The sequence below is a fragment of the Tritonibacter horizontis genome, assembly GCF_001518015.1.
Lineage (GTDB): Bacteria > Pseudomonadota > Alphaproteobacteria > Rhodobacterales > Rhodobacteraceae > Epibacterium > Epibacterium horizontis.
The window spans coordinates 1-57,045 of the sequence record NZ_LPUY01000078.1; the positions used below are offsets into that span (position 1 = coordinate 1).

A 57,045-nucleotide genomic window follows, 5' to 3' on the forward strand; every position below is an offset into this window, starting at 1 on the left:
CGCCGCCGGTGAAGGGGGTTCTAAGCCCACCAACCAAGACCCGCAACCCCTTTTTTGACGTTTCTGTAAAAAACCGCTCCCCATCTGTAAAACTGATGAAAAACAATGCATTGCGCGGGCAGTTTTCGCCCCACTGCCCTGATCCGTAGCGACCGGCGGCCTTGGAGGATCCGTGCGACATCAAGATATGGTGGCTGCCGGCCCGCAATACACAAGTGTAAACCCACAAAAGGCGAGTCGCCTGCCGCAGCAGCGGCGACTCAACCGGGCTGTGTCAGGGACGACTCTCGGGTTTCAGACCATCGAACGGATCACAGGTCGACTTCCAGGACCCCATCCGGTTCCGCCGCGCGGGACTGGCACAAGATGATCGCCTCCTTTCGCTGGGCATTCGACAGCACGAAGTCCCGATGCTCCGCCGTGCCAGACACAAGGCCACATTTGCAGACCCCACAAATGCCATCGGCGCATTTCACGTCGATGTTGATTCCGTGATCTGCCAATGCATCCGTTGCCGACTGGTCGGCCCGGACCGGGATCTGCCGCCCCGACCGCGCAAGTCGCAATGAAAAGGGATGGTTTTCATAGGCGGGCTGTTCGGGAACCGAGAAATACTCAAGGTGACGGGCGGTTTCGGGGAAACCAGCATCAGTTGCGGCCGCGATCACGGCCTCCATGTAGGGCGCAGCACCGCAGGTGTAGACATGCCATCCCGGCTGATAGCCCTCAAAGACCGCGGCCAGATCCGCGCGCGTCCCTTCGGCCGACACATGCAACTGGACCCGGTCCGCCCAGGGCATGCGCGCCAGATCGGCGAGATAACCGCCCTGGTCACGGGACTTGATCGAGTAGTGAAACGCAAAGGGTTTGCCCAAGGCATGCAGGCGATGCGCCATGGCGATCATCGGTGTGACCCCGATGCCGCCGCCCATCAGAAAGGTTTTTGTCGCCGTTTCGTCCAGCGGAAAGTGATTAATCGGGCGGGAGATATAAATCCGGCGGCCCTCGGCAAAGATCCGGTGCAGGAGCCTGGAGCCGCCCCGCCCGGTTTCTTCGCGCAGGACGCCGATCTGATAGGTCATTCGGTCCGCCGGGTCCCCGGACATGGAATATTGCCGAAGGAATTCCGGCGCCACCACGATGTCGAGATGCGCGCCAGCGGTCCATTCGGGCAAGGGGCCGCCATCTGCGGCCTGAAATTCGTACTTGGCGATCCCCGTCGCCATCTCCTCCACCTTGCTGACGCGCACCTCCAGCACCGGGCTTTCACTGTCGCTGGTATAGATGTGATCCCAGGCGCCGCTTTCGCCCCGGCTGCGGCGGGTTTTGTAATCCTCGGCGGGGATCATCGTCTGATAGGCTTTGATGCCGGCTTCGCGGTCCATCGGAAAGGGATAGGGATAGGGATGCGGCGCCAGGTTTGCCGGGTAGACCGCCAGCGTCTGGTCCTCGTATCGCAAATCAAGGTCTGTCTGCAGGGCACGGGCATTCACCGGGTGGCGCGTCGGCCGATAGGCCCCATCCTCCTGCAGTTCCAGATCCCACCACCATTTCTTGGCCGGGTTCATCTCCCCGTGACCCAGTGCATCGTCAAGCCGCGCCAGCGCCGGGGCGGCCTTGGGGATATTCATCGCAACCCAGCGAAAGGGTTTTTCGGCAAAGATCCCTTCGAGGTTCCAGGGGCAGGTCTTCATGCAGCGGCCACACATGGCGCCGCCCGGCGTTGTGATGCGATAGGTCGTGCACTTCTGGCTGTCCGATTTCCAGATCTCATAGCCGTTGAACATCAGCTTTGGTCCGGCGGTGATCGCGCCCGAGGGACATTCGCGGGCGCATTTGTTGCAGCTCTCGCAAAACCGCTGCAGGCCGAAATCAATCGGCCTGTCATGGCTCAGCGGCATATCGGTGGTGACAACGCCCGATTTCAACCGTGGGCCAAGGAACGGATTGAGGATCACCTCGCCAATGCGCGAGACCTCTCCCAACCCCGACAGCAACAACAGCGGTGGCTGCAAAACTTCGCCGTCCATCACCGTATGAGCCTTAGCCTTGTAGCCGAGGTTGCGGATCTGTTTGGCCATCACACCGCCCAGCAACGAGAACCGCAGGTAGGCGCGCATGGATTGCGCCACCGCGATCCAGTCATCCCCGGAAGTGCCTTCAGTGGTGTCAAACCCCTGGTCGACAATCATCGAAATCGCCTGTGGATGGTCTGGCACGATCGGCGCGCCAGTGGCGTCATGACTGTACCAGGTCCAGTCCGGGCAGCGGCTGATCCCGACAGCATCAATGCCCAGCCAGTAAGAGGTCGCCTTGATCAGATCGGCATTGCGCCGGGCGTCGGTTGGGCGCGGGCCTGGCGCGGGCGCGCCATCCTGCAACAGAACAAACGCCCCGAGCATGCGCCGCTGCGCCATCGAGGGCGCAGCCTTGCGGGCATAATAGCCGCCGGTCGCAGCCTTCTGATTGGTCTTGCCCATGTCACCGAACTGCGCCCGGGCAAACATGTCGGTGCGTTTCGGCACCCGCGCGACGCGGGCCTCGTCTATATATGTCGTTGGCTGGTCCACCCGTTTCAGGGTTTCAAACGGATGCGGCCCATCACGAAAGGCCCGTTTGCGAAAGGGATCTCCGTTCAGGGCCGACCGGGGCGCCCCTGCCCCGACCCACCAGCGCGCATCGCGCCCCTTGTGGCCAGGTTGTTCCGACAGTGGCGCCAGCGGGCGGTCCTCGGCCAGGTCCAGGTCGGTGGTGACCACCGCCAGTCCGAAACCTGTGCCAAGGTAGGGCGCCACCAACGCCCCCTCCTCGACCCGGACCAGGCCGGCAGCGACCGCCAGACGGTTCAGATCCACATCCGAGGAGGTCCCGGTATGGGCCTTGGCGTCCCAGCCAAGCAGGCGGATGTAGTTGGCCAGAACCACGGCTATCTCTGCACTGCGCAGGCAGGCCCGATGTGCTTCGGCCCCCTCGATCCAGTCGCAGCCCGGCTCCTCCGGGCCTGGATCGCGGGGCATTTCATAAAGGAACACGATGGCATGTTTATGCGCCCCAATCGTGGTCGGCGGCGCTTGCAAGGCGTCTTTCAGGTCGGCCATGATCATGTCGATCCCGGAGGCCAGCGTCTTGGTCTGGCGCGTCTTCAGATCGTCCGCCAGACGGTCGATATCAGGATTGCGCCAGGGCGTGTCCAGCCGTGCCGCTTGTGTCATCGGCCCAATGCCCACCATCGCGGCATCGGCGAAATATCCAAACGCCTTGAGATGATCAGAGCGCTCTTGCAGGTCCTCGGGCACATCGGCGCGCGCGCCGTTCACCAACCCATCCCGGATTGCATCCATCATGGCCTGATATTCGCACATGGCATTGACGATGCTGGCAGGGCGGTCCGGGCGGCGAAAATTCAATACCTTGGACGGGGGGACATCCGCCATGTCAGCCTGCGCCACACGTTTGAGCCGCTCCAGAGGGAACGGTCCCAGATGCACCGGCCGATGTTTTGACGAAAAGAAACGAACGGACATGCGGGCTCTCCTGTTGCTGGCACCGATGCCGAGTTCTGGCTGTTGGGGCCACATCTGGACGACATCGGCCCGCATGCTAGCCGGAACAGGGCAAGGCCCTAGAACTACACAGGGGATGTGCCATTAAGTGGCACGGATGCTGCCACACCAAACCGCAGGATCGTTGCGCCGCCTCGCCGGGCTGACAGGCGGGATTGACAGGCCGGCCTGTCAGGCGACCCGGACTGACAAACGACGATGGGTCTTGCGGTCGGGCACAGCTGCGGGAGCGCGCGGATCAGTGGCTGTCCTTCGGTCTGTTCTCGACCTATCGGATGCCCTGTGCCCGGCGCGTCGAACTGACACCGGCGATGGTGCCAATGAGGCGGAAGGCTTGCCGCCGTCCCTGCCCCCTCTGCCAGACGGCGTGGCTCAGAAATCGGTCCACTTGTCATTGGCGGCGGCAGCTTTGGCGGGCTTGGCAAAGCTGTCCTCCGCCGCATCGTCCCAATCTATTTCTGCGGCGCTGGCTTCGGGTTCCGGCCAGTCTTCCGCTATAACGCCATTATCATCCGCTATGACGACAGGAACATCCGCAACAGCGGAAGAGGATTCCTTTATATTGGATACCTCAAGGGCCGGCTGCGCGTCGCCTGCTATAGGTCTGCTGTCCTGCGTTTTGAACCGGCCGACGAACTGCGACAGCTTCTGCGCATCTGTGCGCAGCAAATGGCAGGCGGCGGTGTTTTCTTCGACCATCGCCGCATTGCTTTGAGTGACCTGATCCAGCTGCGACATGCCGGTGCTGATTTCGCTCAACGCCGTGGACTGCTCTTGCGAGGATTGGGAAATCTGCTTGATCAGCCCGGAGATATCCTTGACCTGATCCGCGATCATGGTCAGGGCGTCGCCGGTCCGTCCGACCATCTCGACCCCCTTGCCGACCTGCTGGCCGCTCTTCTCGATCAGCGCCTTGATTTCCAGCGCGGCATCAGAGGACCGTTGCGCCAGACCGCGCACTTCGGAGGCAACAACGGCGAAACCGCGACCCGCCTCGCCCGCACGCGCGGCTTCGACACCGGCATTCAGCGCCAGAAGGTTGGTCTGGAATGCGATGTCGTCGATGACGCTGATGATCTGGCTGATCTGCTCCGAAGATTGCTCGATCCCGCTCATGGCCTGAATGGTCGCCCGGACGATCTCGCTGCTTTCCTCGGCCTTGCTGCGTGCGGTGTTCACGGTGTCTTCAACCGTCTGCACATGTTCGGTGGCCGATTTGACGCTGACCGTCACCTGTTCCAGGGCCGCAGCGGTCTGTTCCAGGGTGGCGGCCTGGCTTTCGGTCCGGGAGGACAGCTCATCCGCCGAAACGCTGATTTCATAGGCGCCACGATTGATGCCCTCGGCCGTATCGCTGACGTTCAGCACCACCTCGTTCAGGCCATCCATCGCATCGTTGAGACTGTAGCGCAGTTTCTTGTGCTCTTCCGGGAAATGGTCCGTAAGCTGGTTGCGAAAATCTCCTCTTGCGAGATCCATCAGCGCCTCGCTCAGGATGCGGACGACCTGGGCATTGTTTTCCAGCACCACTTTTTCGCGCGCCTGCGCCTCCGCCCCCTGCCGCAGGCAGTTCTGCAGACTGGCCAACATTCGCGAAATGAAGCCGATTTCATCCTGGCAGGCCTGATCCGGAATTTCGCGCTCGTACTTCTGTTGCGCCAACTCGCCGATTTCTGTCGACAATCGCCCGATGCGCCGGGCCACACTGCGCGCCGCAAGCCAGGACAAAAGCGCCAGCAAAACCACCGCAATCGCAAGCTCGACAGCCTTCACGACCATCGCCTTGCGCACGATCTGCATCGTTTCGGCACGGTCCTTTTCAAAAATCAGCCCCCAGCGGTCGCCCCCCGGTACAACGACGCTTTCGGTCATTGCAGTGGACACCGCCCCTGTCACCCCGACCGCGGTCGGGAAATAGGTGCTTTCACCGTTCAGGGCGGACTGAACATGCGGCCGTTCCGGCAGCTGGTCCAGCGCCACGAAGCCCCCCTCGTGACGCGAGTTGGTCAGAACCTTGCCGGTTGCGTCCACCAGATAGACTTCGCCGGTTTCGCCCAGAATTTCCGCATCCGACAGGACCCGTGTCATGACATCCATCGGCACCTGAACAGCAACCACGCCAATACGCTCCGCGCCCTCAAAAATCGGCGCCGACATGAACATGGCTGCGGCGCCGGCGCTTGGCCCGTAGGGGGCAATGTCGGTCATGTGAAACGCACCCGCATCCAGCGCCTGCCCGGCCTGAAACACCTCGCCCAGGCCACTGTCCGCATAGGCCCCGTCAACAAAATTCAGGCCGAAGTCATCTTCCTTGAACACCGAATAGACCAGGTTCCCCTGCATATCGAAGAGGAAAAGGTCATAGTACCCCCTTGCCCGCTGGTAGGAGCGCAAGCCGACATGATGCAGCTGGTGCGCCGCCGACCATGCCGACCCATCAGAGGCATCGAGCAATTCGTCCTTCTGCCCCAAGGGGTGCGGGTTCTCGGCAATATAAAGGGAGCGCAGGTCGGCGCTGACCGACCCCTCGTAGCCCTGCCAGGCGGCGTTGAAATCCTTGAGCGCGGTGGTGATCGCATAGCTGGAGGTCAGCGCAAGCACGTCGCCCTGCACCCCTTCCAGCCACTGTTCCAGCGCATCACTGCGCCCATGGACAAAACTGGAGTAGGTCGTTTCGTGTTCTTCATCGAGCGACTTGGTCAACTGAAAGAGGTCCAGCGCTCCAAGGGCAATCACAACCACCACCGCCGGAATGGCAATCATCAGCGACAGTTTTTTGGCCAGATTTAGATTGGAGAACCGAAACATTTTTTCACCTCGAAACACACAAGCAAGCGCCCGCAGAACACAGAGCGCAGCCAAAACGTTACCTTTGACCTATCCGGCGGGCCCTTTCGTATTGGTAAAGGCTTTGCTGCCAGCGACGATTTAACGAAAGCCGGTTTTTTTTAACGCCGCCGCCCTGGATCGGCGCCCCGCAGCCGAAACGCCGCGCGGCCCGGGTGCGAGGCCGGGGTCAAGCACGCTGGTTTCACATTCGAAATCAGGGTGTTGCGTTGCGGGCAATGGCAATGTTGAGCAGCACCTGACGACGCTCGGACACCGCCACGGCAATCGCGCGTTCCAGCGCAGCCGGCAGGTCGGCGCCGTCGGTCACGGTTTCGGTCCAGGCGCGGCTGGCGGCGGCTGTCCGGGTAAAATCCGGGCTGGGACGGAGCGACGTCAGCGGCACCTCATTGGCGGTGCGCGCCGCGCCCTGCAGATAAAGACCCTCGACCGAGTGGCGCACAGCGCCCCATTCCTCGTTGTTGAGCACCAGAACAATGACCGGGACCTCATGCGCCTCGGCCACCTGATGGCAGGCGGTGGGGTTGGCGAACATGTAGCTGCCATCCCCCATCGTGGCAAAGACCAGCCGCTCCGGGTCCGCCATCTGGGCGCCGATGGCCGCGGGCAGCCCCCAGCCCAGCCCGCCGGAATGCGGCTCCTGAAAATAGCTGTCCGGCTGGTCCAGATCGAGCGGAGACAGCGGACAGCCCAATTCGTGAAACACCGTCGCCCGACGCCCCTTGGCCGCCTGCGCCCGGATCGCGCGCCCCAGACAGAGGCTGACCCAGTCCTTGCTCATCGGGGCGGCGCAACCGGCCTCTGCCGTGGCGGTTACCTGCGCCCGTGTCCGCTCCGATGCCGCGGTGATCCGCGCCCGACGCGCGCCAAGCCGCGCACCGTCGCCGGCCACAGCGGCCATTTCCCGGGCGAGCCCCCTGATCACGCGGTCAACCGGTCCGGCCAGGGACAGATCCGCCTGAAAGTTGCGCACCGGCGTGCGGGTGAACAGCGGATCGGGACCGGCCTGAATGACGCAGACATCGTCGCGCAGCTGGGTCTTGTCGGGAAACCATGGCGCCAACGCGTCCAGAACCAGCACCACATCGGCCTCTGCCAGCCAGGGACCGGGATCAGCCCCCACCTGCATCGGATGCGCCAGCGGCAGGGCCAGCTGGTTCGACCAGTAGTGCGACAGCGGCAGCGCATGGGTCTGGCAGAGCGTTTGCAGCGCCGCAAACCCGGCCGCGCCACCTGCGCCGCGCTGCGCGATGATAAGCGGATTTTCGGCCGCCACCAGTGCCGCGGCCGCCTGGGCCAGCGCCTCCGGGTCGGGGCCGGTCACCACAGGGGTCATCCGCGAGGGGGCATCCAGCCCGGCGCCGGGACAGGGCTCGCACAGGACTTCGCGCGGCAGGCTCAGGTAAACGGGACCCTTTGGGGTGGAATTGGCGATGGCCCAGGCCCGGTCCATCAGGTCGGAAATCTGGTCGGCGAAGCGCAGTTCATAATGCCACTTTGTGGTCTCGCGGATCAGCGCCTCCTGGTCGAACATCTCCTGCCCCCAGCCGATGGGAACGGTGCGCGCGCCAAAACGCGAATGTTCGGTCACCGGGGTGCGCCCCGACATCACGATCATCGGAACCTGATCGCACCAGGCATTGATCGTGGCCGTCGCCCCATTCGCAAGGCCGACGTTGGTATGCAAGAGCACCGCCTGCGGCCGCCCCGTCACTTGCCAGACCCCATGCGCCATGGACACCGCCGCATGTTCATGCGGCACGGTCACCGGCACCGGCAGATCCAGCCCCGCCCGGCGGGCCTCCAACAGGCCTTCGATGATGGGCGGGAAATCCGTGCCGGAATTGGCAAAGACATAATCGACGCCCAGGGCCTTGAGCTTGCCAAAGATCGCACCGCCAGCCGTGATTGAAGTTGCGTCGCTCATATCGCCAGGCTCCATTTAAAAATCACATACAAAGATTCTATTTGTAAATATTGATACGAGTTGGCAAATTCATGTCAATCCCGATCCCGAAGAGGCAAAGCATGGCGACACCGATCAACCATTCCGTCATCAAGGCCTTTGACACGCTGGACCTGTTCAGCGCCGAGCGACCCGAGCTGTCGGCAGAGATCGTGGCGCGGGAGTTGCAGATTTCATATGCCACCGCGCATCGGTTTCTGGTCACCCTTGAGAGCGCGGGCGTGCTGTCGACGGTCCGCCGGGGGATCTTTGCGCCCGGCCCGCGCCTGTCGCGACTGGGGCAGATGGCCGATGATCTGGCGCCGTTGCCGCGCGCGTTGCAGGCCACTCTGGACCACTTGCGACAAGAGCTGAACGAGTCGGTGATGGCCTGCCGCTACACCCCGCGCGGCCCGATCTGCGTCGCGGTTTCACAGGCGCAGCGGCCGATTTCGGTGAACATCCGCATTGGCACCACCTTGCCCATGCTGCCCACCGCACAGGGCAAGCTGTTTCTCGCGGATATGGCCCCCCGCGCGCGGCAAAGCTGGGCCGTGGCCCAGGGGATCGACCCCGAGGGGGTGCAGGCGCTGGCCCTGCAGCTCGACGCGGTGCGCGCGCAAGGCTTTGCCCGAAACCGGGGCGACAATGAACCCGACATCGCCGCCGTCTCCGTGCCGGTCCGCCGCGACGGCCGCACTGTTCTGACGCTGTCGGCCTTCGGCACCTTGGGCCGTCTGGACGATGCGTTCATCCAAAACGCCACGGTCAAGCTGATGGAGGCCGCAGCGGCGCTGGCGCAGGCATGAGCGGACCACACCCCGGCAGACCCGAGGACAACGCACCGTAAGGAGGAGAGGAGCCGACAATGACAGAGCCGAAGACTGAGACAGGAGATGAATTCTGGCGTGATCTCAAACCGATCACCAAAGTATTCCAGCCGGATGCGCAACCGGAGGTCTATCTGCCCAATGTCGCAGATGACGACATGCGCTATTACGTGCCTTTCACGGAGACGGTGTTTTCCAAACCGCTCTGGATCTCGCCGTCAAAGAACCAGTGGTGCGACATTTTGATGGCCACCGGACCGGGGCTGGTGAACCGGCACTACCATCCGCATGAGGTCTTTGCCTATACGATCTCGGGCAAATGGGGGTACCTGGAACATGACTGGATCGCCACGGCGGGCGATTTCGTCTACGAGACGCCGGGCGAGGGCCACACGCTGGTGGCCTATGCGCATGAGGACCCGATGAAAGTGCATTTCAAGGTCACCGGCCCGCTGATCTGGCTGGATGAGGACGGCGAGCCGGACGGCTATTTCGACGTCCACCAATATATCGAGATGTGCAAAGCCCATTATGACCACACCGGAATCGGCGCCGATTATATCGAGCGCCTCTTCCGGTAGGATCAGACAGACATGCCGCCATCGGCCATCAAAAGATGGCCGGTGGTAAACCCGGATTGCGCCGAGGCAAGAAACAGCACGGCGGCGGCGATCTCCTCGACACGGCCATGACGCCCCATCGGGATCAGGTCGTTGAAGAACGCGGTGCCATCCCGACCGAGGGTTTCACCCAGGCCATCTTCGACCCGCTTTTGAAACCCGTTGTCGAGCGGGCCGGGCGCGATGGCATTGACCCGAATGCCGCGCGGCGCCAGATCCTTGGCCAGCACCCGCATCAGGCCCGTCTGGGCATGTTTGGCGGTGATATAGGCGTAAACACCCGGATCGCCGCGCGTGGCCGCCACGCTGGAGGTAAAGACGATGCTGCCCCCCGTCCGCATATGTGGCACCGCATGTTTTGCCATCAGGAACCCGCCGCGCACATGCACCGACAGGACGCTGTCGAAGACATCCGTCGGATAGTCCTCGATCGGGGCAACGGTGCCAAAGATCCCGGCGTTGGAAAACAGCACATCGAGGCCGCCGAAATGCGCCACGGTCCGCTCCAGCGCCGCCTTGACCTGAGCCTCGTCCGACACATCGACCGCCAGCGCCAGGACCTCTCCGGCCCGGTCGCCAAAGCTGTCCTGCACCGCCTGGTCCAGCGCGTCCTGGTCGAGATCGAACAGCGCCAGCCGGGCGCCTTGTTCCCACAGGAGGCGTGCAGTGGCCAGGCCAAGCGAGCCGGCGCCGCCGGTGATGACGCAGACCTTTGCGTCCAGGTTGAACATGGAAGCCCCCATCAGATCGGGTAGTGCGGCTGGCCGTCCTGGACCGTGATCCAGCGCAGCGTGGTGAACTCCTCGATCGCGGCGGTGCCCCCGAAGCGGCCATAGCCGGACTCTTTTACGCCGCCAAAGGGCATCTGTGCCTCGTCATGCACCGTCGGGCCATTGATGTGGCAGATGCCGCTTTCGATCCGTTTGGCGACATTCATCGCCCGGACGGTGTCGCGGCCAAAGATGCTGGCGGAGAGGCCATATTCAGTGTCGTTGGCGACGCGGACCGCCTCGTCGATGCTGCCGACCCGCACCACGGATGCGGTCGGGCCAAAGCTCTCTTCGGCGTAGATCCGCATCGAGGGCGTCACATTGTCGATCAGGGTCGCCTCCATCAGCACGCCGTCCGCATGACCGCCTGCCACGATGCTGGCGCCTTTTTCCTCGGCGTCGCGGACAAGGGCCATGATCCGGTCCACAGCGCCCTTGTCGACCACGCAACCAAGCGATGTCGTGCCCTCGCGCGGGTCACCAACTGTCAGGCTGCGGACCTTTTCGGCCAGCTTTGCGACAAATTCATCGGCGATGGCCTCATGCACCACCAGACGTTCGGTCGACATGCAGATCTGACCCTGGTTCATATAGGCACCAAAGGCGGCGGCGGCGACGGCGGCATCCAGATCGGCATCGTCCAGCACGATCATCGGCGCCTTGCCCCCCAGTTCCAGCAGGGCCGGTTTCAGGTTCTCCGCCGCCAGTTTGGCAATGATGCGCCCGACGCAGTTGGAGCCGGTAAAATTCACCCGCCGCACGGCGGAATGGCGGATCAGCGTCTCGACGATCTGGCTGGCGTCATCGGGGGCGTTGGAGATGACGTTGAGCACCCCTTTGGGCAGGCCCGCGCCCTGGATCGCCTCGACAATCAGCGCATGGGTGCGGGGCGACAGTTCGGAGGATTTCATCACCACCGTATTGCCGCAGGCCAGCGGCATCGCCAGAGAGCGCACCCCGAGGATCACCGGCGCGTTCCAGGGCGCCATCGACAGAACCACCCCGGCGGGCTGGCGGATCGCCATGGCCATGGAGCCGGGCCGGTTGGAGGGGATGATCTCGCCCTTGATCATGGTGGTCATCGCGCCGGCCTCGCGCAGCATGCCGGCCGCCAGCATCACGTTGAACCCGGCCCAGGCCGCAGTCGCGCCCAGCTCTTCTGCCATCGCCAGGGCGATCGCCTCGCGGCTGGCCTCCAGGTTGTCAGCCGCCGCCATGAGAAGCCGGCGACGCTCTGCCGGGGATGTGCCCGACCATTCGGGAAAGGCCCGCGCGGCGGCATCTGCGGCGCGGTTTGCATCCTCGACCGACGCGGCTGCCGCCTCTGTCGCGAGGCCTCCGGTCAGCGGGTTCTTGCGGGTGAAGGTCCGGCCTCGTTCGGCCGGTACTTTTTCGCCCTCGATCAACAGGTCCAAAACGTTCATGTTTTTCTCCATTTACTTGTCGCCACCCAGAAAGGCCTGTCTGACGGCGTTGTCTTTCATCAATTCATCCGAGGTGCCGGAGCCTGTGATCCGCCCCGCCTCCAGCAAATAGCCGCGATCCGCGTGGCGCAGGCTGATGCGCACGTTTTGCTCGACGATCAGCAGGCCCACGCCTGTGTCCCGCACCCGCGCCAGCGCGCGAAAGAGGTCACCGACGAGAATGGGCGCAAGGCCGAGGCTTGGTTCATCCAGCAGCAGGACATCCGGGCAGGACATCATCGCCCGCCCCACGGCGACCATCTGCTGTTCGCCCCCGGACATGGTGCGCACCCATTGGCTCCGCCGTTCCGCCAGCCGTGGGAAGATGTCAAAGACCCGGGCCAGGGTCTCTTCTTCGCGGGCGCGGGCGCGGGCCGGGGTGGCGCCAAGGCGCAGGTTTTCCTCGACAGTCATGCGGCCCACGACGCCGCGTCCCTCGGGCACCAGGGCGATCCCGGCGTTGGTGACCTCATGCGCGGGCAATCCGGTCAGAGGTTTGCCGTGCAACCGCAGCACCGCGCCCGCTTCTGGTCGCACCATGCCGGCCATCGCCTTCAACAGCGAGGATTTGCCGGCCCCATTGGCGCCCAGCGCCACCACGATCTCGCCCGGGGCGACGGAAAAGCCGACCTGGTCCACGGCCAGATGCTTGCCGTAGCGAACGGTCATATTCTCCAGTTCAAGCATGGTCATCCCCCAGATAGGCCTTGATCACAACGGGCTGGTCGAGCACTTCGGCCGAGGGGCCTTCGGCGATCACCTCGCCCGCGCTCATCACGATGCAGCGCGAACACAGGGCGCGCACCGCCTCCATGATGTGTTCCACCAGCAGCACGGTCATCCCCTGCCCCTGCAAATGCTGCACCAGGTCGATGCCGATGCGCAGCTCGGACGGGTTGAGACCGGCCAGCCATTCATCCAGCAGCAAAAGCGACGGCTCCGAGGCCAGCGCCCGCGCCATTTCCATGCGTTTCTGGTCGATGTAGGTCAGGTTGCCGACCTGTTCGTCGCCGCGCCCGGCCAGACCGACAAAGGCCAGCTTTTCCTCGACCAGATCGCGGGCCTCGCGGCCCCAGTGCCGCTTGCGACCGAAGGCCAGCGACAAAAGCACGTTCTCGGCAACGCTGAGCGTCGGCAGCGGGCGCACCAGCTGGAACGTCCGTGCCACCCCGTGTTTCGCGACCCGGTGCGGTTTCATCCGGGTCAGATCGACGCCATTGACGTTCACCCGGCCGGCGTCGCAGGTCAGCGCGCCCGAGATCATGTTCATGACCGTGGTCTTGCCCGACCCGTTTGGCCCCAGCAGCCCGACCACCTCGCCGGGGTGCAGGTTGAAACTGACATCCTTGACCGCCACGAGGCCGCCGAACCGTTTATGCAGATTGGTGATTTTCAGCTGCGCGCTCATGCCCGATTTCCTTTGCGCAGATCGTCGAACTTGGCCAGCACCCCATTGGGCATGACAAAGACGATGAGAATGAAGAGCAGCCCCAGGATGATCGAGAAATGATCCGGGAAACTGACAGAAAGCCATTCAAACAACAAGAACAGCGGCACTGCCCCCACAAGCGGCCCCCAGAGCCGCATCGCCCCGCCCAGCAAGGCCATGATCAGGGTCATGAAGCTGACGGTGGGATTGAACACGATCGATGGTTCGATATAGGTCCAGCGCGGCGCCTGAATGGCCCCGACAAGGGTGATGATCGTGGCCGAGATCACAAAGAGCAGCAGCTTGATCCGGGTGACGTCGACCCCGGCATGGGCGGCGACCGTTTCGTCATCGCCCAGCGCCTTGAGCGCGAGACCGATCCGCGACCGTCCGATCGCCCAGGAGATCAGCAGCGTCACGGCAGCAAGGACCAGCAGCTGCCAGTAGATATGCCGCCCCTCAAAGGGAAGAAACACATAGCGCCCCATGGTGTAGGTGACGTTGACCTCCCACCAGCTGACGGTCTGGCGCACCAGCTCGGCCAGGCCAAAGGTGAAAATCACGAAATAGACCCCGGCGAGGCGCAGGGTAGAAAGCCCCACCAACAGCGCCATTGTCATGCCGATCCCGGCGGCACACAACAGCACCAGCGGATAGGGCATGACCTCGTTCAGGACCGCCACCGTATAGGCGCCGACGCCGAAAAAGGCGACCGTGGCGAGCGAGACATAGCGGGTGGGGCCGGAAAAGAGCGCCCAGGCCGTGGCCAGCGTCACATAGCCGGTCATGCCCAGCAGAACGCCGGTCCAGTAATCAGGCAGGACCAGCGGCGCCAGAGCCAGCACAACGAGAGCCAGGCCCGCCAGCGCGAATGCAAAAGATGTCTTCATCGTCATGCCTTTCCAAAAATGCCGTTGGGCCGCACCAGCAGCAGCAACAGAAAGACGGTATAGACCGCCGCCAGGGTCAGGCCGGGGTCGATATAGGCGGCAACGAAAGTCTCAACGAGGCCGAGCAGTAACCCGGCAACGATGGCGCCCGGCACGCTGCCCTTGCCCCCGAGGATCACCACGATCAGCGCCTTCATGGTAAAGACCACGCCGGCGGTTGCGGTAAAGGTCTGGAACATCGACACCACCACGCCGCCGGTCGCGGCCATGGCCCCACCGATGGCAAAGGCGGTGCGGGCGGCGCGATCCGTGTCGATGCCGAACAACGGCGCGCTTTGTGGCGCGAGGGCCACCGCCCGCAGCACCATACCCCAACGGGTGCGATATAGCGTCAGCACCAGCACCGCGCCGATCAGCAGGCTCAGCACCAGCGCAAGCAACCGGTTGCCCGCCACCACCGTGCCCAGCAGGTTCACGGGCGTGTTGAGGAAGCTGTAGCTGTTGTAGCCGCCGCCAAAGAGGGTCAAGAGCACGCCCTGCAGCACAAAGAGCAGACCAAAGGTGACAAGGATACTGTCCACCTCCAGCGCGCCTTCGTCCGGGGCGCGGGCCACCAGCGGCTTCATGATGACCTTGTAGATCACCAGGCTGAAGCCATAGCCGGCGGGCACAAGGATCAACAGCGCCAGGAGCGGGCTGATCGAGAAGGCAGAGAATAAAACATAAGTGGCAAAGCAGGCAGCGATGATCGTGTCCCCGAAACTGAGGTTCATGATCCGCGCGATGCCGTACTGGATGGTCAGCCCCATGGCGACAAGCGCATAGGTGCCGCCGAGCACGAGCCCGTTGACGACGTGTTCAAGCATGAAAGATCCGGTCTTGTTCAAGTAGGGTGGAGGCGGCGGCACGTGGCGCCGCGCTCCGGTAGCGACCTGAAAAGGTCAATGCACGAGGTGCGGGATCACTCCCAGGCGGGTTTCGGCAGGCTGACGGGCTTGGTGCCGGGGCCGCCCTCGGCGGAGACCGCCACGAACTGGCCGTTCTGCCACTGACCAACCCAGTTGATCGCCCGCAGCTGGTTGTTTTCCAGCCGGGTTTCTTCGCCCAGAACCGTGGAGAAGGTGCCGGTCGAGAGTTCCTGTGCCACCGCTTCTTTGTCGAGCCCGACGCGTTCGATGGTCTGTGCCAGCATCTGCAGCGACGCATAGATCAACACGGAGCCCCAGTAATCCGGTGCACGTCCGACAACCTCTTCGTGCTTGGCGCGATAGGCTGCGTTCAGCGCGTTGTCAGGGTCGATGCCGCCCAGGCTCATGACGCCCTCGACCGATCCGCCCGCGATGCCGGGATAGACCGGGAAACCGGCGCCCACACCGAGGTAGAACACCGGCGGGCTGTAGCTGGCCACCTTGGCCTGTTTGGTCAGCGCAAAGGTGTGCGGCGGATAGCTGAAGGCGACAAAAGTGTCGGCCTCGGAGTTGGAGGCCTCGCTCAGCATGGTGGAAAAATCGGATGTCTCCGGCGGAAAGGTCTTGTCATAGCTGATGTCGAACCCGGCCGCCTCAAAGCTGGGGCGGGCCGCTTTGACCAGATCGATGCCAAACCCGTCGCCAACCGAGATCATCGCGATCTTGTCGTTGATCCGGTCGGCCTCACGCTCTGCCACCAGGATCTCGGTGAAGGCGGCGACATAGTCGACGCTGCCGCCCATGAACCAGAAGCTGCTGTCCCAGCGTTTGACGAAATCGGACGCCTTGTCGGTGACTGCCGCGCCGGCCAGATGCGGATAGCCAAATTTGGCCATCAGCGGCGCAACCGCGAGGTTGAAACCGGTGCCCCAGGGCGGCAGAATGAAATCCACCTCGTCCTGGGTGGCGAGGCGTTCCACCGCGCGCACCACCTCTTCGGCCGAGGAGCGGTCGTCATAGGCGATCACCTCGATCGGGCGCTGGCTGCCGTCCGGCATCCGCAAGCCGCCGGCGGCGTTCACTTCCTCGACCCAAAGTTCATAGTTCGGCGTCACGGTCATGTCGGCGCCGCCCGCGTTCGGGCCCGACTTGGAAATGGCATAGCCGATGGTGACCGGCGCGGCATCCTGCGCCCAGAGCTGCGGGGCGCCGGCGGTGGCCAATACAGCCGCCGCAGTGGCACAGGTCATCAGGCGGCGGGCCGTGCCAACGGCCTCCGCAAACGAATAAGTCATGGTATTCCTCCCAAGGTTTCGCGGGGCCGGCTCGGCTTTTCAGCCTGGCTGCCCCGAACCCGCGCGTCTCCCCGTCGCGGGATGCTGGCAACCGTACGCCGTCACCGCCGACAGGATAATAGACATTTTGAGGGAATAATTGTACTTTTGACGGAACTGAGATCCCGAACAAAGGACAGGCCCCGCGCATGGACCGTCAGACCATTCAGGCCGAGCGCATCAAGAGCGCCCTGACCGCCACCGAATATGCCACCTCGGGCGGGCGATCGGTCTTTGTCCTGCTCGCCGCCGGGCGGGGGACGTTCATTTCCGACGAGGTCGAGCGGGATGTGATCGGTCCCTGCCTGATCTGGGCCCCAACGGGGTGGTCGACGCGATTGGCCCTGACCGCCGGGACCCGGGGCTTTCTGATCCGCATGCCCGAACGCACCCTTGGCCGCGCCCTGCCAACGGATGTGATCGCGGCGCATGTGCGCCAGGTGGTAAGCCGGAGGATATTCCTGTCGGATCTGTCACAACCGATGATCGCGGCCTTTGTCGCCCTGTTTGCAAAGGTCGAAACCGAACTGCGCGAAATGGCTCCGGGAAGCGAAACCGTGCTGCATCACTGTGTTTCCCTGCTGCTGATCGAGATCTGGCGCGCCGCCGCACCGCCGCTTCAGGCCACCGAACCGCAACCGCACCGGATTTCCGACAGCTTCCTCAACCTGGTCGAGCTGCATCTGCAGAACCACTGGACCGTTGGCGAATATGCCCGCCGGATCGGTGTCTCGCGTGATCGGCTGAACGAAGCGGTGCGGCGCGCTATCGGCATCCCGCCGCATCAGCATCTGCAGCGGCGATTGATGGAGGAGGCCAAGGCGCTGCTGGTCACCACCAATCTGCAGGTGGCCGAGGTGGGCTACAAACTCGGGTTCAGCGATGCCGCCTATTTCACCCGGTTCTTTCGCCGTCACGAGAATTTGCCCCCCGGTCAGTTTCGCCGCACCTTCACCCCGCTCTGGCGCACCCGCTCCGAAGAAATCTCCTTTGCCGACTGGCCCTGAAGCCCCACAGCCGGAGCGCGCCCTCCCCCAGGCCAACCGGCCCGGCAGGCAAGATTTCACCGGTCCGCCGCAGATCCCCCATTGCGCCGATTGAGGCCGAGATATATATCTCGAAGGCCCGTCAAAGACGTCTCGGGGTCGCGTTTCAGCGCCCCTCCCGCGTCGGCTGGGACGGACGGTCGTCACGCCCCCGACCATGCGGGGCGATGAGGGTAAATCTTGAAAACTCCGGAGTGGCGCAGTGACGCCTGCACGTCTGTGATCCTGTCAGGGATCGCGGCGGTCTGGCCGAGCGTTTCCCCCTTATACCACGCCATACCACGCCGGGAGATGTCGGTCCCCGCCGCGCAGATGGGCCGGGCCTGCCCTGCCCCTTGTGCGCCCTTCGTCGCAAACCGACCGGCCCCGGACAGTGGCCCGATGACGTTCCTGCAACATTTTTGAAGAGGTCCTACCATGCTCCATCTCGCAGCATTTTCCACGGGTCTGATGTCGCTCGGCCTCGTCTGCGCGATCTATTCCTGCAATATCCTGTCGCATCCCCGCAGCTGGTTGCGCAGCGAGAGTCTCGCCATGATCCTGCTGTCCCTGCTCACCGGGCTTTGGCCACTGGCGGCGGCCACGGCGCTGCTTGGGCTCTGGACGACGGTCAGTGCGGGGGGTGATTTTGGCCAGCACTGGCTGTCCATGCTTGGCATGGATCTGGTTGGCGTCGTCACCGCGCTGGCGACAGTGCTGGTCTTTCGCGCCACTGTTCGTGCCACCTATCGCAGATTGGAAAACCCGTTGACCGCCGCGCCGGTCCTGTCGCAGCCGCAATCCCCGCGGGTCGACGCCATCGCGGGGCTGTTTCAAAAAGGCGGCGCGCTCGGATGATCGCGGCGGCGATTGCGGCGGGTGCCACACCGGGTCTCGCGCCCGGTCTGGCCCTGCTGTTGGTGACGGCGGTCTTTACCGCCTTCGTGAGCGAACGATACCCGCCGTTCCTGGTGGCCTTTGTCGGCGCGATGACCGCGCTGGCGCTTGGCCTGGTCGGCACCGACGATGTGCTCAAGGCGGTGGCCAACCCCGCCCCCGCCACCATCGCGGCGATGTTCGTGCTCAGCGCCGCCCTGGTGCGCACCGGCACGCTGGAGATGCTGATCTCCGGTCTTTCGGTGCTGTCATCGCGGAATGCGACGCTGGCGCTGCTGGCCTTTTTCGCGGCCGCCGCCTTGGCCTCGGCGTTTCTCAACAATACGCCGGTGGTGATGGTCCTGATCCCCGTCGCCATCGGACTGGCCCAGCAGACCGGCAATATGCCCTCCCGGCTGCTCATCCCGCTCTCTTATATGGTGATCCTTGGCGGCACCGTGACGCTGATCGGGACCTCGACCAACCTTCTGGTCGATGGGGTCGCGCGGGAGGCGGGTCTGGCCCCCTTCGGCCTGTTTGATCTGGCCCCGCTTGGGCTTTTGGTTGCGTTGGCCGGCGGCGGGTTCCTGGCCGTATTCGGCAAACACCTGCTGCCGGAACGCACCACGGTCAGCGCCATATCAGGGCGCGCGCAGAGGGCGTGGCTGGCGGATGTCTTTATCCCCGAAGGCTCGCCGCTGATCGGGCAGCCGCCGCTGGCCGTGCCGGCGTTTTCGCGGGCCGAGGTCCGCGTCATCGACGTCTTGCGCGGCGACATGTCACTGCGCCGCGCCCTGAGCGAGGTCCGGCTGGCGGCCGGCGATATCGTCGTGGTCAAGACCCGCGACACGGAACTGGCCGCCTTTCGCGAAGGCACGGTAAAAGGCGCCGCCCTGCCACGGGCGCAACCGGGGCAGATGCGGCCCTCGCAGATGCTCGAAGTGTTGGTCGGTCCGGGCTGCAAAGCCATCGGGCGCACCCTTGCAACGACCCGCTGGCGGCGGCGTTTTGGCGTCTATCCGGTGGCGCTGCACCGCCGGGGCATGGCGCTTGACGGGCGGCTGGAGACGACGCGACTTGTGGTCGGGGATACCTTGCTGATCGAGGGCGCGCCCGACGATCTCGACCGGTTGCTGGAGGATCAGCGCCTTACCGCGCTGGCGCCGCACGCCGTCCGTGCGTTTCGCCGCGCCAAGGCGCCGCTGGCGGCCCTGATCCTGCTCGGGGTTGTGACCCTTGCGGCCTTTGACGTCGCGCCCATCCTGGCCCTTGCCCTGATCGGTGCCGCCCTGGTGCTTGTCACCGGCTGCATCGAAGCGGAGGAAGGACTGGCGGCGCTCGACGGGCCACTGCTGATCCTGATCGTATCCATGTTGGTGATCGGCACCGCCCTCGACCGGAGCGGCGCGGTCACCATGATCGTCGCGGCGCTGGCGCCGGTGCTGGCCACCCTTGGCCCCTGGGTGGCGCTGGCGCTGATCTACGCGGTCACCTCGGTGCTGACGGAGCTTGTGACCAACAACGCCGTTGCCGTCCTGATGACCCCCATCGCCATTGGCCTCGCGCAGGGGCTGGGCATTGATGCGCGCCCCTTTGTGGTGGCGGTGATGTTCGCAGCCTCCGCAAGTTTCGCGACGCCGATCGGCTACCAGACAAACACGCTGGTCTATACGGCGGGCGGCTATCGCTTTTCGGATTTCCTGCGGGTTGGCGTGCCGATGAACCTGATCGTGGGCGCAATCTCGGTGCTGCTGATCCCGCTGTTCTGGAGCTTCAACTGAAACCGGACTGTCAGCGCCCGCGCGCTGACGGCTGGCGACCGAACCGGGTCATGACAGCGCACGCCGACACATTCGGTCGACAGTTATTGGCTTGGGTCATGACGCTTCGGTCAATTCCGGCTGACATTCAATTTCAAGGGAAGTGGCGGACCGAGGAGGATTCGAACCCCCGACCCCTTGATTCGTAGTCAAGTACTCTATCCAGCTGAGCTATCGGTCCACTGAGCGGCGGTGTAGTGGTCCGGGCAGTTCGGTGCAAGTCGAAAACGGCGGGATCGCAAATTTTTTGTGACAACCCCGTCGGCACCATGTCGCGGCTCCGATCTGACCCGCCAAAGGCTGTCCTTCTATGCTGCCCCCCCCCAGACACGACCATACAAGTCCAGGGCCCTGACCACGGCGCGCGGGGACAAGAAACGATCCGCCAATCGCATGCCCGACCATGGCGATAAATCCAGATGGGGTCCCCCCGCGGTCGTGCGCCTTGCGGCAGCGGACGGCAGCGACAGCGCGTATTGACCTGTTTCAGATCGACACCAGCGCCTTGGTGACGCTGGTGTCGTGTCGTGGGATCGTTGTTTTACTTTTGATTTCTCTTCTGGAGCGCCCGGATGGTTTTGCGCAGGGCCTTGCCTTCGGATTTCCGCCTGACCAGAGAGGTGGCATTGAACCGCTCCTCCGCAACAAGTTTGGTCCAACGCCGCAGGCGATCCTGGGGAATATCGCCATTTTTCACCGCAAGCTGGATGGCGCAGCCCGGTTCGGTCTGATGCATGCAATCGTTGAAGCGGCAATTCTCTGCCAGTGCCGCCAGATCGTCGAACACATCGGCAATGCCCTTTTGCACATCCGCCAACTGGATCTCGCGCATTCCGGGCGTATCCAGAATAGCACACCCATTTGGCAGAAAGTAAAGCTGCCGCCGGGTGGTGGTATGCCGCCCCCTTCCGTCCTCCTGACGGATCGGCGCGGTTTCCACCCGCTGATCCTGCATCAGGGCGTTGACCAGGGTGGATTTTCCAACCCCCGAGGACCCGAGAAACGCAATTGTCTGGCCCGGCTTGCACCACTCCCGCAGCTTTGTTCGCGGCTCCGGCCCAAGCGCATTGATCGACAGGGCCAACACCCGTTCGGACAGTGTCGACGCGGCCTGCTCAAAAGAGCTGGGATCGTCGCAAAGATCCGACTTGGTCAAAATGATCACCGGCGTCACCTCCGCCTCAAAGGCCAGCGCCACGTAGCGTTCCAGCCGCGCCAGGTTGAAATCCTGATTGCAGGAGGTAACGATAAAGGCGGTATCGACGTTGGCGGCAATCAGCTGCAGCCGCCGATCCGTTCCCGGCGCCCGCCGTTTGAACAGGCTTTTGCGGTGCAGCACGGCGCTCTCTGTCGGCTGGTCCTTATCGAGCAGCAGCCAGTCGCCCACCGTGGCGGCCGGCCCTGGCGGGACAAGCTGATCAACGCCGTCCCCGAGAATATGCAACCCGTTGCGGTGCACCTCGACCACCCGCACCGGCGGCGTTTTGGTCAGGTCCTCGATGCCGATCTGTTGCGCAAAAAAGGGCTGCCAGCCCAGCGCAGCCAAACCGGATCGCGCAGAGGGCGTGGTGTCCCCGTCACCGGCCGGGGGAAGGAAATGGGAATAGTCCCGTGTCATTGGTGTGAACTTTCATGTTCGGTCACAGGCGAGCGCCTGGGCAATAATATGTCACTTTAGATAACAAAGCGTCATGCGCAGACGAAAGGTCCGCGTCGCAATCTGATCCGCTTTGCACTGGGAGGGCGCGCTGCCTCCCCACATTACCGTGGCATAAAATCTCCATGAAAGTGGTGCTCTGGATAGCAGGCGTGACATCATTTTGCAAGAACGACGCGAAAGGGCCGCCTGGGCGGCTGGATCTGAACCGGCCAGAAACCACGCCAATCCGACAGCTAACAGACGCCCGCTCCCTTGCCGCGAATGACAGCTGTCCAGGTCGGGACAGCCTCGCCACGGGCGATGACATCAGGGGCAACCCGATGATAACAAGGGCACCCCAAGACCATCAGGGCCAACCCTATGCGGCGTTGCAATTTTGGGAAGTGGCGGACCGAGGAGGATTCGAACCCCCGACCCCTTGATTCGTAGTCAAGTACTCTATCCAGCTGAGCTATCGGTCCACTAGGGGCGGGATTTACCCCCGCCCAGAGAGAGGCGCAACCCCAAAACGCGAAAATAGTTGCGCGGGTCGGCGCGGCCGCGCTCCCTCACGATTCATCGATACACCCCAGCGGCGCAACTCACCGCCAGAGGCGCCATCACAACGCGCCGTCCCCTTTCGGCAGGCAGACCTCGAACACGGTGCCGTCGGGCCCGGTTCGGCCCAGATCCAGATGGCCGCCGTGGCCTTTGACCAGCTCGGCCGCAATGGCCAGCCCGAGGCCGGAGCCGCCCTTGCGCGCGCCGCCCTGAAACGGGGTGAAAAGGTTGTCTTGAGCCTTTTTCGGCAGGCCGGGCCCGGTATCGGCCACCGAAATCCACCACGCGTCCTCGGTTTCGTGCAGGGATACGGTGATCTGACCCTCGCGGCCGGTGGCGGAAATCGCCTGACGCGCGTTGCGCACCAGGTTCATCACTACGCGAAAGATCTGTTCCTTGTCGCATCGGATCATCGTCGGCCGCGGCACCGCGTTGATGATCTCCACTGCCGCCTCTGACGTGACCAGGTTTTCGCCCTCGGCCACATCATCGACGATTTCGTGCAGGCAGACCCGGCCAAAGGTCGGAGCGGGTTCCTCGGCGCGGCCAAAGGCCAGCGTGCCTTCACACAGGGACACGGCGCGGGTGATCGAATTGACCAGCTTGGGCGCCAGCCGCCGGACCAACGGGTCCTCGCTCATCTCGATCCGGTCGGTGAATAACTGTGCCGAGGTCAGGATATTGCGCAGATCATGGCTGATTTTGGCAACCGCGCCGCCAAGCTGGGCCAGACGCTCGCGCTGTTTCAGGGCGTGGGTCAGCTCGATTTGCAGCTTTTGCAATGCTTCTTCGGCTTCGCGCAGTTCGATCACCCCGGCCTTGGGCGTAATGATGCCGCGCGCGTCTTCGGGCGCGGCGGCATAGCGCTGCATGTAGCCAATCACCCCCTTGATCGGCTTCACCAGCACCATACGCACCGCCACGAACAACAACACCGCCGTCAGAACCGAGATCACCGCCGACAGCACCAGGATGCGCAGCCCGTAGTCGATCATCGTCTCGCGCAGCGGCGCGGTCTCGATCGTGATTTCGATCAGCAGCCCGGCATCGCGCACCGGCGCGCCGATCACCCGGACGATCTCGTTCTTGGGGTTCGCCAGCCGTTTCAGCGCGTCCCGGATCAGGGTCACCGCCCCCGCATCACGCAGGTCAAAGGTCGCCGCGATCGGATGTGGGATCGGGGAGGACAGCACCAGCTGACGCATCTCGTCCCGCCGCAGCACCACGTTGTAGACCCCGGCGTTGGCCAGCAGCTCCTTTTCCAGCTCGCCGTCCAGCATGTCGTCCGCCAGCAAGGCCAGCGAGGCGATCTGCGCCCGTTCCAGCCGGTCTTCCAGATAGTCCTGCCGGAAGCGGGCGATGGAGGGGACAAAGATCAACACTTCGGCCAACATCACGAAGACCGTCGTCAAGATCAGAAATCTGCCCGAAAGCGTGTTTAACATAGGCCCCCGTTTTGCCTCAGGCTATCCAGTCCTGCACCAGCCGAACACCCCGTTTTATGACGGAACTCTCAAATAGTCTCGGGGAGAAATACGCACCCGCGACCCGTTTGTTAAGCTCTGCAATTGTTGGATAAGGCGCAACCATTGCGGCAATTTGGCTCATCTTCAGGCGGTTGGCGATGGCTAGCGACCAGGTGGCGATCAGCTCGCCCGCCTGATGACCGACCACCGTGGCCCCCACCGGCCGCCCGCGCACCACCATCACCTTGATAAAACCCTTGGTCTGGCCGCCGGTGATGGCGCGGTCGTTGTGGCTGTAATCCACACGGGCGACCTCCATCCGGGCGCCGTACCGCTGGCGCGCCTCTGCCTCGGGCAGGCCGACCTGGGCCAGCTCCGGATCGGTATAGATGGCCCGTGGGATGTGGTCGGCCCTGGCGCGCGCTGGCAGCGCAAACAGCAGCGACCGCAGGATGACACTGGCCTGATAGCCGGCCAGATGGGTAAACTGCCCCTGCCCCGCGACATCCCCGATGGCATAGACCTTCGGATTGGTGCTGCGCAGGCGCGCGTCGACCTTGATCCCGGTCTTGGTGGTTTCCACGCCGGCGTGCTCAAGCCCGAGATCCTCGACGTTGGCGCGCCGCCCGACCGCGATCAAGAGATGCGAGCCAGTTATCTGTTGTCCCGTGCCGGTGGTGAGCGTGATCTGATCCGCCGTCTGACGCAGCCCGGTGGCGGAGGTCTGTTCGAGAATGTCGGCGCCGTCCTGACGCAGCTGCTCTGTCACAAGGGCCGCGGCCTCGGGGTCTTCGCGCGACAACACGCGATCCGCCTCGACCACGGTCACCCGGCAGCCCAGACGCAGATGGGCCTGCGCCATTTCCATGCCAATGGCCCCGCCGCCGACGATGATCAGATGCTCTGGCCGCTGGCGCAGTGCCCAGAGGGTTTCATTGGTCAGATAGGCCACGTCCTCCAGACCCTGTATCGGCGGCACGGACGGGCGCGACCCGGTGGCAATGACGATGCGCCGCGCGGTGATGCGGGTGTCGCCGGCTGCGACCTCAGACCGGCCAATGAACCGGCCCCGTTGGCGGATCACCCGCACGCCCAGCCCTTCGAACCGGGACTGGCTGTCGACCGGCGCGATGGTTTCGATCACGTCGCGGACATGATCCATCGCCGCACCGTAGTCGACCGGTGGCAGATGATCGACGCCACCGGCCAGGGCCGCATCGGCAAGCACATGGGTGCGTCCTGCGCAGGCCAGCAGGGCCTTGGACGGGACACAGCCCGAATTCAGGCAATCACCGCCCATGTCATGCGATTCCAGCAACACCACATCGGCGCCCATCTGGCTGGCCCCGGCGGCCACGGACAGCCCGCCAGACCCGGCGCCAATCACAAGGAGGTCACATTTGATAGGAGTCATGGTCATACCTTTGATTTGCCACGGAGCGCTTTGATCAGGATCGGCAAGGCCGCCAGGGCGCACAGCCCCAGAATCGGCCCGATCACATGCGGTGCCCACAAAAGAGTCAGATCCGGGGTCTCGCCACGGTCAAAGACATCGCCCAGCCCGACCCCGATCCAGGTAAAGACAAGCGCCCCCGGCACGATCCCCACAGCCGTCGTCCAGAAAAAATTCCAGGCCCCAACACCAACCAGCGCAGGCAACAGGTTCGCGACGAAAAAGGGAACCGCCGGCACCAGACGCAGCAGCAACAGCACTTCGATCTCGGTCTCCTGCAACGCCTGCTGCACATGCCGGATGCGCCCCTGACCCGTCTTCATCTTGGCCGCGAGCATCGCCCCAAGCCCCCAGCGCGCCGCAAGGAAGATTGCCATCGCTCCGAGGGTCGCCGCCACGACGTTGAGGGCGACCCCTGCCCCGAGGCCGAACAGGAACCCGCCCGTGACCGAAGCCACGGCCGCGCCGGGCAGGGACAAGGCAACAATGGCGATGTAGAGCGCAAGGAACCCCAAAATCATCGCGCCAAAATGCTGGTCGCGATAGGCCAACAGCGCCTCGCGGTTGTCGCGCAGCGTGTCAAAGGACAACACATCCTGCAGCGTCAGCGCGCCGACGCCTGCCACAACAGCGATCCCGATGAGCGGCAGATGGCGCAACACGCCCTTGGGTTTGTCATCGCGGTTGTCATTTGATTTTGCACCGGGGTCGTCCCTGGAAATCGGCTTACTCCTCATATCGGTTCCTTCTGGCCGCGCCTGACAGCACTAGCGGCGAAGATGGGGTGTTGACGAGGGGGGCGGCTCCGTCCTCACGGGCGCTTGAAAGATCTGCGCGGAAACGTGAGCATATAGCGGCTCAAGGCTGCCAATTGTAATATTTCGCCCGGATGATTCCCGCAGGCAGAGATTTTGCGCCCCGAACAGGCCGCGCTGTCGGCCGGCAATCCAACTCAAACGGTGCTATTTAACAGAAATGTGGCGCTTGGCGCGGAAATCTGGGCCAATGGGTTTGACAGGAGAGCAGCGGGGGTCTAGAGACCGGGCTTCGAGATAGACCCCGGGGGTGCGATTCCGCGCCAGACCCGACGTTAGCATTTGGAGACCGGAGCGATGAAACGCACCTATCAGCCTTCGAACCTGGTTCGCAAACGCCGCCACGGCTTCCGTGCGCGCATGGCCACCAAGGCAGGCCGCAAAATCCTGAACGCACGCCGCGCACGCGGCCGCAAGGAACTGAGCGCGTAAATTCGCGCCCCAGTATTCCTGACGGATATGAAACCGCCGGAGGCTCCCATGGACGGCATCGCTGACCAGGGGAACACGCCTCCGGCGGTTTCCGTTTTGCCCGCCCCTGCGCAGCGCGGCGGGACATCCGGCAGTGCCGCACCTGCTCCGAAGATCCGGGCGGGCATGGTCACCCTGACCAAACGGCGCGATTTTGTCGCGGCGGCGCGAGCACGCAAGCAAGGCACCCAAAGCATGATGGTGCAGGGACGCCGTCGGGACGACGACGCCCCGTTTCGCGTTGGCTATACCTGCTCCAAGAAAGTCGGCAATGCCGTCACCCGCAACCGGGCCAAGCGCCGCCTGCGTGAAGTGGCCCGCTTGCTGCTGAAGGACCATGGGCGGCCGGGTTGGGATTATGTGCTGATCGGCCGGGCGGGCGAGACCACCACACGCCCCTTCGAGCAATTGCAGAAAGACTTCCTTTACGCCCTGCGCCGCATTCACGGCGGATGAGACCGGAACGGGGGCCTCTCCCGCCGCGGAGGGCCGCATGTCTGCGTCCATCCCGTTGGGCCCGGCGCCGCTGACGCGGCGTGGTTGCGCTGCCCCCGGCGCTCGCCTATTTCCAATGTCATGCACCTGATTGCCCACCTTATCGCCCTGCCGGTTCGCGGCTACCGGCTGATTTTCAGCCCCTGGGTGGGATTCAATTGTCGCTATCAGCCGACCTGCTCTGCCTATGCGCTGGATGCGTTGGAGCGGCATGGGCCCATCCGGGGCAGCTGGCTGATGATCCGCCGGATCGGGCGATGCCATCCGCTTGGCGGATCCGGCTACGATCCGGTGCCCGGCAGCGACCCTGACCATGATCGCGCCAGCGGCAAAGGCCATCGACAGGATCGTCTGTAACGCGCCTGGCGCCACCGGTGCCATCACGACAGCGGCATTTACGATGCTTCCGGCTGCATTTGCACAGGTTTTACTTGGCAACGGCGCAGACAGGCGCTACGCGGCAAACCATGCTGGACACCGATACTGATGATATTCATCCGCTCTTTCAGGGCGCCCCCCAAACAACCGAGTTCAAAAAGCTCCGCAAACGCATCGTGCGCAACACCCGCGAAGCGATCGAGAGCTATGGCATGGTGGAGCGGCGCGAGGATGGCTCGCTTCCCAAATGGCTTGTCTGCCTGTCAGGTGGCAAGGACAGCTACACCCTTTTGGCGGTTCTCTACGAGCTGAAATGGCGCGGCCTGCTGCCGGTCGACCTGTTGGCCTGCAATCTTGACCAGGGGCAACCCGGATTTCCCGCGACTGTCTTGCCGGAGTTCCTCACCCAGCGGCAGGTGCCCCACCGGATCGAGTATCAGGACACCTATTCCATCGTGATGGACAAGATCCCGGCCGGGCGTACGTTTTGCGCCCTGTGCTCGCGTCTGCGCCGCGGCAACCTCTACCGGATTGCGCGGGAGGAGGGCTGCTCGGCGGTGGTTCTGGGCCATCACCGGGACGATATCCTTGAAACCTTCTTCATGAACCTCTTCCACGGCGGGCGGCTTGCAACCATGCCACCGAAACTGGTCAACGAAGAGGGCGACCTGTTTCTCTATCGCCCGCTCGCCCATGTTGCGGAGGCCGATTGCGAGAAATTTGCGCGCGCGATGGATTACCCGATCATCCCCTGTGACCTTTGCGGCAGCCAGGACGGGCTGCAGCGCCAGCAGGTCAAACAGATCCTCGACGGGTGGGAATCAAACAGTCCCGGACGGCGACAGGTGATGTTCCGGGCCCTGATGAATGCGCGTCCGTCGCACCTTCTGGACCCCAAACTCTTTGATTTTGCAGGGCTGACACTTAAAAATTTCGATGATCTGACGGAATCTGAGGGAATCGCGCCTCCGCGTTAACTCCCCAGTCAGACCCCGGACCTAGTCTTGGCCAGAGCCACCGGCGAAGTCGAAAGGTCCCACCGCTATGAAATTCCCGAATTCACGTTTCCTAAATCGGATCAGGGACGGGATCGCACAAGTGGTTTTTGGGCCGCCAATCCTGGCCTTTCTGCCTGCTCTGACACTTGGCGCCTTCTGGTTCGGCGGCGAGACGGCGTTGCTGGCGGCGGCATTGGGTCTGCCGCTTCTGTTCGCACTGCTCGGTGGTTTTTCCCGCTCCGAGGTCCGCCCGGCCGGGCGCGACGGCCTCACCGGGCTGATGCTGTCCTCCGGTTTTGAAGCGCATGTCAAAACCGTTTTTGAGCGCACCGAAGACAGCGGCCTGAAATCCGCTCTGCTGGTCATCGAGATCGACGATTTCGACGAATTGGTCGCCGCCCACGGGCAGGACGCCGGTGATATCGTGATGCAGCGCTGCGGCGAACGGATTGGATCAGCCCTGCGGCATCGCGATACCGTCGCGCGGATCGGGCGGAACCGTTTTGCGATTTGCCTGACCCCGATTCTGCAACTGGACCTGGAACTCTGCATTCAGCTTGCCGGTCGGATCCAGGTCGCGGTCGAAGAGCCCATCGGCGTCGATGGCACATCGCTGTTCGTTTCCTGCTCCATTGGGATGTGCCAGCGCCACCGCGCCCCCAAAGGCGCGCCGGGAAATTGGCTTGAATGCACGGTTGCGGCACTGGATGAGGCGATCGGCGTCGGCCCGTCCAGCATTCGCGCCTATTCCAGCGACACCCCCGTCCACCTTCATCGCGGCGACGATTTGATGGAAGACGCGGCAGCGGCCCTTGAAAACGGCATGATCCAGGCCTGGTTTCAGCCACAGATCAGCACCGATACCGGCCGTGTCTCGGGGTTTGAGGCGCTGGCGCGCTGGTGTCACCCCGTCAAGGGCATGATCCCGCCCTCTGCCTTCCTGCCCGCGCTGGAGCAGGCCGGGTTGTTGCAGAAACTCAGCCAGCAAATGGTGCAACAGGCCCTCACCGCGATCAAATCCTGGGATGCCGCCGGATTGAAAGTCCCGTCCGTCGGCGTCAACTTCGCCACGGATGAGTTGCGCGACCCCGCCCTGATCAACCGCATCCGGTGGGAGCTGGACCGGTTTGGCCTCACGGCGGACCGGCTGACGGTCGAGGTTCTGGAAACCGTCATGACCGACCAACCGGACGAAGTTGTGGCGCGCAACATCACCGCGCTCGGCGAAATGGGATGTCACATCGATCTGGATGATTTTGGCACCGGCCATGCATCGATCGCCTCGGTCCGGCGGTTTCGCGTCTCTCGCATCAAGATCGACCGCTCTTTTGTGACCAAATCCGACCACGATCCGGAACAGCAAAAACTGATCGCCGCCATTCTGACCATGGCCGAACGCCTGGAGCTGAAGACCCTCGCAGAGGGTGTGGAAACCGTCGGCGAACACGCCTTGCTGGCGCAACTGGGCTGCGATCATGTTCAGGGGTTCGGGATCGGTCGCCCGATGCCCTTCGACCAGACCCTGGATTGGGTCATCAGCCATGAGGCAAAGCTTCAGGACGCTCCCTTGATCGGCCGCCAGCGGCACTGAGCCGCCACACACCAATCGCGCTGCGGCCTCTCAGCCAAGACTATGCGCGGGGGGGCGGCCCAGTCCCACCCGGTCACCATCAGGCTCAGGCTCAGGCTCAGGCTCAGGCTCAGGCTCAGGCTCAGGCTCAGGCTCAGGAAAAATTCCGTTTCGGCATCTGTACGGCAAATCGCACGCGTCCCTTTGAAACATTCTCGGTGCCCCATGCGCCACGAGCGCTGTCCGGGCCGCGCCCTCCGAACCCGCCATCCCCGCACGACAAAGACGGTCCCCAATTGAGGACAGACAAAATTCCCCATGTTTTTTGGGGATTCGCGGGGGTGAGTGGTCGCAGGCAGCCGGATTTCCCTTGACCTTCCCGACCGACCTCTGTTGAACCACACCCTGTCTTAGCATGCATGAGGTGGCGGTCCAGATGGACGATCAGAACAAGAATCTACTTCTCGCAACTGCCCTGAGCGCGGTGGTTCTCCTCGGCTGGTACGCCTTCTTTCCGCCGCCGGAAACGGCTCCGGAACCAGGTGTCGAGATCAGCGAGACCGCGCCCCAGACCGGCGCCACGGGCACGCCTGCCACCGCGCCAAGCGCGGGCATCGCCGCCAGCGAAGGCGCGGCCGGGCTTGTGACCCAGGATCCACAGGACGCGCCGCGACTGTCGATCGACACCCCCCGTGTGGTGGGCTCGATCTCGCTTCTCGGCGGCCGGATCGACGATCTGCAGCTGAAAGATTACCGTGAAACTCAGGACGACGATTCGCCCATCGTGACGCTGCTCTCTCCCGCCGGTCAGCCCAATGCCTATTACGCGTTGTTTGGCTGGGCGCCTGGAACCGGGCTTGGCATCGACGACGTGCCCGGCGCCAACACCCTGTGGCAGGCCGCCGAGGGCGCAACCCTGACGCCCGACAGTCCGGTCACCCTGACCTGGGACAATGGCAAGGGCCTGACCTTTGCGCGTGAGATTTCGATTGATGAGGACTACATGTTCTCGGTTTCGCAATCGGTCACCAACACCAGAGATGCCTCGGTGGCGCTCGCCCCTTACGGCACGCTCGCGCGCCACGGCGAACCTGCGAACCTGGAGAATTTCTTCATTCTCCACGAGGGCGTCGTCGGCATGGCCGATGGCGAATTGTCCGAGATCGACTATGACGACATGACCGACCTCGATCCCGACCCGCGCGATGGCTCGCGTGCGCAGGTGACCGCCGTGACCGAAAACGGCTGGATCGGATTTACAGGTCACTACTGGATGTCCACGCTGATCCCCGCGCCCGGTGATGCCTTCCGCGCGATTGCCAAATACGACGAACGCCGCGACATCTACCAGACCGACGTGGTGCTGCCGACCGTGACGCTGGCGGCGGGCGAAAGCACCAGCGCCAACACCCAGCTCTTTGCCGGGGCCAAGGAATGGGCCGCGATCCGCGACTACGAACGCGGCGGCATCGAAGGCTTCCTCGACAGCATCGACTGGGGCTGGTTCTTCTTCTTCACCAAGCCGATCTTTGCCGTGCTGCACTGGCTGAATGCCGCCATCGGCAACATGGGTGTGGCGATCATCGCGCTGACCTTCCTGTTGAAAATCCTTGTGTTCCCGCTGGCCTACAAGTCCTACGCCTCCATGGCGCGGATGAAGGAATTGCAGCCCGAGATGGAAAAACTGCGCGAACGCGCAGGCGATGACCGTCAAAAGGTCCAGAAGGAGATGATGGAGCTCTACAAGCGGGAAAAAGTGAACCCGGCTGCGGGCTGTTTGCCGATCCTGATCCAGATCCCGATCTTCTTTTCGCTCTACAAAGTGATCTTCGTCACGCTTGAACTGCGCCATTCGGCCTTTTTTGGCCCCTTCAGCGATCTGTCCGCGCCTGATCCGACCTCCTTGTTCAACCTCTTCGGGTTGCTGCCCTGGGGGGCACCGGCACCGGATTCGATCCTGGCCCTGGCGTTCATCGGCATCCTGCCGATCCTGCTGGGGATTTCCATGTGGCTGCAGCAAAAGCTGAACCCGGCCCCGACGGATGAAACCCAGGCGCTGATCTTTGCCTGGATGCCTTGGGTCTTCATGTTCATGCTGGGCGGCTTTGCTTCCGGGCTGGTGGTGTACTGGATCACCAACAACGTGATCACCTTCTCGCAACAGTACCTGATCATGCGCAGCCACGGCTATTCGCCGGATGTGTTCGGCAACATCCGCAAAAGCTTCAAGCGCAAAGAAAAAAACGCCGAAAAGTAACGCTTTTACGCAGGACCTGAAATGCCGCGCCCTCTGCGCGGCATTTTCCATTGTGACCCTGACTGCGCCAATGGTAGTTAGGGCCTAACCGCCAGTCATAAGGCCACCCCGATGCAACTGCCCTTTCCGCTCGCTGAAGAACCCGACACATTTGCCCTGGAAACCGGGCGCAAGCTGTTTGCCGGGCAGTCGGAATTCCTGAAGGGCGTGGTCGCCATGTCCGGCCTGCCCCCTGCCGACCGGATCGAGGTCTGCTTTGCCGGACGGTCGAACGTCGGGAAATCGTCGCTGATCAATGCGCTGACCGGGACCAAAGGCGTCGCGCGGGCCTCCAACACGCCGGGGCGCACGCAGGAGATCAACTTTTTTGTGCAAAGCCCCGAACTCTACCTCGTCGACCTGCCCGGCTATGGCTATGCCAATGCGCCGCTCGCCGTTGTGGAAAAGTGGCAAAAGCTGCTCAAGCAATATCTGTCGGGCCGTCAGACCCTGCGCCGCGCCTTTGTGCTGATCGACAGCCGCCACGGCGTCAAATCCGTCGACGAAGAAATCATGTCGCTGCTTGATAGCGCCGCCGTCACTTTTCAGGTGGTCATGACCAAGGCTGACAAGGTCAAGGAAAAGGACCGCGCGAAAGTTCTGGAACAGGTGCGCGCGGCGCTGTCCAAACACGCGGCCGCCTATCCCGAACTGGTGCTGACGTCGTCAGAAAAAGGCGACGGCATCGCGACCCTGCGATCCATCATCGCGCATCTGGACTAGGTTCTGAAACGGCTGGTTCCATATCTTGGCCTGCTGGCCATTGTCCTGGCCGGGCTGATCCCCGCAGGCTGGATGCCGTCGAGTGATCAGGACGGCAAGGTGCTGCTGGTACTTTGTACCGGCGATGGCCCCCAAGAACGCTGGGTGTCCCTGGACGACAGCGACCCGCAGCAATCCCCCGTCCCGCAAGACGACCACCAGAGCGACGCGCAGAGCTGTTCGTTCGGGCTCTATGGTCCGGTTGCCTTTGTGCCCGGTGAACGCCCCCTGCCGCTGATGGGGCGCGAGCAGGACCTGTGGTTCCGCGCCCCCTTCACCCACCACACAGCCGGGTTTTACTGGCAATATGACGCCCGCGGCCCGCCCGCCCTCTCCTGACCCATCGTTGAACCCCTTCTGATGACGCGGACCCTTCGGGGCCGCATTTCCTCTGGTCTGGAGAATTTCCAATGGCAAACAGCCAAACCGTCGGCGCGGACCACAGCTCCGCCGCCAAAAACCTGTCGCAAAAGTTTTATTTCGCCGCCTGGCGCTGGCATTTCTACGCCGGGCTATACGTGATCCCGTTTCTGATCATGCTGGCCATCACCGGTCTCAGCATGATGTATATCTCCGTCTTTGACGGCCGGGACGGGGAATATGTCTCCGTTCCTGTTGGCGAAACCGTGCAGCCCATCGCGGTGCAGACGCAGGCCGCGCTGGAGGCAATGCCCGGATCGACCCTGGTCGAGTGGATCGGCCCCAAGGCCGAGGATCGCGCTGCCGTGGTGCGTGTCGCCGTCGAGGGGGGCAACCGGATGATCGCAGTTGATCCCTATTCCGCCGATGTGGTGGAGACCTGGGACCGCCGGGCCGGCTGGTACGATTTTCTGCAGGACATCCACGGCACGCTGCTGATCGGCACCACCGGAGACCGGATGATCGAGATTGCCGCCGGGCTGGCCATCGTGCTGGTTCTGACCGGTCTCTACCTCTGGTGGCCGCGCGACGATTGGAAATCGGCCTTTGTGCCGCGTCTGGCCGCCAGGGGACGTGCCCTGTGGAAGAGCCTTCATGCGGTGGTCGGGGTCTATATCTCCATCCTGCTGGTGTTGTTCCTGCTCTCCGGCCTGTCCTGGGCCGGGATCTGGGGCGAACGCTTCGTGCAGGCCTGGTCCACCTTCCCGGCGCAGAAATGGGAGGCCGTCCCGCTGTCGGACACCACCCACGCCGGTCATATGAACCACGGTGCCACCAAGGACGTGCCCTGGGCACTGGAACAGACCCTGATGCCGGAATCCGGCTCTGACGCCGGTCTCACCGGCCTGCCCGAAGGCACCCCCGTCACGGGCGACAGTATCGCCGCGCTGGCCCGCGCCCTGGGCTATGAGGGTCGCTTCCGGATCGTGTTTCCACGCGACGACGCGGGCGTCTATACCATCAATCAGGACAGCATGAGCAACGACAGCCATTGCCCCACCTGTGACCGCACGGTGCATATCGACCAGTTCACCGGCAAGATCCTCGCCGATGTGGGCTTTGCCGATTATTCGCTGGCGGGCAAGTCCATGGCCGTGGGCATCGCCCTGCACGAGGGCGACATGGGGCTGTGGAACATTGTGCTGAACACGCTGTTCTGCCTGTCGGTGATCTTTGTCTGCGTCTCCGGCGTGGTCATGTGGGTGAAACGCCGGCCGAGCCGCGCAGGCCGCCTGTCGGCGCCGCCGCTTCCGGCTGATCTGCCGTTCTGGAAAGGAGCTGTGTTGATCGGCCTGTTCACCTCCCTCGCCTTTCCGCTGGTGGGGATAACCCTCCTGGCGGTGCTGGCGCTGGACGTTCTGTTGCTGTCCAACCTGCCCCTGCTGAAACGCGCTGTCAGCTGATGATCCTGCTTCCGCGGCCCCCTCTGGCTGCGGAAGCCTCGCCTCAGACGTGTTGACCGCCGTTCACTTCGATTTCGGTCCCGGAGATATAAGAGCTTTGTTCCGAGCACAGGAAATAGATCGCATCGGCAACCTCTGATGGCTGGCCCAGCCGCCGCATCGGCAGTTGATCGACGATTTTCTCGGTGCCGGGGCTCAGGATCGCCGTCTCCACCTCGCCGGGCGCGATGGCGTTGACGCGCACCCCCAGTGGCCCGAAATCATGCGCCATCTCTCGCGTCAGCGCCGCCAAGGCGGCCTTGGACGTGGAATAGGCCGCACCGGCAAAGGGATGCACCCGGCTGCCTGCTATCGAGGTGACGTTGACAACCGCGCCTTTTGCCGCCGCCAGTTCGTCCCGCAATCCTCGAGCCAGCACGACCGAGGCAAAGAAATTCACGTGAAAGACCTTGGCCCAATCCATCAGGTCAGTGGTCAGAGTGCTCAGCCTTTCGCCGTTAGGCCCCTTGGGGGAGATCCCAGCGTTGTTGACCAGCGCATCCAGTTTGCCATCATCCAGCCGGTCCTGGATCGCCCCCACCGCATTGATGGTATCCGACGGATCCGACAGGTCGAGCTGCACGTGATTCTCTTCGCCACCGCCCCAGGGGCACTCCTTGGGGAAAGGATGACGCGAACAGGTGATGACGCGCCAGCCTTCGGCGTTGAACCGACGCACGGTTGCATGACCAATTCCCCGGCTGGCTCCGGTCAGAAGCAAGGTTTTCCGGCGCATGAAGCAGGTCCTTTCACGGTATTTCTGCACCTGCAACACTAGCACCACAGTCTGGCGCCGCAATGGGGCGACGCCGATCCTCCCCTTGGCAGGCGGCAGAGAAATGCGTAACACCCCTATGACACCCCGCGCCCGGCTTCCGGGCCGCCTCAGGACCTGACAGCGATGAAGACCCGAGACATGAACCGCGACTGGATTGCCACTGCCGAAACCCTTTCGAGCGCCCTGCCCTATTTGCAGCGCTACGATGACGCCATCGTGGTGATCAAGCTCGGCGGCCACGCCATGGGCAGCGACGAAGGCATGGAGAGCTTTGCCCGCGATGTGGTGCTGCTGCGCCAGGTCGGGGTCAATCCGGTCATCGTCCATGGCGGTGGTCCGATGATCAATTCGCTGCTTGATCGGCTGCAGATCAAATCCGATTTCGTCAACGGCAAGCGCGTCACCGACAAGGCCACCATGGAAGTGGTGGAGATGGTGCTTTCCGGTATGGTCAACAAACGCATCGTTCAGGCAATCAATGCCCAGGGCGGCAGGGGCATCGGCCTATCGGGTAAGGATGCCAACCTGATCACCTGCGAAATGACCGACCCCGCGCTGGGATTTGTCGGCAGCCCGTCCAAGGTCAATGACGAGATGCTGCGCAACCTGTTCGAAAAGGAATTCATCCCGGTGATTGCACCGATCGGCGCCGGGCTTGAGGGCGAGACCTTCAATATCAACGGCGACACGGCAGCCGGGGCGGTTGCTGCCGCGCTCAAGGCTGACCGGCTGCTGTTGCTGACGGATGTCGCCGGCGTCAAGAACGCCCAGGGCGTCGTGGTGACGGAGTTGACCGCCGCCGACGTCGAAGCCATGACCGCAGAGGGCGTCATCGCCGGCGGCATGATCCCCAAGACCGAAACCGCGGTGAACGCCGTGCGTGGCGGCGTGCGGGCCTGTACCATCGTCGATGGGCGGGTGCCCAACGCGGTGCTGCTGGAACTGTTCACCGACCACGGTGCCGGGTCGATGATTCGCGGCTAGGCAGAGGCCACTATCCGCCTGCATCGGCCATCACTGACCGCTTGCCAAGCGTCGCGCCATGCGCCTAGCTGGCCCCATGTCAGAACCATCGCCCTCCGCACCCCCGGCTCTTCGGGCCGCCCCCTATGATGACCTCGCCAAGGCGCTCACGCCTCTGGGGTTGATGATTTACGGCGCCCTGCATCCGGCGCGTGTCTCTGTGCCCGAGGCAACGAAGGGTACGCTGATCCTGATCGGCACGGCCGGGTCATTCTGGTCTGTCCTGCGCGCCGCGCCCGAAGGCCGCGATGGCCAGCCCGATCCGGTGGATCGCTGGTCGGAACGGGGGATCGGAACTCTGGCCCGCCACTTTGGTGCGACGCCGCGCTACCCTTTTGGCGGCCCCCCGCATGCGCCCTTCATCGCCTGGGCTCTTGCATCGGGACGGGCCTTCACATCCCCGTCGCAGATGCTGGTGCATGATGAGGTCGGTTTGATGATTTCCTACCGCGGAGCACTGCTTTTTGACGAGGTTTTCGATTTTCCTGTGCCGCCTCTGGCACAGTCTCCCTGCCAAAGCTGTGCAGCGCGGCCTTGCCTATCTGCCTGCCCGGTACACGCATTGGTTGACGCAGGCCCCTACAAACTGGCAGCGTGTCACGACCACCTTGCAACACAATCGGGCGCGGTGTGCATGGCATCGGGCTGTCTCGCGCGACGGGCCTGCCCGCTCAGTTCCGGATCCGGTCGTCAGGCTGCCCAGTCGGCCCATCACATGAGATATTTTCACCGCCAATGACCTGTACCCTGATCCTCACCCGTCACGCCAAATCCGCCTGGAACACCAACGCGCCGAGCGATCATGCACGGCCGCTCAATGCACGGGGGCGGCGCTCAGCCGAAGCGCTCGGGACCTGGCTGCAAGAACAGTCACGCCTCCCCGATCAGGTCCTCTCCTCCTCCGCGCTGCGGACGCGCGAAACCTTTGAGTTGATGCAAATCAGCGCTCCGGCGATCTTCACAGAACGGCTCTATCACGCCACACCACAGATCATCCTCGAGGTCCTGCAAGAGGCGCAAAGCGAAACGCTCCTGCTTCTGGGACACAATCCAGGATTGATGGAGTTTGCGCATCAGATCGTCAAACACCCCCCCTCTCATTCCCGTTTCGAAGACTATCCCACCGGCGCAACGCTCCTGGTGGAATTCGATATTTCCAACTGGCGTGACCTCCAACCCGCCAGCGGCAAGGTGCTGGATTTCGTGGTGCCACGAGAACTCCTGGGCGAATAGCAATCGCCGCCCGCCCTGTTTCACGGGCCAAGACTCCAGATTGTGAAAGAGGATCGGCTGATTCCGCGACAGGACATACCGGTGGCTCTCCCGCGCGTCGTCACCGCATTGACATGCGGCTCCGCCCGTTGGGCATAGCGCCGCTGCGCGGCGCGGTCCTTCTCCTTCACCTTTTTGCCAAATACCTCGGGGGTGCGGGCCTGCAGGGCCCGCAAGGGGGCAGCGCCCCCTCTTGACCCGCGCGCAAAAAGCGAAAAGGCCGGGCAATGCCCGGCCTTTTCTCAATCTGGTAACACGTCTCAGTGACCGAGGATCTGGCTGAGGAACAATTTGGTCCGTTCGCTCTTGGGGTTGTTAAAGAACTCTTCCGGTTCGTTCTGTTCCACAATTTGCCCCGCATCCATAAAGATCACCCGGTTCGCGACCTGACGGGCAAAGCCCATTTCATGGGTCACGCAGAGCATCGTCATGCCTTCTTCGGCCAGCTCGATCATGGTGTCGAGCACCTCCTTGATCATCTCCGGATCCAGAGCCGAGGTCGGCTCATCAAACAGCATAATCCGGGGCATCATGCAGAGTGAGCGCGCAATCGCGACCCGCTGTTGCTGGCCGCCGGACAGCTGCCCGGGGTATTTGTCGGCTTGCTCCGGGATTTTCACCTTTTCCAGGAAATGCATCGCCCGTTCTTCGGCTTCCTTCTTGGGAGTCTTGCGCACCCAGATCGGCGCCAGCGTGCAGTTCTCTAGGATCGTCAGATGCGGGAACAGGTTGAAGTGCTGGAACACCATGCCAACCTCCGACCGGATCTTGTCGATATTCTTGAGGTCATTCGACAGTTCAGTGCCATCGACGATGATATTGCCAGCCTGATGCTCTTCCAACGCATTCAGGCAGCGGATCAACGTGGATTTACCAGATCCGGAAGGCCCGGCGATGACGATCCGTTCGCCACGGTTCACCGTGAGATTGATATCGCGCAGCACGTGGAATGTCCCGTACCACTTGTTCATGTTGGAAATCTGGATCGCAACCTCATCAGAGACTTGCATCTTGGTCCGGTCGATTTCGCGGTCGAGTGCCAGTTCAGACATCGTTGAACTCCTTAGCGGTGATCGGTGGCGAGACGACGCTCAAGCCACTGTGAGTATTGAGAAATGCCGTAGCAAACGACAAAGAAGAGAGCAGCGGCCGCACCGAGAAGTTCCCAGTACACCCCGTTCCACTCGGTGGAGGCGAGGATGGGACCCCGGATCATGCCGACCAGATCGAACATCGAGATGACCGAAACCAGCGTGGTGTCCTTGAACAGGCCCACGGCGACGTTCACGATCCCTGGAATGGAGATCTTGAGCGCCTGCGGCAGGATGATCAGGCGCATCGCCTGCGGATAATCAAGCCCAAGGCTGTCGGCGGCTTCGTACTGTCCCTTTGGCAAGGCAGCGAGACCACCCCGGATCACCTCGGCGATATAGGCCGAGGAGAACATGGTGATCATGATCACCACCCGCAGGAACAGATCCACGGTGCTTTCCGGTGGGAAGAAATACGACAGCATCACCGAGGCCACGAACAGAAGCGTAATCAAGGGCACACCGCGCACGAATTCGATGAACACTACGCAGACCCATTTGATCAGCGGCATGTCCGATTGACGCCCCAGTGCCAGCGCAATGCCCAGCGGCAATGACAGGGACACACAGGTGACCCCGAGCATCAGGTTCAACATGAACCCGCCAAGGTCCCGTGAGGGCACCGGCGACAGCATCGCATTCTCCGACGCGCCTTCCGGGATCAGCATCCCGCCCAAAATCCAGACCGCAAAGGCCACCACAATCGCACCAAAGAAACCCAGCGCGAAACTGCCTTTGCCAAAGTGCTGGAAAAAGGCCGCCGCCGCTGCAAAGCCAACAAAGGCGACGATCGGCGCCATCAGCGTGCCACCCCAGATCAGCCAGAAGGCCAGGAAGGGATAGATAACGGTGAAGGCCAGCATCTTGCGCGGCAGGTCGAAAAACAGCACCGGTGCAATCGCAACCAACAACAGGACCAGCGCAAGGTTCGGACGCCAATAGCTGTCGTAGGGATATTTGAACCCATAAAGCAGCTGGTTCCAGCGTTCGGTCAGGACCGAGAAACAGGCCCCAACCTTGCCGTCGAGCACTTCGCGGCACTCATTCAGCGAACTGGTGGTCCAGACCCCGTTAAAGATCCACGGCAAAGTGCTGCTCAGCACCAGGTAGAGCAGCCAGAGCGTCGCAAGGGTCAGGATCGAATTGGTGACATTGGAGAACAGGTTGGCCCGCAGCCATTTGACGATGCCCCTTTCCCGCGCCGGTGGCGGCGATTCCGGGATAATGGACTCGGCCACGAATGCGACAGAATTCTGTGTCTGATCAGTCATGGCTCAGCGCTCCTTCAGCTTGACGGAGGAGTTGTAGATGTTCATCCCCATCGAAATCAGCAACGAGGCTGTGAGATAGAACAACATCAGCAGCAGCACGCATTCAATGGCCCGACCGGTCTGGTTCAGGGTGATGCCGCCAAGCGTCGCGGTGATATCCGCATAGCCCACCGCAATCGCCAGCGAAGAGTTTTTGGTGATGTTGAGGAATTGCGAAATCAGCGGCGGGATGATCACCCGCAACGCCTGCGGCAGGATCACAAGGTTCATGATCCGGCCCTGGCGCAGGCCAAGTGCCGCCGCCGCTTCGGATTGACCTTTAGAAATCGCCTGGATGCCGGAACGGACGTTTTCCGCGATAAAGGCACCCGTATAGATCGACAGCGCGAACCACAGCGCAATCAACGGCCCGCCGATCTTGATGCCGCCGGAAAAGTTAAAGCCTTTGAGCTCCGGCATCTCCCACGACAGCCCCATGATGAGCATCAGCAGCAGCACAGGAACCAGCCAGACCCCGAGGATTATCGGCAGCGTGTTTGGACGCAGGCCGGTCGCCTCCTGCTTGGCCGTTGCCCAGGTGTTGATCTTGCGCGCGCCAAGGAATGACCCCACAAGCACCGCAACAACCAAAAGCCAGTTCAGCGTCACACTGCCAAAAATTCCGCGTTCGAAATACGGCGCCGGCGTATAAATCCCCCGGTTGGTAAAGGCAAAGGCGTCAAACAGCATGCTGCTGGTCGCATCATCGCCTCTGAATTCCCGTGGTCCGGGCAGAACGGCGGTCATGATCGTAAAGATGATGATGATCCAGATCAGCACCGGAATGTTGCGAAAGATCTCAACATAGACGGCCATCACCTTGGACACGAGCCAGTTCTGCGACAGACGCAGCACCCCGGCGATGACGCCAAAGATCGTCGCTGTAATACAGGCCAGAACGGCCACCAGCAGGGTGTTGAGAACCCCCACAAGCGCAGCCCGCGCGTGCGAGGACTGGCTGTCGTATTCAACCAGTCGCTGGTTGATATCGTAGCCCGCCGGATCGGCAAGGAAACCGTAGGAGATGTTGAGACCTGCAGCCCGCAGGTTCTGGATCAGGTTGTTGCCAAGGTACCAGATACACAAGGCAAGTACGACTGCCGCGATCGCCTGAAAGGTCAGCGAACGATAGCGGGTATCGTGAATAAGCATAGACAGCCGAAAACTCTCTTTCGGCGGGTCGGTCAAGGTCGACATATGATGGGATCCCCGAGGCCTGCGGCTCTAAACATCCCGGCGAGGTTTGCCTCGCTCTGTGTTTGGCCACAGAAGTTCGTTTTTATCTTGGAAAAAGGGCGCGGGATCATCCCGCGCCCTATCCGGTTCGCTAACTTAGCGGAACGGGGGAGCGTAGAGCAGGCCGCCGTTTGTCCACTGAGCGTTCAGACCGCGCGCAAGGCCGATCGGAGTGTCTTCGCCGATGTTCTTGGCAAAGACTTCACCGTAGTTGCCGCCAACGGACAGAGCTTTCAGCGCCCAGTCAGCTTCGAGGCCGAGCATCTCGCCCAGGTTGCCCTCGGTGCCGAGCAGACGGTTGATCTCCGGGTTGCCGGTGCCAGACGCCATCTCGGAGAGATTGGCGGAGGTCACACCCAGTTCTTCTGCCGCGATCAGTGCGTTCAGAGTCCAGCGCGCAACATCGCCCCATTCGCTGTCGCCGTGACGGACCAGCGGGCCGAGCGGCTCTTTGGAGATGATTTCCGGCAGAACCGCGTGGGCTGTCGGATCGTCAAATGTGGCACGCGTTGCCGCGAGGCCAGATGCGTCGGTGGTGTAAACGTCACATGCACCCGCGAGGTACTGCTGCTGTGCTTCGGCGTTGGTTTCGATCGGAACCGGCTCGTAGCTGATGTTGTTGGAGCGGAAGAAGTCCGCCAGGTTCAGCTCGGTGGTGGTACCGGTCTGGATGCAGACAGTGGCGCCATCCAGCTCTTTCGCGGAGGACACACCCAGTTCCTTGGGAACCATGAAGCCCTGACCGTCGTAGTAGTTCACGCCGACGAATTCGAATTTCAGGTCGACATCGCGCGAGAAGGTCCAAGTGGTGTTACGCGCCAGCAGGTCGATCTCGCCGGAGGCCAGAGCGGTGAAGCGTGTTTTGCCGGTGGTGGGGACGAATTCGACCTTGGTCGGATCGCCCAGAACGGCGGCTGCAACAGCGCGGCAGATCGCAACGTCAAAGCCTTCCCATTCGCCGTTTGCATTCGGCGCGGCAAACCCGACGAGACCGGTGGTGACGCCGCAGTTCAGCTTATCACGGGCCTTCACGTCGTCCAATGTGCCGGCAGCTGCGGCACCGGCGGCGAGACCGGCCACGGTCAGCGCACCAAAGAATACGGAGTTGTTCATTTTTACCTCTTCCTGACTACCCACCTGGATACGGTGGTTCTTTGTCGCTTGCGCCGTCACGGCCCAAGCTGAGTGAAACGGGGTTCGCCCCGTTTTCGAGGTCAAGTTTGGGCGAATTCATCAACAAACGTCAAGGGTCCGATCACCGTATTCAATGGGCTTTTCGACTTTGGATGGCGACAACCGACATTTTTTAAGCGTCACCTCCGCCCCGCGGACGGGCACGAATAGACCATCCGGCACCGCAATCTGGCGCCGTTGTTCAATTTGGGCTTTTCTCGGCGTCACCGCCCTGCCCCGGGCCTCCGGGGGCCTTGGATTGACCGCCCCCCGGGCCGTGTCTCAGACCAATGCGTAAAAGGCCGCGGCGTGCAAAAATGCCTGCCGTTTAAGGGCTTCATGCGCCTGAGCTTCCTCATCCGCGCCCCAAAGCTCCGCCTGCCAATGCTCGTCAATGCGGGAGATTGTCCAAATCTCTTCCAGGCTGCGCCAGTTGTGGGTTGCGGCGAATCCAAGCACCAGGGACCCGGTCAGCCCGACAAGGTCGTGAAAGGCCGCCAGCTGGAAGGGAGACATCGCATGCACGCGGGCACGCAACCGCTGCAGGGCGGTGGCATCCTGCGGCGCATGCAGCAATCCGGTTCGGGGCAATAGCCGCACCTCCAGCGTCGTTGCCGCCCAATCCAGCGCCGCCCCCCAAGATTCGGTCTGACGCGCCACCAGCCCTTCCGGGCTTTCTGCGCGATAGCACAACAGGTCGCTGTCGCCGTAATCCGCAATCAGATCAGCCACTTCGTCAAATTGCGGCGTGACCTTGTCCAGGGCGGAGTTCGCGGACCGCGTATGCGGCATCGCGCGCGGATCCACCAGATCCTGCTGCGCATCCCACTCTGCAGCAATGGCATCAGCAAGGGCGCTTGTTGGCACAATCAACGGCGTCTTGGCCGGGGTTTTCACCCGCCGCCCGTCCAGCGCGATGGCAAATCCCGCCTCTTCCGGCTCGACGCTCACAGCTTTCCAGAATCGTTTCTGTTTCCATTCACTCATCTGTCGTGTCCTTCCTTCTCACTCCGTCGGCAGTCTGGGCAGCCACCTGCGGCCAGATCCGTTGCAATACCCCCGGCAGCGCCGAAAAATCCGACAAGCGGTGGTCGGCCTGCAACTGGTCTGCCGGGTGATAGCCCCAATCGACTGCAATGGTTTTGACCCCGGCCGCGCGGCCCATTTCCATATCGAAACTGGTGTCGCCGATCATCACCGTATCGGCAGGCGGAATGCCGGTTTCCGCCATTGCGGTCAGCACCATCGAGGGATGCGGCTTTGAGGGGTGATGATCTGCCACCTGCCGGGTCACGAACATGCGCAGGTCATGCGCTTCGATCAGCGCGTCCAGTCCACGCTGCGATTTGCCTGTGGCCACGCCGAGAATGTATTCCGGCACCGCATGCAGGGCCTCAAGTACCGTGCGTGCGCCCGGAAACAGCGGCGAGTGAGCCGCCCCCTCGCGCAAGCGCTCGGATTGGTAGGCGCGCTTGTAGCCCTCCACCAGTGCGGCCTGTGTCACCCCCGGCACATCCGGCGCCAACTGCGCCAGCGCCTGCGGCAACGACAGACCGATAATGGCGCGCACCGCCGCAGGCAGCGGCGGTGGCAGGTCCTGTGCGACAAAGGCCTGTGTCATGCAGCGCACAATCGTGCCCTGACTGTCGACCAGCGTCCCGTCCACATCGAACAGAATCAGCCGCAAAGGTCCCGTGGCAGGTTCGACACCGCGCCCTGCTGTCAAAACAGGCTCTCGAACGGATCATCGGCGGCCAGATCTTCGGTCCAGCCGAGCGTATCCCAGCTGTCCTTCATGTGATCCGGAAGCGTTGCCGTCACAGAAATCGTCTTGCCGGTGATCGGGTGTTCAAATTGCAGCCGCCGCGCGTGCAGGTGCAGTTTTTTCGAGATCAGACCACCCATCTGCGCGCCCCAGCCATCACCCAGGTTTTCCTGACCGGAACCGCCATATTTGCCGTCCCCGACAATCGGATGCCCCATGCCCGCCATATGCGCGCGCAGCTGGTGAGTGCGCCCGGTCACCGGTTCCATCGCGATCCAGCTTGCCCGGCTCGCGACCCGATAGAGCGTCGCGTAATAGGTATGCGCACGCTTGGCCCCCGGGGTGGAATCGATCTCCCGCGGGTCCACCGGGATCATCTTTTCGCCCTCGCCGGACTTGCCATGACCGGGTGCTTTGACCAGGCCGGTCTTGATTTCGCCCAGGTATGGCGTCGGCACGCCGGCCACCAGTGCCCAATAGATCTTGCGCGTGTTCTTGTGCCGGAACGCCGTCGTCAGCCCCTGCGCGGCGCGCCGGGTGCGGGCCAGAACCAGAACACCCGAGGTGTCCTTGTCCAGACGGTGCACCAGCCGGGGTTTCTCTTCGGCATCGAACCGCAGCGCTTCGGCAAGGCCATCCACGTGTTTGACGGTGCCGGAGCCGCCCTGCACCGCGAGCCCTGCGGGTTTGTTGATCGCCAGCACATCGTCATCGCGGTAGATCACGCAATCGCGGATCATCTTCGCATCGGCGTCAGAGACCTGCACCACCCGCGGCTCCGCCGGTTTCAGATCCGACGCGGCCAAGGGGGGCACACGCACCACCTGACCCGCCTCGACCCGGCTGGAGGCCTTGACCCGGCCGCCGTCGACCCGCAGCTCGCCCTTGCGGCACATCTTTTCGATGCGGCCCTGATTGACGTGGGGAAACAGCCGACGCAACCAGCGGTCGATCCGCTGGCCGCCGTCGTCTTCGGTGACGGTGATCATCTGCACGCCGCTCATGTCAGCACTCCTCTGGCCGCCATCATGCCAAGGGCAAGGGCTGCAATGGACAGGCCTACGGAAAGGCCAATATAGAGCGCAGCATGGCCCAGGGCCCCGCGCTCGATCAAGGTGACAGCCTCCAGTGAGAAGGCCGAAAATGTCGTGAATCCGCCCAGCATGCCGGTCATCACCAAAGGCGACAGATGGGTCAGCCCCTTGTGCGCTGCCAGCACAACAAAGCCTCCCATCAAGGCAGAGCCGAGGACGTTCACGCTCAGGATCGCGATGGGGAACGGCGTCGGCCCGAAGAGGCGCATCAGCCCCAGCCCCATCAGGTACCGGCAACTGGCCCCAAACGCGCCACCCAGCGCCACATTCAATACGGATATCAACATGCAGGCGTCCATCGCGCGCGCACGCGCAGATGTCAAGTTTTGCTGGCCCATGGCCGGGATGCGCCGCACGCAGGTCAGCGGATCAAGTCTGGCCGTGCCGGTCCCTGATCCCGGGCGTCGTCACGCAGGCGCCCTAGTCGCCCCCCTGCCGCTGGATGCGTTTTTTGGCAAAGAACTCCACCCGCTTGCGCAGGTCCCGTTCGAACCCACGCTCCACCGGTTGATACAGCACCGGACGTTTGATCCCGTCAGGAAAGTAGTTCTGGCCCGAAAACCCATCCTCGGCATCGTGATCGTAATTGTAGCCAGTGCCATATCCCTGCTCTTCCATCAGTTTGGTCGGCGCGTTGAGGATATGTTTCGGCGGCGGCATGGAGCCGGTTTCCTTGGCGAGCCTGCGGGCAGCCTTATAGGCCATGTAGCCCGCGTTGGTTTTGGGCGCGAGCGCAAGATAGATCACCGCCTGCGCCAGCGCCAGCTCGCCCTCGGGACTGCCAAGCCGCTCGTAGGTTTCCCAGGCCTGCAAGCAGACCGCCTGCGCCTGCGGGTCGGCCAAGGCGATGTCCTCGACCGCCATCCGGGTCAATCGCCGCGCCAGATAGCGCGGGTCTTCGCCGCCTTCCAGCATCCGCGCGAACCAGTAAAGTGCGGCATCCGGGTCCGACCCGCGGACCGATTTGTGCAGGGCAGAGATCAGGTTGTAATGTTCATCGCCGGATTTGTCGTATTTCGCAGCGCGGCGCATCAGCCGCGTTGCCAGCGCCTCCCGGCTCAAGGGCTGTTTTACGGTCCAGGCGCTGACCTGCTCGATCAGATTCAACAAGGCACGGCCATCCCCATCCGCCATCTGATGCAGCGCATCGCGCGCCTCAGGCAGCAGTGGCAGGGCCCGCTCCAGCGCCTGTTCGGCGCGTTGGGTCAGACGTTCCAGATCCGTAAGGCTCAGCCGTTCCAGCACCAGCACCTGACTGCGCGAAAGCAAGGCCGCGTTCAGCTCGAAACTCGGGTTCTCCGTGGTGGCGCCGACCAGCAGGATGGTGCCATCTTCCATATGCGGCAGGAACCCGTCCTGCTGTGCCTTGTTGAACCTGTGGATCTCATCGACGAACAACAGGGTGCCCTGACCGTTCTGGCGGCGAATGCGCGCGCCTTCGAAAACTCTCTTCAGGTCCGGCACGCCGGTGAAAATGGCCGAGATCTGGACGAAATGCAGATCCGTCTCCTGCGCCAAGAGCCGCGCGATGGTGGTTTTCCCCACACCCGGCGGACCCCAGAAGATCAGTGACGACAGGCTGCCAGAGGACAGCATGACCCCCAGCGGTGCCTCTGGCCCCAGCACCTGCGCCTGTCCGATCACCTCCGCCAGGGTCCGGGGCCGCAACCGATCCGCGAGCGGGCGCGGGGCTGCGCCGGCCCCAGCCTCACCGCTCTGGGCGCCCGCATCCCCGCTGTCAAAAAGATCCGCCATCCCGACCTACAGCCGGAAGCGCAGGGCGACGCGCTTCCCCTGGCGAAGCAGATCCAGCTGCATCCAGCGACCGCTTTCCAACAGCAGGCGCGGCACATCCTGCGGCGCGGCGACGGGCTGCCCGTTCACGCCCATCACAATATCTCCCGACTGCACTCCACCTCTGCCCGCATAGGGGCCGGGATCGAGCACCACGACACCGGTTGCCGACAGCGGCAATTGCAGCCTGTTGATCACCCGGGGATTGATCTGCGCCACCACAAGCCCAGGCATCGGGGTCTGTTCGTTCAGCTGAATGGGTGCCGAGGCCGGCTCATCCGGGGCTTCGCTCAGCGCCACCTGCACGGTAGCCGATGCGCCCTGCCGCAGCCGGGTGATCTCGCTCTGCCCGCCCAGCCCGGCAACGGAGAGGCGAAATGCCATCTCTGAGGGGGAATTCACCGGCTCGCCATCGACCGCAGTGACCACGTCCCCCACCTCGAAACCCGCCGCGACAAAGGGGCTTTGCGGATGCAATTCAGAAATCAGCATGCCGTCAACCCGCGCCATCCCCAGCGCTTCGGCCAGATCCGCATCAACCGGCTGGCCGGTCATGCCCGCCCAGGGCCGCTGAAACTCCGTTGCGCCGTCCTGCGCCTGACGAACAAATTCACGCACCAGATTGGCCGGGATCGCAAAGCCGATCCCGTTGGAGCCGCCCGACCGGCTGAGGATGCGGGTATTGATGCCGATCAGGTCACCGTTGACGTCAATCAAGGCCCCGCCGGAATTGCCCGGGTTAATCGGCGCATCGGTCTGGATGTAATAGCCAAACCCCTGCCCGCCGCCGGTCCCCGTGCGCGCCAATCCCGAGATGATGCCCGAGGACACGGTTTGCCCGACCCCAAAGGGGTTGCCGATGGCCAGCGTCAACTCGCCCACTTCGACCGCATCGCTGTTGCGCAGCTCAAGAAAGGGCAAGTCATCCGCGTTGTGCAATTGCAGAATCGCCAGGTCAGAAGCCTCATCGGCCAGGATGACCTCGGCCGCGTATTCGCGCCGGTCGTTGGTTACGACGCGGATGTCAGACGCCTCTCCGACCACGTGATAGTTGGACACCACGATACCATCCGCCGACAGGATCACACCGGATCCGAGCGAGTTCTGCACCCTGGGCTGCGGCTGGGCAAACTGGCGAAAGAAATCGTCAAAGAAAGGGTCGTTTGCAAAGGGGCTGCGGTTGCGATCTTGCCGAATGATCCTGGCGTAAATATTCACAACCGCAGGCGCCGCCTCCTTGACCAGAGGCGCAAACCCCAAAGAGATCTCCGACTGGCTTTGCGGTATCTGCGTTTCGGCCTGACCGATCTGCGGTCCGGTCACAAAAAGACCAGCAAGAAGCACAAAGGTCAGCGGACGGGTGAGGATGCGACGCAATTGGGAGCCTCCGGTAGGTTTTGCCATGCCCCAACCATATGCGGAGACGCCCGGAGGATTGCAAGTCATGGTGCCCCGCCGTCCTGCTGTTGACCGGCACAGCGACCGGAGGCGGCAGCTGCCGCCCCCGGATGTCGCCCATGGTTCCGCTCACCCCGCAAGGCGCGTGTTCTGTCTGCGCCGGTGTTCGACCGCTTCGGCCAGCTTCCGCAGTTCGGCCTCGGTTTTGTCCCAGCCCATACAGCCGTCGGTCACCGATTGGCCATAGGTGAGTTTGCTCAGATCACCGTCCTTGGGCAGGTCCTGACGTCCGTGAACCAGATGGCTTTCGATCATCACGCCGGTGATGCGCCCCTCACCGGCGGCCATCTGGCCCGCGACATCTTCCAGTACAACGCCTTGTTTGGCTGGATTTTTTTCAGAATTGGCATGGCTGGCATCAATCATGACCTGGCCGCGAACCCCGTCTGCCTCCGCCGTTTTACAGGCGCTGTCGACACTGGCCGCATCATAGTTGGTGCCGCCGCCGCCACGCAGAATGATATGGCAATCCGGGTTGCCCGCCGTTGCCGCAATCGCCGCAAGCCCAGATGGGGCGAGCGCCATGAAATGATGCGGCGTCGCCGCTGAACGCACCGCATCAATCGCGATCTGCACATTGCCGCGGGTGCCGTTTTTGAACCCGACAGGACAGCTCAGCCCGGAGGCCATCTCGCGGTGAATTTGGCTTTCGGTGGTCCGCGCGCCAATGGCCGCCCAGCTGACCAGATCAGCGATGTATTGCGGCACCGAGGCATCCAGGAATTCGGTCCCGACGGGAAGCCCCATTTCGTTCAGCTCCAGACACAGCTTGCGGGCCACCGACAGCCCCTTGTTGATGCGAAAAGACCCATCCAGGTCCGGATCGTTGATCAGCCCCTTCCACCCCGCAATAGTACGCGGCTTTTCGAAATAGACCCGCATCACGATTTCCAACTGCCCTCCCAGCTCAGCCTTCAGCGGCGCGAGGCGACGGGCGTAGTCTATCGCAGCCTCTGGATCATGCACGGAACAGGGGCCGACCACGACAATCAGCCGGTCGTCCGCCCCTTGCAGGATTTTCTGAATGTTGGCGCGAGAATTCAAAACGGTCTCGCGGGCATCGCTGGTCAGCGGATGCTTCACCGCAAGGGCTTCTGGGCAGATCAATTCCTGCATATTGGTAATCCGGAGGTCATTTGTCGGGGTCGTCATGGGCTTGGTTCCTTTGGCGGGGTGCCCCTGTCAGACTTGGCCGGATACAAAAAAACCGCCCTGGTCCCGGGGCGGTTTGGTGCGGTATTCTAATGCTTCTGGTATTTTATTCAGAAACGCGAAGACCCTCCGTCCGCCATGTGGCGCGGATAAAAGTAATACCAGAACTGGGCAAACTGTTGGGTCATGCGCGAAACGCTAGCGGAGATTCGGGCCTCTGTCGAGACCCTATTGTACGGCTCTTGTTCCGGGTCCTATCGCGGGCTTACCCCCTGGGGCGGCCCGTGCGTGCGTCCGGCGACGTTGCTTTCGGCATCGCTGCACCACGCCCATACCCCGGTCGACCTGTACCGCTTTGGGCGACATCGAAATTCCAGACGATAATCAAATTGGTCACCAGCGCCCCCATGAACGAATAGATCAGCTGGGCCGGTGTCAGAACCAGCGCCGCAGCGGCGAAAACCGCCGCATCAACAAGCAGTTGAAACCAGCCCGCCTTGAACCCGGTGCGCTGTTCGATGATGATGCCCACAATCGTCATGCCACCGGCCGAGGCGTTGTGACGAAAGATCGCGATCAAACCGGCCCCGTTGCATAGCCCGCCCAGCAGCGCCGCCGCTGCCGGATGCAACAGATCGAAGGCCACATACTGCGGCAGGGTTTGCGCCCCGGCCGAGATCCCCACGACCACCGCCACAGTGCGCAGCGCAAAGGCCGGACCGCGTTTGATCCAGGCCAGAACCAGGAACGGCACCCCGATCCCGAAGAAGAGCACACCAAAATCCACGGGCAGCACGTAGGACAGCAACAACGCCATCCCAGCAGTCTGCCCGGTGACCAGCCCCGCTGATTTCAGAAAGACGAGGCCAAGGCTGCACATCAGCACCCCAAACAGCAACCCCTGGAGGTCGAACAACGAAAGCGCAGGTCTGGAGCTGGGCAAAGCCATCTTGGTGTCCTCGGGTCGGAGAATAGGGCGGCATCGGTCGTCCTGTGATAGGGCGCGCAGCCGACAATCACAATGTCCATGCTGGACCTCGGAGACCTTGCCGCTATTGTCCGGTCAAACACATCCACGGAGGAGACCCCCATGCGTATTCTGTTTACTGGCGGATCCGGCAAGGCCGGACGACACGCGATTGCCTATCTGCTGGCGCAGGGGCACCGGGTGGTCAATGTCGATCTGACGCCCCTGGACCTGCCTGGCGTGGACAACCGGATCGCGGATATGACCGATGCCGGACAAATGCATGACGTGATGCATGCCTGGGCCGGCTATGACGAGATGGAGGATCACCGGTCGCCCCCCCGCTTTGACGCGGTTGTTCACTTTGCCGCCGTGCCCCGGTTGCTGATGAAATCCGACAACGAATGTTACCGGATCAATACAATCGGCACCTATAACGTCATTGACGCGGCGCTGAAGGCGGGTGTGACCAAGGTGATTTTTGCCTCCTCCGAAACCACTTATGGCGTCTGTTTTGCCGGTGGCGAACGGCGGCCAGACTATCTGCCCCTGGATGAGGCGCACCCGGTTGTACCCGAAGACAGCTACGCCATGTCCAAAGTCGCAAATGAGGTCACCGCGCAGTGTTTCCAGCGGCGCACCGGGGCCGACATCTATGGCCTGCGGATCAACAATGTCATTGAGCCGCACGAGTACAAGGCAAACTTCCCCGCCTATATGTCCGACCCTGACCTGCGGCGGCGCAACATCTTTGCCTATATCGACGCCCGCGACCTGGGCCAGATGGTGGAGCGGTGCCTGCAGACAAATGGACTGGGGTTCCAGATCTTCAACGTCGCCAACAAGGATCATTCGGTCAATCTGACCACAAAGCAGATCATTGATCGCTATTACAAAGGCGTGCCCGCGGCCGAAATGGGAGAACGGGAAACCTTCTATTCCATTCGCAAGGCCGAAGAGCTTTTGGGGTTTGCCCCGGAGCACAATTGGCGCATGTATCTCGACGATCCGCTCGAGGTCTAGAGAGCCGCTCAAGGCCTGAGCCCGGGCGGGGGCGGCATCGACGCCCGGGCATTCGCCCCGTGCCCCAACAGACCCAAGCGCCCCAGCGTTTTTACCCGAAAAGAAGCCCGCCATGACCGACAGCCTGCCCCCCTGCCCCGAGTGTTCATCGCCCTTTGCTTACGAGGTAGACGCGCTTTTGATGTGCCCGGAATGCGGCCATGAATGGTCCGCCGACACCGACGACGACGCCGTCGTGCGCGACAGTGTTGGCAACCCGTTGCAGGATGGGGATACGGTGACGGTGATCAAGGATCTCAAGATCAAAGGCACCTCCAGCGTGGTCAAAGTCGGCACCAAAGTGCGCGGCATTCGTCTGGTGGACGGCGATCACGACATTGATTGCAAGGTGCCCGGCGTCGGCCCCATGGGCCTCAAGAGCAAATTTGTGAAGAAGGTGGCCGACTAGCCACCCTCCCGTTTTTTGACCCGCCCGTCACGACACAGGCCGGTTGCGGTATCATTTGCGGGTCAGGCGGCAGCCGTCTTCTTGACCTGAGCGCCCAGCTCCTTCATCTGAGCCGTGCCCGCGGCCAGAGATTTGTCAAAGTGATCCAGCACGGCGATCAGTTTTTTGCTGTCAGGGTTGGCTTTGATGTCTTTTTCGCATTTCTTGCGGGCGCGCTTGTAATCACCCACAAGTTTGGCAAGCTCCTTCAACTTCAACAATCCGACCTTTAGCTGTGTCTGCGCCGATTTTGCATCCTCGGCGGCGATAGAGACACCTTTCTTATGGGCTGCCTCAATGGCCCCAGACAGCGACGTCACCCGCGCCGCGCTCCGCTTGAGCTGCTTTTCTTCAAGCAATTTTGGCAAATCCGCCTCGGATGCGGACGCCTTGTCATCTGACAACAGTTTTTCCAGGATCTTCTTTGATTGCACCGCATAGAATTTGTCACCTGGTTTCATCTTGCCAGCGTAACCCATCACGGTTTTCAGCTCGGATTGCTGTTTCTTGACATCGGCCAGAAAGGCGTCGATCTCTTTTTTGTCGGGCGATCCCTTACCTGCTGACTTGCTGATTTTCTCGGCCGAGGACTCCAGCTTTGCCAGCGTCGGCACCAGCGATTGCGCCTTGGCCACCAGGGCGAGCATCGCATCCAGCTGGGCCTTTTGCGCGACGACCGCTTTTTGCCAGACCGACAGGCTCGACTTGACGCCCTTGTCCTTGATCGCATCTGCCAGTTTCTTGGAGGTCATGCCTTGCTCGCGCGCCGTGGCGATCGCTTCGCGCAGATTATCCTCGGCGTCCCAACATTTCTCCAGGGCCTGCGCCATGGATTTCTTGGTCTTTTCCGCTTCCGCCTTGGTGGTCTGTTTCAGATCAGCGGCGCATTTTTTGTAATCTTCTTGGATTTTTGAAAACTCTTTGGACATCCGTGATCCCCCCGGCCCCAACAACGTTACATACTGAAATCTGCTGTCAGTATGGCGCAAAGGACCAGGAGACCAAAATCAAAAAACCTTCCCCCCGTCGGCAGGCGGGCCAAGTCGCGACAGCCCAACGAAAAAACCCCGCCCTGTTGCCAGAGCGGGGTCAGGTCCGACGGTCCAATGACCGGCAGTTTTATTCTTCGTCGGCGGATTCAACTTCCACCAGGCGGGCCTTGTCGGCTGCACCTTTGGCAGAGAGATCGCGATCAACGAATTCGATGATTGCCATCGGCGCCATGTCGCCATACCGGAAGCCGGCTTTCAGGATGCGAACGTAACCGCCCTGACGATCCTTGTAGCGCGGGCCGAGGATGTCGAACAGTTTTGCAACGTCCTTGTCCTGCTTCAGCTTGGACGCGGCCTGACGGCGGGCGTGAACGTCGCCGCGCTTTGCCAGGGTGATCATCTTTTCGATGATCGGGCGCAGTTCTTTTGCCTTGGGCAGGGTGGTCTTGATCTGTTCGTGTTCGATCAGCGAGCCAGCCATGTTGGAGAACAGGGCCTTACGGTGCTCGTGAGTACGGTTCAGGCGGCGATAACCACGTGCGTGACGCATTTTCTAAATCCTTATCTTGCGTGTTTTGCTTTGTCAGGCGGCTGATGCGTGTCGGCCGCTCACCTTGGGGCATGTGCCCGTCTTGACCCCGGCAAACCCCGGGAATTTTTTGGGGAGGACTTGCGCCCTCCCCGTTCGAAGCTCAGCGATCAGAAGCTGTCTTCGAATTTCTTGGCCAGCTCTTCGATGTTGTCCGGCGGCCAGTCCTCGACGTCCATGCCAAGGTGCAGACCCATGCCAGACAGCACTTCCTTGATCTCGTTCAAGGACTTGCGGCCAAAGTTCGGCGTGCGCAGCATCTCTGCTTCGGTTTTCTGGATCAGATCCCCGATGTAGACGATGTTGTCGTTCTTCAGGCAGTTTGCCGAACGGACAGAGAGTTCCAGCTCGTCCACTTTCTTGAGCAGAAGCGGGTTGAACTCCAGACCGTCGTCCTCGTCCTGGCGGCCAGCGGCTTCGGGCTCGTCGAAGTTGACGAAGATCGAAAGCTGGTCCTGAAGAATGCGGGCAGCAAAAGCCAATGCATCCTCGGGCGTGATCGAACCGTCGGTTTCCACCTTCAGTGTCAGCTTGTCATAGTCCAGCACCTGGCCCTCACGGGTGGGCTGCACATCGTAGGAGACGCGCTTGACCGGAGAATAGATCGCATCAATCGGAATCAGACCAATCGGTGCATCCTCTGGTTTGTTCTTGTCGGCAGAGACATAGCCCTTGCCGGTATTCACAGTCAGTTCCATGAACAGATCGGCACCATCGTCGAGGTGGCAGATCACGTGTTCGCGGTTCAGAACCTCGATCCCGGCCGTTTCAGCGATGTCACCGGCGGTCACGACTGCCGGACCCTTTGCATTCACCGACAGGCGCTTTGGCCCTTCGACTTCCATGCGCAGGGAAACCTGCTTGAGGTTCAAGATGATATCGGTGACGTCTTCACGCACACCGGCCACGCTCGAAAACTCGTGCAGCACGTTGTCGATCTGGACGCTGCTGATGGCTGCGCCCTGCAGCGAGCTCATCAGAATACGACGCAGAGCATTGCCAAGCGTCAGGCCAAAGCCACGCTCCAGCGGTTCTGCAACGAGTGTTGCCTGACGCGCCGGATCATTGCCCGGCTTGACCTCAAGCTGTGTGGGCTTGATCAACTCAGCCCAATTCTTATGGATCATGCGTTCCCTCCATTCCTGTCTGAACCCCATGTCCAAAGGATCAGACGCCCGAGGTTTCAATGACATACTGGGGCCCTGCACGCGGCAAGGCCCCAGTAAGCGGTAAAATCGCTTAGACGCGGCGGCGTTTCGGCGGGCGGCAGCCGTTGTGCGCGATCGGGGTCACATCACGGATATTGGTGATGTTGAAGCCGATTGCAGCCAGGGCGCGCAGCGCCGATTCACGACCGGAACCCGGACCCTGAACCTCGACCTCAATGGTCTTTACGCCGTGTTCCTGTGCCTTGCGGCCTGCATCTTCTGCAGCCATCTGCGCGGCATAAGGCGTGGACTTACGAGAGCCCTTGAAGCCCATGGTGCCAGCAGAGGACCAGGAAATTGCATTCCCCTGAACGTCAGAGATCAGGATCTTGGTGTTGTTGAACGAAGAGTTCACATGTGCAACGCCGGAGGCGATGTTCTTGCGCTCTTTTTTCTTTGTACGAGTCTTATCGCGTGCCATCTGTCAGGACCCTCCCTTACTTCTTCTTACCGGCAATGGCCTTTGCGGGGCCTTTGCGAGTACGAGCGTTGGTGTGGGTGCGCTGACCGCGGACAGGCAGGTTGCGACGGTGGCGCAGGCCACGGTAGCAGCCCAGGTCCATCAGGCGCTTGATGTTCATCTGCACTTCACGACGCAGGTCGCCTTCAACGGTGAAGGTGGCGTCGATGTGCTCACGGATGGCCAGAACCTCGGCATCGGACAGCTCGTTCACACGACGGGTTTCGTCGATGTTCACAGCCGCGCAGATCGCTTTGGCAGAGGAAGGGCCGATGCCCGTGATATAGGTGAGGGCGATTGGAACCCGTTTGGAAGTCGGGATGTTAACGCCGGCAATACGTGCCACGTGTCACTTTCCTTTTGGTTGCGGTTCCGTAACTCCAGAACCTTTTTTCACAACACTCAACCATCAGCGCAACGCGCGAAAGGTCCAGCATGTATCGAGGTGGTCAGGTGGACAACAAAAATTGCCCGCCTGGAATGATTCCCAGCAGGGATGTTGGTCAATACGGTCTGTGAAGGGGGGCGTCAAGGGGGGTCCGCGCCTGGACGACATGCAGGTCGAATCAAAGGCCGAAAAACGCAAAGGTCGCCCCATCGGGCGACCCATTTTTTGCATTCCAAATCAGACTTGCCACTGGGGTCGGCGTACCACCATGGCGCAGTCCCCTGCCCCATGGCGCGGGAGGATCAGGACCCCAGCATCCAGGAGATGGATTTCTTCACCTCGTCAATCGACGCCAGCCCATCAAGGCGCTGCAAATCGCCCTTGGCCCAGTAGTAGCCGATCAGCGGCGAGGTCTTTTTGTAATACTCCATCAGACGGGTTTTGAGGCTCTCCTCATTATCGTCCGGACGGCGCTTTGCGGTGGTGCCACCGCAATTGATGCATTTGCCATCGGCGGGCCAGGGTTTGGTCTCGTCGTGGTAGACCTCGCCACAATCAGCACAGGTCGAGCGGCCCGTGATGCGGGCCACCAATGCCTCGTCATCCACCTGCATCTCGATCACGGCGTCCAGTTTCAGACCCATCTCGGTCAGCAGTTTGGCAAGGGCGTCGGCCTGCGGCAGGGTGCGCGGGAAGCCA

General features: G+C 62.4%; 52 protein-coding genes and 2 tRNA genes (1 of these 54 only partly in view). 19 read left to right on the forward strand and 35 right to left on the reverse strand.

Annotation, left to right across the window (positions count from 1 at the left end; translation table 11 throughout):
- Nucleotides 1-311 precede the first annotated feature (311 nt).
- The 3 genes from TRIHO_RS14685 to TRIHO_RS14695 all read right to left on the reverse strand — a co-directional run bounded on the left by TRIHO_RS14685 (nt 312) and on the right by TRIHO_RS14695 (nt 8,337).
- The gene (locus TRIHO_RS14685) at nt 312-3,524 is read right to left on the reverse strand and encodes a 2Fe-2S iron-sulfur cluster-binding protein (protein ID WP_068245224.1); all 3,213 of its coding nucleotides are present in this window, start codon (nt 3,522-3,524) and stop codon (nt 312-314) included.
- 411 nt (nt 3,525-3,935) lie between these two features.
- Nucleotides 3,936-6,371 (reverse strand): methyl-accepting chemotaxis protein, encoded by a 2,436-nt coding sequence (locus TRIHO_RS14690; RefSeq protein ID WP_068245227.1) that lies wholly within the window; start codon nt 6,369-6,371, stop codon nt 3,936-3,938.
- A gap of 235 nt (nt 6,372-6,606) precedes the next feature.
- Nucleotides 6,607-8,337 carry a thiamine pyrophosphate-requiring protein gene (locus TRIHO_RS14695; RefSeq protein WP_068245231.1) on the reverse strand — a complete coding sequence of 577 codons (1,731 nt, stop codon included), beginning with the start codon at nt 8,335-8,337 and terminating at the stop codon, nt 6,607-6,609.
- Between the two features lie 101 nt (nt 8,338-8,438).
- Between TRIHO_RS14695 and TRIHO_RS14700 the strand changes: the two genes are divergently transcribed.
- Nucleotides 8,439-9,164, forward strand: coding sequence for an IclR family transcriptional regulator (locus TRIHO_RS14700; protein ID WP_068245234.1), 726 nt, complete (start codon nt 8,439-8,441; stop codon nt 9,162-9,164).
- Nucleotides 9,165-9,223: 59 nt separating this feature from the next.
- Nucleotides 9,224-9,766: a 2,4'-dihydroxyacetophenone dioxygenase family protein gene (locus TRIHO_RS14705; protein WP_068245238.1), complete on the forward strand. Its 543-nt coding sequence runs from the start codon at nt 9,224-9,226 to the stop codon at nt 9,764-9,766.
- A gap of 2 nt (nt 9,767-9,768) precedes the next feature.
- On the opposite strand, the gene TRIHO_RS14710 is transcribed toward TRIHO_RS14705, so the two are convergent.
- The 7 genes from TRIHO_RS14710 to TRIHO_RS14740 all read right to left on the reverse strand — a co-directional run bounded on the left by TRIHO_RS14710 (nt 9,769) and on the right by TRIHO_RS14740 (nt 16,560).
- Nucleotides 9,769-10,536 (reverse strand): SDR family NAD(P)-dependent oxidoreductase, encoded by a 768-nt coding sequence (locus TRIHO_RS14710; protein WP_068245421.1) that lies wholly within the window; start codon nt 10,534-10,536, stop codon nt 9,769-9,771.
- 11 nt (nt 10,537-10,547) lie between these two features.
- Nucleotides 10,548-11,999 (reverse strand): aldehyde dehydrogenase, encoded by a 1,452-nt coding sequence (locus TRIHO_RS14715; protein WP_068245423.1) that lies wholly within the window; start codon nt 11,997-11,999, stop codon nt 10,548-10,550.
- Between the two features lie 12 nt (nt 12,000-12,011).
- Entirely contained in the window at nt 12,012-12,731 is a 720-nt protein-coding gene (locus TRIHO_RS14720) for an ABC transporter ATP-binding protein (RefSeq protein ID WP_232367794.1), read from the reverse strand.
- Nucleotides 12,718-13,446: an ABC transporter ATP-binding protein gene (locus TRIHO_RS14725; protein ID WP_068245241.1), complete on the reverse strand. Its 729-nt coding sequence runs from the start codon at nt 13,444-13,446 to the stop codon at nt 12,718-12,720. The genes TRIHO_RS14720 and TRIHO_RS14725 overlap by 14 nt, the downstream gene beginning before the upstream one ends.
- Nucleotides 13,443-14,357: a branched-chain amino acid ABC transporter permease gene (locus tag TRIHO_RS14730; RefSeq protein ID WP_106406194.1), complete on the reverse strand. Its 915-nt coding sequence runs from the start codon at nt 14,355-14,357 to the stop codon at nt 13,443-13,445. The genes TRIHO_RS14725 and TRIHO_RS14730 overlap by 4 nt, the downstream gene beginning before the upstream one ends.
- A gap of 2 nt (nt 14,358-14,359) precedes the next feature.
- Nucleotides 14,360-15,223 (reverse strand): branched-chain amino acid ABC transporter permease, encoded by an 864-nt coding sequence (locus tag TRIHO_RS14735; RefSeq protein ID WP_068245247.1) that lies wholly within the window; start codon nt 15,221-15,223, stop codon nt 14,360-14,362.
- A gap of 95 nt (nt 15,224-15,318) precedes the next feature.
- Nucleotides 15,319-16,560, reverse strand: coding sequence for an amino acid ABC transporter substrate-binding protein (locus TRIHO_RS14740; protein ID WP_068245250.1), 1,242 nt, complete (start codon nt 16,558-16,560; stop codon nt 15,319-15,321).
- A 188-nt stretch (nt 16,561-16,748) separates the two neighbouring features.
- On the opposite strand from TRIHO_RS14740, the gene TRIHO_RS14745 reads away from it, so the two are divergent.
- The 3 genes from TRIHO_RS14745 (at nt 16,749) to TRIHO_RS14760 (ending at nt 20,281) form a co-directional block, all read left to right on the forward strand.
- Nucleotides 16,749-17,606 carry a helix-turn-helix domain-containing protein gene (locus TRIHO_RS14745; RefSeq protein WP_068245252.1) on the forward strand — a complete coding sequence of 286 codons (858 nt, stop codon included), beginning with the start codon at nt 16,749-16,751 and terminating at the stop codon, nt 17,604-17,606.
- 456 nt (nt 17,607-18,062) lie between these two features.
- Nucleotides 18,063-18,482, forward strand: a complete 420-nt coding sequence (locus TRIHO_RS14755; RefSeq protein ID WP_068245258.1) for a hypothetical protein — start codon at nt 18,063-18,065, stop codon at nt 18,480-18,482.
- On the forward strand, nt 18,479-20,281 hold the full coding sequence (locus TRIHO_RS14760) for an SLC13 family permease (protein WP_068245260.1): 1,803 nt from the start codon (nt 18,479-18,481) through the stop codon (nt 20,279-20,281). The genes TRIHO_RS14755 and TRIHO_RS14760 overlap by 4 nt, the downstream gene beginning before the upstream one ends.
- A 143-nt stretch (nt 20,282-20,424) precedes the next feature.
- On the opposite strand, the gene TRIHO_RS14765 is transcribed toward TRIHO_RS14760, so the two are convergent.
- The 6 genes from TRIHO_RS14765 to TRIHO_RS14790 all read right to left on the reverse strand — a co-directional run bounded on the left by TRIHO_RS14765 (nt 20,425) and on the right by TRIHO_RS14790 (nt 26,176).
- Nucleotides 20,425-20,501: transfer RNA gene (locus tag TRIHO_RS14765), tRNA-Arg, on the reverse strand.
- Nucleotides 20,502-20,861: 360 nt separating this feature from the next.
- Nucleotides 20,862-21,938: a ribosome small subunit-dependent GTPase A gene (gene rsgA, locus TRIHO_RS14770; protein WP_068245264.1), complete on the reverse strand. Its 1,077-nt coding sequence runs from the start codon at nt 21,936-21,938 to the stop codon at nt 20,862-20,864.
- Nucleotides 21,939-22,364: 426 nt separating this feature from the next.
- Nucleotides 22,365-22,441, reverse strand: a tRNA-Arg gene (locus tag TRIHO_RS14775).
- A gap of 138 nt (nt 22,442-22,579) precedes the next feature.
- Nucleotides 22,580-23,965, reverse strand: a complete 1,386-nt coding sequence (locus TRIHO_RS14780; RefSeq protein ID WP_068245268.1) for a sensor histidine kinase — start codon at nt 23,963-23,965, stop codon at nt 22,580-22,582.
- Between the two features lie 16 nt (nt 23,966-23,981).
- Complete coding sequence (locus tag TRIHO_RS14785; protein WP_068245427.1) at nt 23,982-25,400, reverse strand: dihydrolipoyl dehydrogenase family protein; 1,419 nt, start codon at nt 25,398-25,400, stop codon at nt 23,982-23,984.
- A gap of 2 nt (nt 25,401-25,402) precedes the next feature.
- On the reverse strand, nt 25,403-26,176 hold the full coding sequence (locus tag TRIHO_RS14790; protein WP_082705153.1) for a TVP38/TMEM64 family protein: 774 nt from the start codon (nt 26,174-26,176) through the stop codon (nt 25,403-25,405).
- Nucleotides 26,177-26,551: 375 nt separating this feature from the next.
- Here TRIHO_RS14790 and rpmH point away from each other — a divergent pair, with 375 nt between their 5' ends.
- From rpmH to TRIHO_RS14835, 9 genes are all read left to right on the forward strand, one after another.
- Nucleotides 26,552-26,686, forward strand: coding sequence for a 50S ribosomal protein L34 (rpmH, locus tag TRIHO_RS14795; RefSeq protein WP_008554144.1), 135 nt, complete (start codon nt 26,552-26,554; stop codon nt 26,684-26,686).
- A gap of 48 nt (nt 26,687-26,734) precedes the next feature.
- Nucleotides 26,735-27,181 (forward strand): ribonuclease P protein component, encoded by a 447-nt coding sequence (gene rnpA, locus TRIHO_RS14800; protein ID WP_408646192.1) that lies wholly within the window; start codon nt 26,735-26,737, stop codon nt 27,179-27,181.
- 120 nt (nt 27,182-27,301) lie between these two features.
- A complete protein-coding gene (gene yidD / locus TRIHO_RS14805; RefSeq protein WP_068245275.1) occupies nt 27,302-27,577 on the forward strand; it encodes a membrane protein insertion efficiency factor YidD in 276 nt (91 codons plus the stop codon).
- A gap of 110 nt (nt 27,578-27,687) precedes the next feature.
- Nucleotides 27,688-28,575, forward strand: a complete 888-nt coding sequence (gene ttcA / locus TRIHO_RS14810; protein ID WP_068245278.1) for a tRNA 2-thiocytidine(32) synthetase TtcA — start codon at nt 27,688-27,690, stop codon at nt 28,573-28,575.
- Between the two features lie 67 nt (nt 28,576-28,642).
- Complete coding sequence (locus TRIHO_RS14815) at nt 28,643-30,187, forward strand: putative bifunctional diguanylate cyclase/phosphodiesterase (RefSeq protein ID WP_068245281.1); 1,545 nt, start codon at nt 28,643-28,645, stop codon at nt 30,185-30,187.
- A 415-nt stretch (nt 30,188-30,602) separates the two neighbouring features.
- Nucleotides 30,603-32,423, forward strand: a complete 1,821-nt coding sequence (yidC, locus tag TRIHO_RS14820; protein WP_068245433.1) for a membrane protein insertase YidC — start codon at nt 30,603-30,605, stop codon at nt 32,421-32,423.
- A gap of 111 nt (nt 32,424-32,534) precedes the next feature.
- On the forward strand, nt 32,535-33,185 hold the full coding sequence (gene yihA, locus TRIHO_RS14825; RefSeq protein ID WP_068245285.1) for a ribosome biogenesis GTP-binding protein YihA/YsxC: 651 nt from the start codon (nt 32,535-32,537) through the stop codon (nt 33,183-33,185).
- Between the two features lie 72 nt (nt 33,186-33,257).
- Nucleotides 33,258-33,563, forward strand: a complete 306-nt coding sequence (locus TRIHO_RS14830) for a DUF2946 family protein (RefSeq protein WP_068245288.1) — start codon at nt 33,258-33,260, stop codon at nt 33,561-33,563.
- A gap of 71 nt (nt 33,564-33,634) precedes the next feature.
- Nucleotides 33,635-35,047, forward strand: coding sequence for a PepSY-associated TM helix domain-containing protein (locus tag TRIHO_RS14835; RefSeq protein WP_068245291.1), 1,413 nt, complete (start codon nt 33,635-33,637; stop codon nt 35,045-35,047).
- 43 nt (nt 35,048-35,090) lie between these two features.
- Here the strand turns inward: TRIHO_RS14835 and TRIHO_RS14840 are convergent, their stop codons facing one another.
- Nucleotides 35,091-35,822, reverse strand: a complete 732-nt coding sequence (locus tag TRIHO_RS14840) for an SDR family NAD(P)-dependent oxidoreductase (protein WP_068245293.1) — start codon at nt 35,820-35,822, stop codon at nt 35,091-35,093.
- 165 nt (nt 35,823-35,987) lie between these two features.
- On the opposite strand from TRIHO_RS14840, the gene argB reads away from it, so the two are divergent.
- The 3 genes from argB to TRIHO_RS14855 all read left to right on the forward strand — a co-directional run bounded on the left by argB (nt 35,988) and on the right by TRIHO_RS14855 (nt 38,120).
- Nucleotides 35,988-36,848, forward strand: a complete 861-nt coding sequence (gene argB, locus TRIHO_RS14845) for an acetylglutamate kinase (protein WP_068245295.1) — start codon at nt 35,988-35,990, stop codon at nt 36,846-36,848.
- Between the two features lie 76 nt (nt 36,849-36,924).
- Nucleotides 36,925-37,626, forward strand: a complete 702-nt coding sequence (locus TRIHO_RS14850) for a ferredoxin (RefSeq protein WP_068245298.1) — start codon at nt 36,925-36,927, stop codon at nt 37,624-37,626.
- Nucleotides 37,623-38,120, forward strand: a complete 498-nt coding sequence (locus TRIHO_RS14855; RefSeq protein WP_068245301.1) for a SixA phosphatase family protein — start codon at nt 37,623-37,625, stop codon at nt 38,118-38,120. The genes TRIHO_RS14850 and TRIHO_RS14855 overlap by 4 nt, the downstream gene beginning before the upstream one ends.
- Before the next feature lie 299 nt (nt 38,121-38,419).
- Here TRIHO_RS14855 and TRIHO_RS14865 read toward each other — a convergent pair whose 3' ends face one another.
- The 12 genes from TRIHO_RS14865 to TRIHO_RS14920 form a co-directional block, all read right to left on the reverse strand.
- Nucleotides 38,420-39,211, reverse strand: coding sequence for an amino acid ABC transporter ATP-binding protein (locus TRIHO_RS14865; protein ID WP_068245306.1), 792 nt, complete (start codon nt 39,209-39,211; stop codon nt 38,420-38,422).
- An 11-nt stretch (nt 39,212-39,222) separates the two neighbouring features.
- A complete protein-coding gene (locus TRIHO_RS14870) occupies nt 39,223-40,521 on the reverse strand; it encodes an amino acid ABC transporter permease (protein ID WP_068245308.1) in 1,299 nt (432 codons plus the stop codon).
- A gap of 3 nt (nt 40,522-40,524) precedes the next feature.
- Complete coding sequence (locus TRIHO_RS14875; RefSeq protein WP_068245311.1) at nt 40,525-41,757, reverse strand: amino acid ABC transporter permease; 1,233 nt, start codon at nt 41,755-41,757, stop codon at nt 40,525-40,527.
- A 135-nt stretch (nt 41,758-41,892) separates the two neighbouring features.
- Complete coding sequence (locus TRIHO_RS14880; protein WP_068245314.1) at nt 41,893-42,909, reverse strand: amino acid ABC transporter substrate-binding protein; 1,017 nt, start codon at nt 42,907-42,909, stop codon at nt 41,893-41,895.
- A gap of 342 nt (nt 42,910-43,251) precedes the next feature.
- Nucleotides 43,252-43,956, reverse strand: a complete 705-nt coding sequence (locus TRIHO_RS14885) for an ATP12 family chaperone protein (RefSeq protein ID WP_068245317.1) — start codon at nt 43,954-43,956, stop codon at nt 43,252-43,254.
- The gene (locus TRIHO_RS14890; protein ID WP_068245320.1) at nt 43,949-44,695 is read right to left on the reverse strand and encodes an HAD-IA family hydrolase; all 747 of its coding nucleotides are present in this window, start codon (nt 44,693-44,695) and stop codon (nt 43,949-43,951) included. The genes TRIHO_RS14885 and TRIHO_RS14890 overlap by 8 nt, the downstream gene beginning before the upstream one ends.
- Nucleotides 44,692-45,738: an RluA family pseudouridine synthase gene (locus TRIHO_RS14895; RefSeq protein WP_068245323.1), complete on the reverse strand. Its 1,047-nt coding sequence runs from the start codon at nt 45,736-45,738 to the stop codon at nt 44,692-44,694. The genes TRIHO_RS14890 and TRIHO_RS14895 overlap by 4 nt, the downstream gene beginning before the upstream one ends.
- A complete protein-coding gene (gene crcB, locus TRIHO_RS14900; protein WP_068245437.1) occupies nt 45,735-46,115 on the reverse strand; it encodes a fluoride efflux transporter CrcB in 381 nt (126 codons plus the stop codon). Before crcB ends, TRIHO_RS14895 begins: the two co-directional genes overlap by 4 nt.
- A gap of 133 nt (nt 46,116-46,248) precedes the next feature.
- Entirely contained in the window at nt 46,249-47,583 is a 1,335-nt protein-coding gene (locus TRIHO_RS14905) for a replication-associated recombination protein A (RefSeq protein ID WP_068245326.1), read from the reverse strand.
- A 6-nt stretch (nt 47,584-47,589) separates the two neighbouring features.
- Nucleotides 47,590-49,026: a trypsin-like peptidase domain-containing protein gene (locus TRIHO_RS14910; RefSeq protein ID WP_106406195.1), complete on the reverse strand. Its 1,437-nt coding sequence runs from the start codon at nt 49,024-49,026 to the stop codon at nt 47,590-47,592.
- Nucleotides 49,027-49,149: 123 nt separating this feature from the next.
- A complete protein-coding gene (locus TRIHO_RS14915) occupies nt 49,150-50,232 on the reverse strand; it encodes a 3-deoxy-7-phosphoheptulonate synthase (protein ID WP_068245332.1) in 1,083 nt (360 codons plus the stop codon).
- A gap of 265 nt (nt 50,233-50,497) precedes the next feature.
- A complete protein-coding gene (locus TRIHO_RS14920; protein ID WP_068245335.1) occupies nt 50,498-51,181 on the reverse strand; it encodes a YitT family protein in 684 nt (227 codons plus the stop codon).
- A 141-nt stretch (nt 51,182-51,322) separates the two neighbouring features.
- Between TRIHO_RS14920 and TRIHO_RS14925 the strand changes: the two genes are divergently transcribed.
- Nucleotides 51,323-52,222 (forward strand): NAD-dependent epimerase/dehydratase family protein, encoded by a 900-nt coding sequence (locus tag TRIHO_RS14925; RefSeq protein WP_068245339.1) that lies wholly within the window; start codon nt 51,323-51,325, stop codon nt 52,220-52,222.
- 112 nt (nt 52,223-52,334) lie between these two features.
- Complete coding sequence (locus TRIHO_RS14930) at nt 52,335-52,670, forward strand: zinc ribbon domain-containing protein YjdM (RefSeq protein WP_068245342.1); 336 nt, start codon at nt 52,335-52,337, stop codon at nt 52,668-52,670.
- A gap of 62 nt (nt 52,671-52,732) precedes the next feature.
- On the opposite strand, the gene TRIHO_RS14935 is transcribed toward TRIHO_RS14930, so the two are convergent.
- The 6 genes from TRIHO_RS14935 to TRIHO_RS14960 form a co-directional block, all read right to left on the reverse strand.
- The gene (locus tag TRIHO_RS14935; RefSeq protein ID WP_068245344.1) at nt 52,733-53,638 is read right to left on the reverse strand and encodes a hypothetical protein; all 906 of its coding nucleotides are present in this window, start codon (nt 53,636-53,638) and stop codon (nt 52,733-52,735) included.
- A 190-nt stretch (nt 53,639-53,828) separates the two neighbouring features.
- Complete coding sequence (gene rplQ / locus TRIHO_RS14940) at nt 53,829-54,251, reverse strand: 50S ribosomal protein L17 (protein ID WP_068245348.1); 423 nt, start codon at nt 54,249-54,251, stop codon at nt 53,829-53,831.
- Nucleotides 54,252-54,400: 149 nt separating this feature from the next.
- On the reverse strand, nt 54,401-55,417 hold the full coding sequence (locus TRIHO_RS14945) for a DNA-directed RNA polymerase subunit alpha (protein WP_068245442.1): 1,017 nt from the start codon (nt 55,415-55,417) through the stop codon (nt 54,401-54,403).
- Between the two features lie 112 nt (nt 55,418-55,529).
- Nucleotides 55,530-55,919, reverse strand: a complete 390-nt coding sequence (gene rpsK, locus TRIHO_RS14950; RefSeq protein ID WP_068245350.1) for a 30S ribosomal protein S11 — start codon at nt 55,917-55,919, stop codon at nt 55,530-55,532.
- A 16-nt stretch (nt 55,920-55,935) separates the two neighbouring features.
- Nucleotides 55,936-56,304 carry a 30S ribosomal protein S13 gene (gene rpsM, locus TRIHO_RS14955; RefSeq protein WP_068245353.1) on the reverse strand — a complete coding sequence of 123 codons (369 nt, stop codon included), beginning with the start codon at nt 56,302-56,304 and terminating at the stop codon, nt 55,936-55,938.
- 344 nt (nt 56,305-56,648) lie between these two features.
- On the reverse strand, nt 56,649-57,045 hold the 3' portion of the coding sequence (locus TRIHO_RS14960) for an adenylate kinase (protein ID WP_068245356.1). The gene runs 251 nt beyond the window's last position; only the last 397 of its 648 coding nucleotides appear in the window; its start codon lies beyond the right edge, outside the window; its stop codon occupies nt 56,649-56,651.

Coding starts and splice junctions, on each gene's coding strand:
- TRIHO_RS14685 (WP_068245224.1), bottom strand. CDS start 3,524: ATGTCCGTTCGTTTCTTTTCGTCAAAACATCGGCCGGTGCATCTGGGA.
- TRIHO_RS14690 (WP_068245227.1), bottom strand. CDS start 6,371: ATGTTTCGGTTCTCCAATCTAAATCTGGCCAAAAAACTGTCGCTGATG.
- TRIHO_RS14695 (WP_068245231.1), bottom strand. CDS start 8,337: ATGAGCGACGCAACTTCAATCACGGCTGGCGGTGCGATCTTTGGCAAG.
- TRIHO_RS14700 (WP_068245234.1), top strand. CDS start 8,439: ATGGCGACACCGATCAACCATTCCGTCATCAAGGCCTTTGACACGCTG.
- TRIHO_RS14705 (WP_068245238.1), top strand. CDS start 9,224: ATGACAGAGCCGAAGACTGAGACAGGAGATGAATTCTGGCGTGATCTC.
- TRIHO_RS14710 (WP_068245421.1), bottom strand. CDS start 10,536: ATGTTCAACCTGGACGCAAAGGTCTGCGTCATCACCGGCGGCGCCGGC.
- TRIHO_RS14715 (WP_068245423.1), bottom strand. CDS start 11,999: ATGAACGTTTTGGACCTGTTGATCGAGGGCGAAAAAGTACCGGCCGAA.
- TRIHO_RS14720 (WP_232367794.1), bottom strand. CDS start 12,731: ATGACCATGCTTGAACTGGAGAATATGACCGTTCGCTACGGCAAGCAT.
- TRIHO_RS14725 (WP_068245241.1), bottom strand. CDS start 13,446: ATGAGCGCGCAGCTGAAAATCACCAATCTGCATAAACGGTTCGGCGGC.
- TRIHO_RS14730 (WP_106406194.1), bottom strand. CDS start 14,357: ATGAAGACATCTTTTGCATTCGCGCTGGCGGGCCTGGCTCTCGTTGTG.
- TRIHO_RS14735 (WP_068245247.1), bottom strand. CDS start 15,223: ATGCTTGAACACGTCGTCAACGGGCTCGTGCTCGGCGGCACCTATGCG.
- TRIHO_RS14740 (WP_068245250.1), bottom strand. CDS start 16,560: ATGACTTATTCGTTTGCGGAGGCCGTTGGCACGGCCCGCCGCCTGATG.
- TRIHO_RS14745 (WP_068245252.1), top strand. CDS start 16,749: ATGGACCGTCAGACCATTCAGGCCGAGCGCATCAAGAGCGCCCTGACC.
- TRIHO_RS14755 (WP_068245258.1), top strand. CDS start 18,063: ATGCTCCATCTCGCAGCATTTTCCACGGGTCTGATGTCGCTCGGCCTC.
- TRIHO_RS14760 (WP_068245260.1), top strand. CDS start 18,479: ATGATCGCGGCGGCGATTGCGGCGGGTGCCACACCGGGTCTCGCGCCC.
- rsgA (WP_068245264.1), bottom strand. CDS start 21,938: ATGACACGGGACTATTCCCATTTCCTTCCCCCGGCCGGTGACGGGGAC.
- TRIHO_RS14780 (WP_068245268.1), bottom strand. CDS start 23,965: ATGTTAAACACGCTTTCGGGCAGATTTCTGATCTTGACGACGGTCTTC.
- TRIHO_RS14785 (WP_068245427.1), bottom strand. CDS start 25,400: ATGACTCCTATCAAATGTGACCTCCTTGTGATTGGCGCCGGGTCTGGC.
- TRIHO_RS14790 (WP_082705153.1), bottom strand. CDS start 26,176: ATGAGGAGTAAGCCGATTTCCAGGGACGACCCCGGTGCAAAATCAAAT.
- rpmH (WP_008554144.1), top strand. CDS start 26,552: ATGAAACGCACCTATCAGCCTTCGAACCTGGTTCGCAAACGCCGCCAC.
- rnpA (WP_408646192.1), top strand. CDS start 26,735: ATGGACGGCATCGCTGACCAGGGGAACACGCCTCCGGCGGTTTCCGTT.
- yidD (WP_068245275.1), top strand. CDS start 27,302: ATGCACCTGATTGCCCACCTTATCGCCCTGCCGGTTCGCGGCTACCGG.
- ttcA (WP_068245278.1), top strand. CDS start 27,688: ATGCTGGACACCGATACTGATGATATTCATCCGCTCTTTCAGGGCGCC.
- TRIHO_RS14815 (WP_068245281.1), top strand. CDS start 28,643: ATGAAATTCCCGAATTCACGTTTCCTAAATCGGATCAGGGACGGGATC.
- yidC (WP_068245433.1), top strand. CDS start 30,603: ATGGACGATCAGAACAAGAATCTACTTCTCGCAACTGCCCTGAGCGCG.
- yihA (WP_068245285.1), top strand. CDS start 32,535: ATGCAACTGCCCTTTCCGCTCGCTGAAGAACCCGACACATTTGCCCTG.
- TRIHO_RS14830 (WP_068245288.1), top strand. CDS start 33,258: ATGCCGTCGAGTGATCAGGACGGCAAGGTGCTGCTGGTACTTTGTACC.
- TRIHO_RS14835 (WP_068245291.1), top strand. CDS start 33,635: ATGGCAAACAGCCAAACCGTCGGCGCGGACCACAGCTCCGCCGCCAAA.
- TRIHO_RS14840 (WP_068245293.1), bottom strand. CDS start 35,822: ATGCGCCGGAAAACCTTGCTTCTGACCGGAGCCAGCCGGGGAATTGGT.
- argB (WP_068245295.1), top strand. CDS start 35,988: ATGAAGACCCGAGACATGAACCGCGACTGGATTGCCACTGCCGAAACC.
- TRIHO_RS14850 (WP_068245298.1), top strand. CDS start 36,925: ATGTCAGAACCATCGCCCTCCGCACCCCCGGCTCTTCGGGCCGCCCCC.
- TRIHO_RS14855 (WP_068245301.1), top strand. CDS start 37,623: ATGACCTGTACCCTGATCCTCACCCGTCACGCCAAATCCGCCTGGAAC.
- TRIHO_RS14865 (WP_068245306.1), bottom strand. CDS start 39,211: ATGTCTGAACTGGCACTCGACCGCGAAATCGACCGGACCAAGATGCAA.
- TRIHO_RS14870 (WP_068245308.1), bottom strand. CDS start 40,521: ATGACTGATCAGACACAGAATTCTGTCGCATTCGTGGCCGAGTCCATT.
- TRIHO_RS14875 (WP_068245311.1), bottom strand. CDS start 41,757: ATGTCGACCTTGACCGACCCGCCGAAAGAGAGTTTTCGGCTGTCTATG.
- TRIHO_RS14880 (WP_068245314.1), bottom strand. CDS start 42,909: ATGAACAACTCCGTATTCTTTGGTGCGCTGACCGTGGCCGGTCTCGCC.
- TRIHO_RS14885 (WP_068245317.1), bottom strand. CDS start 43,956: ATGAGTGAATGGAAACAGAAACGATTCTGGAAAGCTGTGAGCGTCGAG.
- TRIHO_RS14895 (WP_068245323.1), bottom strand. CDS start 45,738: ATGAGCGGCGTGCAGATGATCACCGTCACCGAAGACGACGGCGGCCAG.
- crcB (WP_068245437.1), bottom strand. CDS start 46,115: ATGTTGATATCCGTATTGAATGTGGCGCTGGGTGGCGCGTTTGGGGCC.
- TRIHO_RS14905 (WP_068245326.1), bottom strand. CDS start 47,583: ATGGCGGATCTTTTTGACAGCGGGGATGCGGGCGCCCAGAGCGGTGAG.
- TRIHO_RS14910 (WP_106406195.1), bottom strand. CDS start 49,026: ATGGCAAAACCTACCGGAGGCTCCCAATTGCGTCGCATCCTCACCCGT.
- TRIHO_RS14915 (WP_068245332.1), bottom strand. CDS start 50,232: ATGACGACCCCGACAAATGACCTCCGGATTACCAATATGCAGGAATTG.
- TRIHO_RS14920 (WP_068245335.1), bottom strand. CDS start 51,181: ATGGCTTTGCCCAGCTCCAGACCTGCGCTTTCGTTGTTCGACCTCCAG.
- TRIHO_RS14925 (WP_068245339.1), top strand. CDS start 51,323: ATGCGTATTCTGTTTACTGGCGGATCCGGCAAGGCCGGACGACACGCG.
- TRIHO_RS14930 (WP_068245342.1), top strand. CDS start 52,335: ATGACCGACAGCCTGCCCCCCTGCCCCGAGTGTTCATCGCCCTTTGCT.
- TRIHO_RS14935 (WP_068245344.1), bottom strand. CDS start 53,638: ATGTCCAAAGAGTTTTCAAAAATCCAAGAAGATTACAAAAAATGCGCC.
- rplQ (WP_068245348.1), bottom strand. CDS start 54,251: ATGCGTCACGCACGTGGTTATCGCCGCCTGAACCGTACTCACGAGCAC.
- TRIHO_RS14945 (WP_068245442.1), bottom strand. CDS start 55,417: ATGATCCATAAGAATTGGGCTGAGTTGATCAAGCCCACACAGCTTGAG.
- rpsK (WP_068245350.1), bottom strand. CDS start 55,919: ATGGCACGCGATAAGACTCGTACAAAGAAAAAAGAGCGCAAGAACATC.